55 protein-coding genes and 1 pseudogene (1 of these 56 running past the window's edge) are annotated in these 57,671 nt (G+C 30.6%); 32 read left to right on the forward strand and 24 right to left on the reverse strand.

From position 1 onward, the window contains the following. The first annotated feature begins 1,040 nt into the window (after nt 1–1,040). The 4 genes from ABHQ57_RS11540 (at nt 1,041) to ABHQ57_RS11555 (ending at nt 2,591) form a co-directional block, all read left to right on the forward strand. The gene (locus tag ABHQ57_RS11540) at nt 1,041–1,214 is read left to right on the forward strand and encodes an AraC family transcriptional regulator (protein ID WP_167714112.1); all 174 of its coding nucleotides are present in this window, start codon (nt 1,041–1,043) and stop codon (nt 1,212–1,214) included. Nucleotides 1,215–1,238: 24 nt separating this feature from the next. Then, nucleotides 1,239–1,349 (forward strand): AraC family transcriptional regulator, encoded by a 111-nt coding sequence (locus tag ABHQ57_RS11545; protein WP_167714307.1) that lies wholly within the window; start codon nt 1,239–1,241, stop codon nt 1,347–1,349. A gap of 95 nt (nt 1,350–1,444) precedes the next feature. Further along, nucleotides 1,445–2,284, forward strand: a complete 840-nt coding sequence (locus ABHQ57_RS11550) for a nuclear transport factor 2 family protein (protein WP_167714111.1) — start codon at nt 1,445–1,447, stop codon at nt 2,282–2,284. A 19-nt stretch (nt 2,285–2,303) separates the two neighbouring features. Further along, complete coding sequence (locus tag ABHQ57_RS11555) at nt 2,304–2,591, forward strand: hypothetical protein (RefSeq protein ID WP_167714110.1); 288 nt, start codon at nt 2,304–2,306, stop codon at nt 2,589–2,591. A 169-nt stretch (nt 2,592–2,760) separates the two neighbouring features. Here ABHQ57_RS11555 and ABHQ57_RS11560 read toward each other — a convergent pair whose 3' ends face one another. The 6 genes from ABHQ57_RS11560 to tsaD form a co-directional block, all read right to left on the reverse strand. Next, nucleotides 2,761–4,392, reverse strand: a complete 1,632-nt coding sequence (locus ABHQ57_RS11560; protein ID WP_167714109.1) for a pyruvate dehydrogenase complex dihydrolipoamide acetyltransferase — start codon at nt 4,390–4,392, stop codon at nt 2,761–2,763. 3 nt (nt 4,393–4,395) lie between these two features. Next, a complete protein-coding gene (gene pdhA / locus ABHQ57_RS11565) occupies nt 4,396–5,391 on the reverse strand; it encodes a pyruvate dehydrogenase (acetyl-transferring) E1 component subunit alpha (protein WP_047790615.1) in 996 nt (331 codons plus the stop codon). A 142-nt stretch (nt 5,392–5,533) separates the two neighbouring features. Further along, nucleotides 5,534–6,208 (reverse strand): hypothetical protein, encoded by a 675-nt coding sequence (locus tag ABHQ57_RS11570; protein ID WP_231128425.1) that lies wholly within the window; start codon nt 6,206–6,208, stop codon nt 5,534–5,536. A gap of 67 nt (nt 6,209–6,275) precedes the next feature. Continuing rightward, nucleotides 6,276–6,941 carry a M15 family metallopeptidase gene (locus ABHQ57_RS11575; RefSeq protein ID WP_167714108.1) on the reverse strand — a complete coding sequence of 222 codons (666 nt, stop codon included), beginning with the start codon at nt 6,939–6,941 and terminating at the stop codon, nt 6,276–6,278. A 57-nt stretch (nt 6,942–6,998) separates the two neighbouring features. Then, nucleotides 6,999–8,852, reverse strand: a complete 1,854-nt coding sequence (locus tag ABHQ57_RS11580; RefSeq protein WP_231128424.1) for an LTA synthase family protein — start codon at nt 8,850–8,852, stop codon at nt 6,999–7,001. A gap of 17 nt (nt 8,853–8,869) precedes the next feature. Further along, nucleotides 8,870–9,898 (reverse strand): tRNA (adenosine(37)-N6)-threonylcarbamoyltransferase complex transferase subunit TsaD, encoded by a 1,029-nt coding sequence (tsaD, locus tag ABHQ57_RS11585; protein WP_167714107.1) that lies wholly within the window; start codon nt 9,896–9,898, stop codon nt 8,870–8,872. A 227-nt stretch (nt 9,899–10,125) separates the two neighbouring features. On the opposite strand from tsaD, the gene ABHQ57_RS11590 reads away from it, so the two are divergent. The 5 genes from ABHQ57_RS11590 to ABHQ57_RS11610 all read left to right on the forward strand — a co-directional run bounded on the left by ABHQ57_RS11590 (nt 10,126) and on the right by ABHQ57_RS11610 (nt 19,135). Beyond that, on the forward strand, nt 10,126–14,484 hold the full coding sequence (locus ABHQ57_RS11590) for a translocation/assembly module TamB domain-containing protein (RefSeq protein ID WP_389863751.1): 4,359 nt from the start codon (nt 10,126–10,128) through the stop codon (nt 14,482–14,484). Between the two features lie 13 nt (nt 14,485–14,497). Next, the gene (locus tag ABHQ57_RS11595; protein ID WP_167714105.1) at nt 14,498–15,421 is read left to right on the forward strand and encodes a DUF368 domain-containing protein; all 924 of its coding nucleotides are present in this window, start codon (nt 14,498–14,500) and stop codon (nt 15,419–15,421) included. A gap of 33 nt (nt 15,422–15,454) precedes the next feature. Continuing rightward, nucleotides 15,455–16,462 (forward strand): DUF368 domain-containing protein, encoded by a 1,008-nt coding sequence (locus ABHQ57_RS11600; RefSeq protein WP_073183416.1) that lies wholly within the window; start codon nt 15,455–15,457, stop codon nt 16,460–16,462. Further along, nucleotides 16,443–17,204, forward strand: coding sequence for a shikimate dehydrogenase (locus ABHQ57_RS11605; protein WP_167714103.1), 762 nt, complete (start codon nt 16,443–16,445; stop codon nt 17,202–17,204). Before ABHQ57_RS11600 ends, ABHQ57_RS11605 begins: the two co-directional genes overlap by 20 nt. Nucleotides 17,205–17,290: 86 nt before the next feature. Next, complete coding sequence (locus ABHQ57_RS11610) at nt 17,291–19,135, forward strand: DUF349 domain-containing protein (protein ID WP_167714102.1); 1,845 nt, start codon at nt 17,291–17,293, stop codon at nt 19,133–19,135. Between the two features lie 34 nt (nt 19,136–19,169). Here ABHQ57_RS11610 and ABHQ57_RS11615 read toward each other — a convergent pair whose 3' ends face one another. Both ABHQ57_RS11615 and ABHQ57_RS11620 read right to left on the reverse strand, forming a co-directional pair. Beyond that, nucleotides 19,170–19,598, reverse strand: a complete 429-nt coding sequence (locus tag ABHQ57_RS11615) for a hypothetical protein (RefSeq protein ID WP_047790623.1) — start codon at nt 19,596–19,598, stop codon at nt 19,170–19,172. 23 nt (nt 19,599–19,621) lie between these two features. After that, entirely contained in the window at nt 19,622–21,292 is a 1,671-nt protein-coding gene (locus tag ABHQ57_RS11620) for a M1 family metallopeptidase (RefSeq protein WP_231128422.1), read from the reverse strand. A 91-nt stretch (nt 21,293–21,383) separates the two neighbouring features. Between ABHQ57_RS11620 and ABHQ57_RS11625 the strand changes: the two genes are divergently transcribed. The 4 genes from ABHQ57_RS11625 (at nt 21,384) to ABHQ57_RS11640 (ending at nt 25,120) form a co-directional block, all read left to right on the forward strand. Continuing rightward, a complete protein-coding gene (locus ABHQ57_RS11625; protein ID WP_167714101.1) occupies nt 21,384–22,184 on the forward strand; it encodes an SDR family oxidoreductase in 801 nt (266 codons plus the stop codon). Nucleotides 22,185–22,309: 125 nt separating this feature from the next. Continuing rightward, a complete protein-coding gene (gene fsa / locus ABHQ57_RS11630) occupies nt 22,310–22,963 on the forward strand; it encodes a fructose-6-phosphate aldolase (protein ID WP_167714100.1) in 654 nt (217 codons plus the stop codon). Between the two features lie 65 nt (nt 22,964–23,028). Further along, nucleotides 23,029–24,708, forward strand: coding sequence for a 2-succinyl-5-enolpyruvyl-6-hydroxy-3-cyclohexene-1-carboxylic-acid synthase (gene menD / locus ABHQ57_RS11635; RefSeq protein WP_167714099.1), 1,680 nt, complete (start codon nt 23,029–23,031; stop codon nt 24,706–24,708). 1 nt (nt 24,709) lies between these two features. Next, the gene (locus tag ABHQ57_RS11640) at nt 24,710–25,120 is read left to right on the forward strand and encodes a DNA-binding protein (RefSeq protein ID WP_073183399.1); all 411 of its coding nucleotides are present in this window, start codon (nt 24,710–24,712) and stop codon (nt 25,118–25,120) included. 1 nt (nt 25,121) lies between these two features. Here the strand turns inward: ABHQ57_RS11640 and ABHQ57_RS11645 are convergent, their stop codons facing one another. After that, a complete protein-coding gene (locus tag ABHQ57_RS11645) occupies nt 25,122–26,354 on the reverse strand; it encodes an alpha/beta hydrolase-fold protein (protein ID WP_167714098.1) in 1,233 nt (410 codons plus the stop codon). A 95-nt stretch (nt 26,355–26,449) separates the two neighbouring features. Between ABHQ57_RS11645 and ABHQ57_RS11650 the strand changes: the two genes are divergently transcribed. From ABHQ57_RS11650 to ftsY, 7 genes are all read left to right on the forward strand, one after another. Continuing rightward, nucleotides 26,450–27,289: a 1,4-dihydroxy-2-naphthoyl-CoA synthase gene (locus ABHQ57_RS11650; RefSeq protein ID WP_047790629.1), complete on the forward strand. Its 840-nt coding sequence runs from the start codon at nt 26,450–26,452 to the stop codon at nt 27,287–27,289. Between the two features lie 84 nt (nt 27,290–27,373). After that, nucleotides 27,374–27,982 (forward strand): fumarylacetoacetate hydrolase family protein, encoded by a 609-nt coding sequence (locus ABHQ57_RS11655; protein ID WP_073183394.1) that lies wholly within the window; start codon nt 27,374–27,376, stop codon nt 27,980–27,982. Between the two features lie 41 nt (nt 27,983–28,023). After that, entirely contained in the window at nt 28,024–29,268 is a 1,245-nt protein-coding gene (locus ABHQ57_RS11660; RefSeq protein WP_073183392.1) for a competence/damage-inducible protein A, read from the forward strand. Between the two features lie 165 nt (nt 29,269–29,433). Continuing rightward, nucleotides 29,434–29,673, forward strand: coding sequence for a 50S ribosomal protein L28 (gene rpmB, locus ABHQ57_RS11665; RefSeq protein WP_047790661.1), 240 nt, complete (start codon nt 29,434–29,436; stop codon nt 29,671–29,673). A gap of 27 nt (nt 29,674–29,700) precedes the next feature. Continuing rightward, complete coding sequence (gene rpmG, locus ABHQ57_RS11670; protein WP_013070733.1) at nt 29,701–29,883, forward strand: 50S ribosomal protein L33; 183 nt, start codon at nt 29,701–29,703, stop codon at nt 29,881–29,883. A gap of 28 nt (nt 29,884–29,911) precedes the next feature. Continuing rightward, complete coding sequence (locus ABHQ57_RS11675; protein WP_073183390.1) at nt 29,912–30,064, forward strand: DUF4295 domain-containing protein; 153 nt, start codon at nt 29,912–29,914, stop codon at nt 30,062–30,064. Nucleotides 30,065–30,327: 263 nt separating this feature from the next. Beyond that, on the forward strand, nt 30,328–31,281 hold the full coding sequence (gene ftsY, locus ABHQ57_RS11680) for a signal recognition particle-docking protein FtsY (protein WP_047790632.1): 954 nt from the start codon (nt 30,328–30,330) through the stop codon (nt 31,279–31,281). A 48-nt stretch (nt 31,282–31,329) separates the two neighbouring features. On the opposite strand, the gene ABHQ57_RS11685 is transcribed toward ftsY, so the two are convergent. Then, nucleotides 31,330–31,929, reverse strand: coding sequence for a nitroreductase family protein (locus tag ABHQ57_RS11685; protein WP_047790633.1), 600 nt, complete (start codon nt 31,927–31,929; stop codon nt 31,330–31,332). Between the two features lie 95 nt (nt 31,930–32,024). Between ABHQ57_RS11685 and ABHQ57_RS11690 the strand changes: the two genes are divergently transcribed. Together ABHQ57_RS11690 and ABHQ57_RS11695 are read left to right on the forward strand one after the other, a co-directional pair. Next, nucleotides 32,025–32,381, forward strand: a complete 357-nt coding sequence (locus ABHQ57_RS11690) for a helix-turn-helix domain-containing protein (RefSeq protein WP_047790634.1) — start codon at nt 32,025–32,027, stop codon at nt 32,379–32,381. A 111-nt stretch (nt 32,382–32,492) separates the two neighbouring features. Further along, a complete protein-coding gene (locus ABHQ57_RS11695; RefSeq protein ID WP_389863760.1) occupies nt 32,493–34,139 on the forward strand; it encodes an amidase family protein in 1,647 nt (548 codons plus the stop codon). A gap of 46 nt (nt 34,140–34,185) precedes the next feature. On the opposite strand, the gene ABHQ57_RS11700 is transcribed toward ABHQ57_RS11695, so the two are convergent. From ABHQ57_RS11700 to ABHQ57_RS11715, 4 genes are all read right to left on the reverse strand, one after another. Next, nucleotides 34,186–35,289, reverse strand: a complete 1,104-nt coding sequence (locus ABHQ57_RS11700; RefSeq protein ID WP_167714096.1) for an SMP-30/gluconolactonase/LRE family protein — start codon at nt 35,287–35,289, stop codon at nt 34,186–34,188. Between the two features lie 67 nt (nt 35,290–35,356). Further along, nucleotides 35,357–35,932, reverse strand: a complete 576-nt coding sequence (locus ABHQ57_RS11705) for a Crp/Fnr family transcriptional regulator (protein ID WP_167714095.1) — start codon at nt 35,930–35,932, stop codon at nt 35,357–35,359. Nucleotides 35,933–36,191: 259 nt separating this feature from the next. Continuing rightward, entirely contained in the window at nt 36,192–37,415 is a 1,224-nt protein-coding gene (locus ABHQ57_RS11710) for a DUF5018 domain-containing protein (protein ID WP_167714094.1), read from the reverse strand. A 22-nt stretch (nt 37,416–37,437) separates the two neighbouring features. Beyond that, nucleotides 37,438–38,817 carry a PQQ-binding-like beta-propeller repeat protein gene (locus tag ABHQ57_RS11715; protein ID WP_167714093.1) on the reverse strand — a complete coding sequence of 460 codons (1,380 nt, stop codon included), beginning with the start codon at nt 38,815–38,817 and terminating at the stop codon, nt 37,438–37,440. A gap of 135 nt (nt 38,818–38,952) precedes the next feature. Between ABHQ57_RS11715 and rimO the strand changes: the two genes are divergently transcribed. Together rimO and ABHQ57_RS11725 are read left to right on the forward strand one after the other, a co-directional pair. Then, nucleotides 38,953–40,305, forward strand: coding sequence for a 30S ribosomal protein S12 methylthiotransferase RimO (rimO, locus tag ABHQ57_RS11720; RefSeq protein ID WP_167714092.1), 1,353 nt, complete (start codon nt 38,953–38,955; stop codon nt 40,303–40,305). 44 nt (nt 40,306–40,349) lie between these two features. Next, nucleotides 40,350–41,108, forward strand: coding sequence for a diphthine--ammonia ligase (locus ABHQ57_RS11725; protein WP_073183380.1), 759 nt, complete (start codon nt 40,350–40,352; stop codon nt 41,106–41,108). Here ABHQ57_RS11725 and ABHQ57_RS11730 read toward each other — a convergent pair. From ABHQ57_RS11730 to ABHQ57_RS11755, 6 genes are all read right to left on the reverse strand, one after another. After that, nucleotides 41,097–41,480 carry a DUF6122 family protein gene (locus ABHQ57_RS11730; RefSeq protein ID WP_196781637.1) on the reverse strand — a complete coding sequence of 128 codons (384 nt, stop codon included), beginning with the start codon at nt 41,478–41,480 and terminating at the stop codon, nt 41,097–41,099. The two genes, ABHQ57_RS11725 and ABHQ57_RS11730, sit on opposite strands and share 12 nt — an antisense overlap. Before the next feature lie 4 nt (nt 41,481–41,484). Further along, complete coding sequence (locus ABHQ57_RS11735; RefSeq protein ID WP_053056780.1) at nt 41,485–42,045, reverse strand: PAS domain-containing protein; 561 nt, start codon at nt 42,043–42,045, stop codon at nt 41,485–41,487. A 31-nt stretch (nt 42,046–42,076) separates the two neighbouring features. Continuing rightward, entirely contained in the window at nt 42,077–42,841 is a 765-nt protein-coding gene (locus ABHQ57_RS11740) for a TIGR02757 family protein (RefSeq protein ID WP_167714091.1), read from the reverse strand. A 1-nt stretch (nt 42,842) separates the two neighbouring features. Beyond that, entirely contained in the window at nt 42,843–43,394 is a 552-nt protein-coding gene (locus tag ABHQ57_RS11745; RefSeq protein WP_047790642.1) for a CPBP family intramembrane glutamic endopeptidase, read from the reverse strand. Between the two features lie 45 nt (nt 43,395–43,439). Then, on the reverse strand, nt 43,440–44,102 hold the full coding sequence (locus tag ABHQ57_RS11750) for an ABC transporter ATP-binding protein (protein ID WP_047790643.1): 663 nt from the start codon (nt 44,100–44,102) through the stop codon (nt 43,440–43,442). Between the two features lie 88 nt (nt 44,103–44,190). Then, the gene (locus tag ABHQ57_RS11755; protein ID WP_167714090.1) at nt 44,191–46,725 is read right to left on the reverse strand and encodes a DUF5916 domain-containing protein; all 2,535 of its coding nucleotides are present in this window, start codon (nt 46,723–46,725) and stop codon (nt 44,191–44,193) included. A 243-nt stretch (nt 46,726–46,968) separates the two neighbouring features. Between ABHQ57_RS11755 and sucC the strand changes: the two genes are divergently transcribed. From sucC to ABHQ57_RS11795, 8 genes and pseudogenes are all read left to right on the forward strand, one after another. Continuing rightward, nucleotides 46,969–48,165 carry an ADP-forming succinate--CoA ligase subunit beta gene (gene sucC / locus ABHQ57_RS11760; protein ID WP_047790645.1) on the forward strand — a complete coding sequence of 399 codons (1,197 nt, stop codon included), beginning with the start codon at nt 46,969–46,971 and terminating at the stop codon, nt 48,163–48,165. Between the two features lie 457 nt (nt 48,166–48,622). Next, nucleotides 48,623–50,503, forward strand: a complete 1,881-nt coding sequence (gene tssD, locus ABHQ57_RS11765) for a type VI secretion system tube protein TssD (protein ID WP_167714089.1) — start codon at nt 48,623–48,625, stop codon at nt 50,501–50,503. A gap of 1 nt (nt 50,504) precedes the next feature. After that, entirely contained in the window at nt 50,505–51,083 is a 579-nt protein-coding gene (locus ABHQ57_RS11770; protein ID WP_167714088.1) for a hypothetical protein, read from the forward strand. A gap of 14 nt (nt 51,084–51,097) precedes the next feature. Next, nucleotides 51,098–51,484 (forward strand): hypothetical protein, encoded by a 387-nt coding sequence (locus ABHQ57_RS11775; RefSeq protein WP_167714087.1) that lies wholly within the window; start codon nt 51,098–51,100, stop codon nt 51,482–51,484. 4 nt (nt 51,485–51,488) lie between these two features. Further along, on the forward strand, nt 51,489–52,043 hold the full coding sequence (locus tag ABHQ57_RS11780; RefSeq protein WP_167714086.1) for a hypothetical protein: 555 nt from the start codon (nt 51,489–51,491) through the stop codon (nt 52,041–52,043). A gap of 222 nt (nt 52,044–52,265) precedes the next feature. Beyond that, nucleotides 52,266–52,823, forward strand: a complete 558-nt coding sequence (locus ABHQ57_RS11785; protein WP_167714085.1) for a hypothetical protein — start codon at nt 52,266–52,268, stop codon at nt 52,821–52,823. A 35-nt stretch (nt 52,824–52,858) separates the two neighbouring features. Then, the gene (locus tag ABHQ57_RS11790) at nt 52,859–53,431 is read left to right on the forward strand and encodes a hypothetical protein (RefSeq protein ID WP_167714084.1); all 573 of its coding nucleotides are present in this window, start codon (nt 52,859–52,861) and stop codon (nt 53,429–53,431) included. Nucleotides 53,432–53,524: 93 nt separating this feature from the next. Further along, a pseudogene (locus ABHQ57_RS11795) lies at nt 53,525–53,749 on the forward strand (DNA polymerase III subunit delta); the annotation flags it as partial. A 144-nt stretch (nt 53,750–53,893) separates the two neighbouring features. Here the strand turns inward: ABHQ57_RS11795 and ABHQ57_RS11800 are convergent. The 4 genes from ABHQ57_RS11800 to ABHQ57_RS11815 form a co-directional block, all read right to left on the reverse strand. Continuing rightward, nucleotides 53,894–54,691, reverse strand: coding sequence for an HNH endonuclease (locus ABHQ57_RS11800; protein ID WP_167714083.1), 798 nt, complete (start codon nt 54,689–54,691; stop codon nt 53,894–53,896). A gap of 139 nt (nt 54,692–54,830) precedes the next feature. Then, the gene (locus ABHQ57_RS11805) at nt 54,831–55,397 is read right to left on the reverse strand and encodes a hypothetical protein (protein WP_167714082.1); all 567 of its coding nucleotides are present in this window, start codon (nt 55,395–55,397) and stop codon (nt 54,831–54,833) included. Continuing rightward, complete coding sequence (locus tag ABHQ57_RS11810) at nt 55,384–56,403, reverse strand: SIR2 family protein (RefSeq protein ID WP_167714081.1); 1,020 nt, start codon at nt 56,401–56,403, stop codon at nt 55,384–55,386. Before ABHQ57_RS11810 ends, ABHQ57_RS11805 begins: the two co-directional genes overlap by 14 nt. Nucleotides 56,404–56,764: 361 nt before the next feature. Beyond that, on the reverse strand, nt 56,765–57,671 hold the 3' portion of the coding sequence (locus ABHQ57_RS11815) for an OmpA family protein (protein ID WP_073183337.1). Its footprint extends 119 nt past the window's final position; 907 of the gene's 1,026 nt are visible here — the last part of the coding sequence; the start codon falls outside the window, past its right edge — the gene reads right to left on this strand; its stop codon occupies nt 56,765–56,767.

The raw sequence follows: 57,671 nt of genomic DNA on the forward strand, positions 1-57,671 counted from the left end.
GTACTGCCACAGGTGGGAGAGTAGGTCGTTGCCTTTCTTTATCAAACCTCAATCTTTTAAAGATTGAGGTTTTTTTTTGATCTTATTTTTAGTAAACTTATAGGATAGGTTGATCTATTTTAAAAGAAAATAAAAGTGATATAAACTATTTTAAAGCTCTTTAGAGGAAATCTTATTTATATCTTTTAATTGTTGTTGTAAGAGCCTTAAATAACTAAGTAATTTAGGAAGTTTTAGCGTAAATTAGATTTGTACATTGAAATTTGTTTTTTAATATTTACGTTTTAGAAATACGAAATGAGTTTATATAACGAAGTTTTATTTTTTATTTGTTCTTTAGGGGGGGATAATGGTTTTTTAGTTAGTATTTATTTTTTATTGCTAGATAAAACAAAGAGAGTAACTAACTTTATATTCGGATTGTTAGTTTTCTTTGTTACCATTAGAATAGGCAAATCAGTTTATACAATATTTACCCCCAAAGAAGAAAGAAATTTATTGCTCATACAAATAGGTTTATCAGCTTGTTTTTTTAATAGGTGTTTCGCTATACTTTTACTTAAAAGCATCTGTATTTAAAAAGAAAGTGATTCCATTAAAATGGATACTTCATTTTCTTTTATTATTTCTAGTAGTAATTATTGTTGGTGTTATAAAGCCTTACTCAAGTAATATTCTTTTTAGGAACACATATTTTGTTAAGTTTATTTATTTTGTTTGGGGTCTTTATATAGTATTATCAGTATTTATTTTAAAAGATATTTTTAGAAAGCTGTTTTCTAACGTAAGTTGTAATACTTCTGAAATATGGCTATTAGCTGTTTATACAAGTAGTTTACTAATTTATTTAGCCTATATAGTCGGTTACTTTTACTTTATAGGAACTGTTACTTTTTCAATAGTTTTTTATGGATTAATACTACTTTTCCTTTTCAAAGAAAAATAGAGAGTCTATTTTTAAAGACTTACCAGAAAAATACTCAGCAAAAAAGATTGAAAATGCTGAAGCAGATTCTTTAAAGTTGCAATTAGATGTTTTAATGAAAGAACAAGAACTGTATAAAAAAACCGATGTAAAATTGTCTGATATTTCAGTTAAAACAGGGGGGGCTTCTCATAAATTATCACAATTTCTAAATGATAATCTTGGAAAAAGCTTTACAACATTCTTGAATGAATATAGAATTGAGGAAGCGAAGAAACTATTGAAATAGAATCATAAAATTACTTTATAAAGTATTGGTTTTGAAGTTGTATTCTCCTCAAAATCAAACTTTTATACTACTTTTAAAAAGATTGTTGGGCAAACTCCAGCTCAATATCAGAAGCAGTTTTTATTAGGTTTTTAGTACAGAATTATAATTTAGGACGCCTAAATTATAGGACATCATTAAAAAGGGAGATTGTTTTAAGAGTTTTGAATTCAAATTAAAAATCTTTTAAAATGAAATTTATATGTACAGCAGTAGTGTCTTTCTTTTTTCTATTTGGTTTTTCACAAGAAAAAGAAGATACTAAAGGGAAATTTCTAGCTAGTATTTATGGAAGTAAACAACAGAAAGTAATTAACTACGGCAAGAGTTTTATGTCTGACGACCGTTTGTTTTATAAAAGTTTAAATCGTCCAGATGTTAATCTACCTCATTCTGATAAAGAATTGATTGAACAGACGCTTAATAATTATATTGAAGGAAGTTCTTTTAATAAAATGAATACTCTTAAAAACTCTTTTTACAAATATGTAACATTTTATTTAACAAGAAAAGATGGCTTTAAACAGTTTACTACTGAAGAATATTCAAATTTTTTTTCATCAAACAAAAAGGGAGAGTTTAATGGTAGGATAGGAGAGATCATTTCAGTTGATATAACGAATGATATTGCTACGACAAAAGTTGAAATCTTAATACCTAATCGTAAATGGAGGTTTGTAGATCTTTTTTTACTGAAGAAGTTTGCGAATAATTGGAAAATTATAAGTAAAACCGCAACTAGAGAAGCTTCTTATGAGACAGGAAATAAAATCTTATTTGTGGTTTCTAATACAGATTATTATGTAGGTACTAATATACCAACAGGAAATAGTTTTGATGAAATAGTATTGGCTTATAAAATGTTTACGGAAGCTGGGTTTAATATAGATATTATTAGTCCAAAAGGAGGTGCAATTCCTTTAAAATATGTGGATACATCTGAAAAGAATAAGAAAAAATACTTGTATGATAATGACTTTATGTATGCTTTAAAAACGACTAAAAAAACCAACAGAAGTTCATTCGTCTAGCTATAAAGCAATTTATTATGTGGTAGGTGGAAGTGCTATGCTTAATGTACCTAAGAATAAGGAAATACAAAAAATAGCTATGGATATTTATGAAAAGCAAGAAGGTGTTATCAGTGCAGTGTGTCATGGTACTGCTGGAATTGTTTTTCTAAAGAAAAGTGACGGTGAGTATGTGGTAAAAAACAAGCGAGTAAATGGGTTTCCTGAAGATCATGAAAAGAAAGAAAGAGAATATTTTAAAAGTTTTCCTTTTTTAATAAGAAAAACAGTTGAAGATCATGGAGGAAAGTTCTTTTTTCAGATGTAGCAGATGAACATGTAGAAGTGGATGGAAGGTTAGTAACTGGTCAAAATCCAGCGTCGGTACCTAAATTGGTAAGAGAGGTAATTAATATTATTAACTCCAAATAAAGTAGATTTGATTTCATAAAAAAAACTCACCAAAGGTGAGTTTTTTATTTATAATTTATTGAATATTAAGCTAACATTGTAACTGGATTCTCTAAATAAGTTTTTAAGGTTTGTAAAAACTGAGCTCCAACAGCACCGTCAACCGTTCTGTGGTCACATGCTAAGGTTAACTTCATAGTGTTTCCAACCACTATTTCTCCGTTTTTCACTACTGGTTTTTGTACAATTGCACCTACCGATAAAATAGCAGAATTAGGTTGATTGATAATTGAAGTAAAGCTTTCAATACCAAACATTCCTAAGTTAGATACCGTAAACGTACTTCCTTGCATTTCGTTAGGAGTTAGTTTTTTATTTCTAGCTTTTGACGCTAATTGACGAACTTCAATATCTATTTGATTGATATTCATGTAATCTGTATTACGAAGAACAGGTACAACTAAACCTTCAGGTACAGCAACGGCTACACCTATATTTATATGTTTATTGTATATTGTTACATCATCATTCCAAGTAGTATTAACTTGAGGATGTCTTCTCAATGCCATAGCAGAAGCTTTAACCACCATATCATTAAAGGATACTTTTGTTTCTGGCATCTGATTAATAATCTTTCTAGATTCAATAGCATTGTCCATATCTACCTCTATGTTTAAGTAGAAATGAGGAGCGGAGAATTTAGAATTAGCTAGTGCTTTAGCAATAGCTTTACGCATTTGAGAATTTTTAACTTCCTCTACAGATTCACCTGCTGCAGTAGTAAAATTAGTTACTGCTGATGGAGTTGTAGCTGTACTTGTAGCTACAGGAGCTTCAACTTTAGCAGCTGGACTATAGTTTTCAACATCTTTTTTGATGATGCGACCATTTTCTCCAGAACCTTTAATATCTGCTAAATTAATTCCTTTGTCTTTAGCAATTTTCTTAGCTAAAGGGGAAGCAAAAATACGTCCACCTTTATTATTTGATGCAGTTTCTACTGGAGTAGCTACTGTTTCTGTTTTATTTTCTTCAATTGCTTTAGGAGCTTCTTCTTGTTTTTCAGAAGAGTTGTTATTTAAAGTACCTGCTTTATGAGCTTCTACTAATGATGAAACATCAGTACCAGCTTCACCAATGATAGCTAATAAACTATCTACAGGAGCACTTTCACCTTCTTGAACACCGATATGTAACAAAGTACCTTCATTGAAAGATTCGAACTCCATTGTAGCTTTATCAGTTTCAATTTCAGCTAAAATATCACCTTCTTCAACTTTATCACCTACTTTTTTTAACCAAGAAGCAACGGTACCTTCAGTCATTGTATCACTTAAACGAGGCATGGTTACCACTTTTACTCCTTCAGGAATAGCAGTATTTGTAGATGTTGCTTTGGGTTCTTCAGTTTTAGGTTCTTCTGATTTTGTTTCAGCAGAAGCGGAAGTGTTTCCATTTAATAATGCTGAAAAATCTTCTCCTTCTTCACCAATAATAGCTAATAAACTATCAACAGGAGCTGTTTCGCCTTCTTGAACTCCGATATGTAATAAAGTTCCTTCATGGAAAGACTCGAATTCCATTGTAGCTTTATCAGTTTCGATTTCAGCTAAAATATCACCTTCTTCAACTTTATCACCTACTTTTTTTAACCAAGAAGCTACCACTCCTTCTTCCATTGTATCGCTTAAGCGAGGCATGTTTATAATTGTAGCCATAGTTTACTTAGATTTTATAAATGGATAATCTTCTTGTTCATATACCATATCATATAATTGATTAAGCTCTGGATATGGAGAATCTTCTGCGAATTTTTCACATTCCTTAACCATATCTTTTACTTCTTTATCAATTGCTTTGATCTCATCTTCTGTAGCGTACTCTTTTTCTTTGATGACATCTAAAACTTGAGTGATAGGATCTATTTTTTTATACTCTTCAACTTCGTCTTTTGTACGATAATGTTGAGCATCTGACATAGAGTGACCTCTATATCGGTATGTTTTCATTTCTAAGAAAGTAGGACCATCACCACGACGAGCTCTTTGAATAGCTTCATCTACAGCTTCAGCTACTTTGATAGGGTTCATTCCATCAACAGGTCCACAAGGCATTTCATAACCTAAGCCTAATTTCCATATATCAGTATGGTTTGCAGTTCTTTCGACAGAAGTTCCCATAGCATATCCATTATTTTCTACAATAAATACTACTGGTAATTTCCAGTTCATAGCCATGTTAAAAGTTTCATGTAAAGAACCTTGACGTGCAGCTCCATCACCAAAATAACATAAAGTAACAGCATCGCTACCTTTGTATTTATCTCCAAAAGCGATACCAGCACCTAATGGAATTTGTCCTCCTACAATTCCGTGACCACCATAGAAACGGTATTCTTTAGAGAAGATGTGCATAGAACCTCCCATACCATGAGAAGTACCTGTAGCTTTACCATATAACTCTGCCATAACACGTTTTGGATCTTCACCCATACCAATTGGTTGAACGTGATTACGATAAGCAGTAATCATTTTATCTTTAGTCAAATCCATTGCATGTAATGAACCGGCTAAAACAGCCTCTTGACCGTTGTATAAGTGTAAAAAACCTCTTACTTTTTGTTGAATGTAAACTGCAGCTAGCTTATCTTCGAATTTTCTCCAAAATAGCATGTCTCTATACCAATTGATATAGGTTTCTTTGGTGATTTTCTTCATTATATACTTAGTTGTTTATTTAAATGTTTGTTTGCTTTACTTATTACAAAACGTAGCTACAAAAATAAGTAGTTTTTAGTAATTTAAAAAAAGTTATTACTAAAAGTTGAAGAAAGGTTTTTGGTGAAGTGTAAAGGTGTAATTATTGTTCTTTAGCTACAATTATAGTGGCTTTAGCACCTGTAGCTAAATTCCACTCATTAGATGAAATTAACATACCTGCATCGTTATAAATTTTAAATGCGGCTGTGTTTGGACCAGAGGTACCTTGGTTTAAAGCTACAATTTTTATAGTGTTGATTCCTTTATCTAGAGGAATATTAAAGGACTGATAGCGTTGTCTTAGTATAAGGTTGCTAACAACAGGTACATCATTTATATAGATGGTAACCTTATCTCCGTCAGGATATTGATAATCCCTACAAATAATGTTAACACTTTTTGATTTAGTACTAAAACTCCCTAAGTCCTGATCAATAACAGGATACTGATACATTCCATTTATTTGTTTGAATGATTTTAAGTATTGTTCTTCTGCAATTTTAGCTTTAGTTAAGATTCCTTTATTTTCTAAATCTCTTTGAGCTTGTTTTTTTTGAAGTTCTTTTTGTTGTTCTTTATGTGCAGTTTTAAATCCATTGTTATTGTCAAAATCTAACGCTTTAGGTTTTTTTACTTCTTTAACAGGTGCAGTTATAACACCAAAAGCAGAATTTCCCTTTTTTTTACCATTAACAGAACCATCCATTTGTGCAAGAACATTGGATGTAACGCTACATAAAAAAATGATTACAAGTGTTGGTATTATTTTCATCATTGTAAATAAATCTAAGCAAATATAATGCCGATTTTTAAGTGATTTTAAAATAAAGGACTAAAACTAGTTATTTTACAGGAAAATCAAAAAAGGTTTTAGGGAAAGGTTCTCCTCTTAGGGTAAAATGCCACCATTCTTTACTGTAAGGTCTAAAACCATGTTTACGCATCACAGTTTGTAGTAGTTGTCTGTTCTTTTTTTGTTGTTTAGTAAGGTTCTCATAAGTAATATGAGAAGATACTCCAAAAAAATCATACGGACTTCCCATATCTAACTCTTCGCCTGTTTCTAAGTGTATAATTGTTAAATCCACAGTGCTTCCTCTTGAATGACCAGATTTTGAAGAGATATATCCTAGTTTAAACAAATGCCGTTTATTAACTTCGGGATAATATTGTTGCTTCATTAATGTATCGTCCATTACCCGAGCCCATTTTACAAAATGGTTTACTGCTGTTTGCGGGCGATAAGCATCATAAATTTTCAAACCTAATTTTTTAGTTGCTAATTCATCTTGAACTTTTTTTAAAGCTTTAGCAGTAGGGGTGGTAACTATAAGAATATTTTCTTCATATCCATTAACAGGAACCCCCATAAAATTGTTGTTATGACAGTATCTTAATTCACCTTGTATTGTAGGAGACACTTCTTTTATATATGTAAAACCTTCAGGTAATTTTTGAGACTGAATGCTTAAAGCGGCAAGTAAAAATAACGATAAAATCCATTTCATAGGGTAAAAGTAATGAAATGGATTTTAACAGTTTCTCTCTTAATGAAAGATTAACTTTTATTTATCTAAAAAATCTTGATAAGCGTTTTGACTAATAGCTCTTCCGAGAGAATCTAAAGGGTGGTAATTACCTTCTTGTATTACAGGTTTTTTGCTTACATAATCGTATACAAAGGTTCCGTTTTTAGAAACTGTACCAAATCCTTTATTAAACACATAATGTGCATATTGATTTTCAGAATTATTAAAAATATTTTTTCCAAATTGAAATTTTTCTGGATTACCTCCTAATATGTCAGTTAAAGTATATGCTAAATCACTTTGAGCGCTAAAATTATTAACAGTAATACCTGTTTTGTTGAGAGCACCACCTAACCAAACCATAGGAATTTGAAATCTTTTAGGGGAGTTAAAATAACCTTTGTGTTTAGGTAATGGATGTCCATGGTCAGATAAAATAATAACCAAAGTGTTATTCCACCAAGGTTGTTTTTTAGCTTTGTGAATAAACTTACCTATAGCTTTGTCTGTATATGCTTGTGCACTTCTGTATAAATTTTCTACAGAACTTTTACCAAATTTATATTCACCAGGGAACTCGTAAGGTTCGTGACTGGTTAATGTTAAAGCTACTTCAAAAAAAGGTTCTTTAAGGGTAGGGGAAGATAAATCTTTCATAAATCGGTCTAAAAAGATGTGATCATGCGCTCCCCATTTCGAATTCCAGTTTTCTTTGTCAAATTCAGTTCCATCAACAATTTTATCTATTTGACCATTACGTAAATAGGTAATCATATTTCCAAAATTACTATCCCCACCATAATAAAAACTAGTATTGTACCCTAATTTTTTCATCTCTTTGGTGAGTATAGGTAGCTTTCTTGCTTTGTATGGAATTTTCATTATGCTTTTTGTAGGCTGAGGATAATAGCCACTTAAAATAGCAGGAACCCCTTTATCTGTCCTGTCTCCATTTCCATAGAAATTAGTAAACAAAATACCTTCTTTAGCTAGTTTGTTTAGGTTTATAGTAACATCAGGTTCACCTCCTAATGCACCAACTGCTTTAGCAGAGAGACTTTCCCAAATAAGTAAAATGACATTTGGTTTTTTAGTATTTAAGATAGAATCTGTATTAGCTGTTAAAAGCTGATTTTTAGTTTTGTTGATGATGTTTTTAGTAATATCTTTTTTATAGTGAACATACGGGTTTTTGCCGTCGGTTTTATGAGTAATTGTATTAGCAAAGTTCCAGATAAAATTTACCGCAGCATGATTTGCAAACATATTTTTAGAGAAGTATACGTTACTTTGATTAATAGGAATGTTGGCAAAACCACCTCGTATAGGAATTATTAAGCTAGCAATTAATAATAAAAATATAGGAGCTTCTAAAAAATGCTTCTTATTCAACTTTTTAAGAACTTTGTTCAATATCTTATTAAAACAGTAAATAGTAATTACCGAAAGTAATCCCCAAGCAAAAAGTCCGCCAACTAATTGTAAAGTACTTACAGAAGCCAACATTGCTTTAGGAGTATTAATGTAATTTAAGACAGTAACATCTATACGAACTCCCCAGAATTTATACAAGGAAATATCCGTTAACATAAACAAGTTAATAACTAAAAGAATAGGGAAAGTATACCCTTTAATAATATAACCAATAATTCTTCTAGGAATCCATATTGATAGCAAAATAATTAGAAAAGGAATAGCAACCAAGTATGCAGCAAAAGAAAAATCTAATTGAATACCATACACGAATGTTTTTAGCGTAGTGATAAAACTTAATTCAGAGGTTTTATCAAAATAATATATTAAAAATAAAAGACGGGCAAGTAAAAAGTATACTACCCATAGAAAATAATATGTAAAACTAAATAAGATTCTATTTTTAAAATTAGTCATTCTAGTATGAAAAAGGTTTACTCTGTAACTTTTAAACGAGCTTTAGCTGTTACAGAAATATCTGAATAATCGTTGTTTAAATATTTTAAATACCCTGCAATGGCAATCATAGCAGCATTATCGGTGGTATACTCAAACTTTGGAATATATGTTGTCCATCCCCAATGTTTTTCAGCTAAAATTAAACGTTTTCGTATTTCTGAGTTAGCAGAAACACCACCAGCAATAGCTATGTGCTTAATACCAGTTTGTTTTATAGTATTTTTAAGCTTATCCATCAAAATTTCAATAATAGTGTATTGAATAGAAGCACAGATGTCATTAAGGTTTTCTTTGATGAAATTGGGGTTTTCTTTTACGTTTTTTTGAATAAAGTATAAGATTCCAGTTTTTAATCCGCTAAAACTAAATTCTAAGTCACCAACTTTAGGTTTGGTAAATTTAAAAGCTTTAGAGTTTCCTAATTGTGCATATTTATCAATTAAAGGTCCACCAGGATAAGGCAGACTTAAAATTTTAGCAGATTTATCAAAAGCTTCCCCAACAGCATCGTCAATTGTTTCACCTAAAATTTCCATTTCAAAATGATTGGTAATTTTTACAATTTGCGTGTGTCCACCGCTAATTGTTAAACAAACGAATGGAAAAGGAGGTATTCTACTTCCTTCTTCATCAATAAAATGAGCTAAAATATGTGCCTGCATATGGTTAACATCTATCAAAGGAATGTTTAACCCTAAGGCTAAAGACTTAGCAAAAGAAGTACCAACCAGTAATGAGCCCATTAACCCTGGGCCACGAGTAAAAGCAATTGCATTTAAATCGTTTTTAGTTATACCAGCTTGTTCAATAGCTTGTTGCACAACAGGAACAATGTTTTGTTGATGTGCTCTTGACGCTAATTCAGGAACTACACCACCATATTTAGCATGTACTTCTTGGTTTGCTACGATATTACTTAATACCTTTCCGTTACAAATTATTGAAGCACTTGTATCATCACAAGAGCTCTCAATACCTAAAATATAGATGTTTTTTGCACTCAAATCTTTTCTGATTTAGAGGACAAAAATATTGATATTACGTTAGATTTTAGTTAAAAAAAACATTTCTTTAAAATAAGGCAGCATTTTTGCTGTTTGCTGATTACTTTTGTTAAATAAGATTATAAATAAAGGAAGTTATTAAAAGATTAGGAAACATAATAGGTAAAATACTAAAGTATACAGTACTTTTTTTACTCTTGCTTTTTATTTTACTATCTCTCCCTTTTGTGCAAAGTCAACTTGCTAAACAAGCAACTAATTGGGTGAATAAAGAATTTAATACTAATATAGTTGTAAAAAAAATTGACTTGTCTTGGTTGGGAAGTGTCCAGTTAAAAGAAATTGAGATTAGAGACCATCACAAAGACACTTTAATATTTGTGAATAATCTAACTACTTCTTTACAAAATGCTAAACGTATATTAGAAAATCAAGTAGATTTAGGAGAAGCTTCTTTAAGTGGCGTTCATTTTTATATGAAAACATATAAAGGTGAAAAGAATGATAACATGTCTATTTTTATAGATAGTTTTGAAGACGGAAAACCTAAAGATAGTTTAGCTGCACCGTTTGTTCTTAAAAGTGATAAAATTTCTTTAGATGATTTAACTTTTAAGTTAATGGATGAAAATAAACAAGACCCTCTTGAATTTGCAGCGTATAAAGCAGGAGCCGAATTAGATGATTTTTCTATTATAGGCCCTGATGTTTCTATGAAAATAAGAAACATGTACTTTACTGAAAACAGGGGAGTAAATGTATCAAACTTAGCTACCGATTTTACATATACAAAATCCTTTATGGATTTTAGTAATACAATTTTAGCAACAGACAATGACACAAAATTGCAAGCAGAAGTTAAATTTACCTATAATCGCAAAGATTTTTTAAACTTTAATGATAAAGTTAGGATAAAGGCTAAATTTCAAGAAAGTGTAGTCTCTGTAAGAGATTTAAACAAACTATATAGTGAAATTGGCGGACATGATTTTCTTTATATAAGTGGAGATATTGATGGTGTTTTGAACAATTTTAGTGCTAGTAATGTAAGAGTACACTCAAAAGGAGGTATGAGAATTATTGGAGATATGGGGTTTGTTAACGCAGTTAAAACTAGTAGGGGTTTTGTATTTGATGCGGACTTAGACAATCTTACAGCAAATTATTATCAACTAAGAAATGTACTACCAAATTTATTAGGAAGAACATTGCCAACAGAATTTCAAAGACTAGGAAATTTTACTTTGAATGGAATAGTAAGAGTAACTCCACAACAAATGGACGCTACAGTATCAGTAAAATCAGAAATTGGAACCGCAATTTCTGATCTTCAATTAACCAATATTGATAATATTGATAAATCTGAGTATACAGGAGAGGTAGAGTTTAAAAATTTTGATCTTGGAATCTTTGCTAATGATCCTGTATTAGGAACTGTTTCATTAAAAGCGGATGTTAATGGGAGTGGGTTTAATGTAGATAATGTAAACACCATAATAATAGGAAAAGTAAGTAGTTTGTTCTTTAATGAGTATGAATACAAAAACTTACAAGTAAATGGACAGTTTCAAAATAAAAAGTTTGACGGTTTACTTAATGCGGATGATGATAACTTTAAGTTGAAATTTGAAGGACTAGCAGATTTTTCATCAGAGATTAACAAATTTGATTTTATCGCTGATGTTGATAGAATTGATTTAAAAAAGACAAATTTGTTTACCCGTGATAGTATTTCTGAATTAAAAGGGAATATTAATTTAAATATTTCAGGAAATACATTTGATGATATTATTGGTAAAGCAACGTTTAAAAACTTAATCTACACAAATCAAAAACAAAGTTACCCATTCAAGAGCTTTGAAGTAAATTCATCAGTAAAAGATAGTATAAAAACTATTGAAGTAAATTCATCAGATATTGTAAAAGGATCTCTTAAAGGTAAATTTTCTTTCGAAGAGTTGTTACCTATCACTCAAAATGCTTTAGGTAGTGTGTATACAAACTATCGTCCGCATGAAGTAGCGCCAAACCAGTTTTTAGATTTTGACTTTACAATTTATAATCAAATTATAGATGTTTTTTTACCAAATATTTCTATAGGAAAGAATACACGATTAAAAGGACGTATTAATTCAGATAAAAACTCATTAAAACTAACGTTTGAATCTCCAGAAATAAACGCGTATAAAAATATAATAGAAGGAGTGGTGTTAAGATTAGATAATAAAAACCCGCTTTATAGTACTCACTTAACTGCAAATAAGGTGAATACAAAATATTATAACATTGAGAAATTAAACTTGTTAAACCGTACCAAAAATGATACGCTATTCTTTAAGTCTGTTTTTAAAGGAGGAAAAAATTATGAAGAAAGTTTTAGTTTAGATTTTTTCTATACAATCAATGAACTTCAAAAATCTGTAGTAGGAATTCAAAAATCGAAGCTATATTACAAGGGGTTTGATTGGGAAGTAAATCCAAATGATGATAAAAATAACAAAGTAACATTTGATTTACAAAAAGATGAATTTACAATCAGCCCATTTATTTTGAAATCGGGAGAACAAAGAATCGATTTCAAAGGAGTTTTAAGAGATAGTACTTACAAAGATTTTCAAGCAGATTTTAATAAAGTTAAATTAGCTAGCTTTTTACCCCCTATCGATAGTTTAAAATTAGATGGTAAATTAAATGGACAATTAGCATTTAAACAAGAAAATGAAACGATAGCTCCAGTTGGTAATTTATACATAGAGAATTTTGACATTAATAATTATTCGCAAGGAAATTTGGCGTTAAATGTTACGGGAGATAATTCTTATGAAAAATACAATGTTAATCTATCTCTAGAAAATAAAAATGCAAAAAACATATCTGCTACTGGTGGAATTGATTTTTCAAAGGATAGGCCAATTATAGATTTAGATATTTACTTGAAAGAGTATGATATTGCTGCTTTCAGTCCATTAGGAGAAGATGTATTGTCTAAACTAAGAGGAAAAGTAACAGGAGATTTTACAGCAACAGGTTATTTAAGAAATCCTGATTTTAACGGAGTTTTAAATTTTGAAAATGCAGGATTAGCTTTTCCGTATTTAAATGTAGATTTTAATCTTAAAGGAAATACAAGTGTTGTTTTAGACAAACAAGAATTTATACTAAAAGACATAATCTTAGAGGATACAAAGTATCTTACACAAGGAGATTTATCTGGGAGTATTGTACATCAAAACTTTAAAGATTGGTTTTTAAATTTTGATATCAATACACAAAATTTACTGATTTTAGACACACAAGAAACTGAAGAATCTCAGTATTATGGAACAGGTTTTTTAAATGGAGAAGCTAAAATTAGAGGGCTTACTAGCTTTTTAGATATTGAGGTTAACGGAAAAACAAACAAAGGAACTTTATTTGTAATTCCATTAAGTGATGTTAAAACAATTGATAATTACAAGTTAATTAGATTTAAAACAGGAGAAGAAGAAGAAGGAACTAAAGGAAAAGTTATTGGAGATATTAAAGGTCTTGACTTAAGACTTAATCTAGCCGTAACAAAAGATGCTGTAGCACAAGTTGTAATAGATAAAGTTTCAGGAAGTGAGTTAAAAGGAAGTGGAGAAGGAAACCTTAGAATTGATATTGATACACGAGGTAAGTTTAATATGTTTGGAGACTTTACGGTAGATAATGGTTTTTATAATTTTAAGTATGCAGGAATAACAAAACCCTTTATTGTACAAAAAGGAGGAACTATTTCTTGGAATGGAGATCCTTATGAAGCCGATTTAGATATAACAGCAGTATATAGAACTAAAGCAAACCCAGCACAGTTATTAGATAATATTAATTCAAATCGTAAGATTCCAATTGATTTATACACCAAAATTACAGGAGGTCTATTTAGTTCAAAACAAGAGTTTGATATTAAAATACCAAATGCAAACTCAACAGTAAGTTCTGAGTTAGAATTTATTTTAAATGAGAATGACTTAAACACTAAAATGCAGCACTTTTCATTTTTGTTAGCCTTCGGTACATTTTATAATCCAGATGCTATTGGAAGTAGTGCAAGTTCAGGAATTACAGGAACAGCTTCAGAAATAGCTTCAGGAATTTTGACAAATATGTTAAATAGCGATGGAAATAAATTTCAGTTAGGAGTAGGATATACACAAGGAGATAGAGGAGATGTAGACAACCTTAATTCAGACGATCAAGTAGATGTATCTGTATCAACGCAATTAAGTGATAGGGTATTGGTTAATGGTAAAGTAGGAGTTCCTGTTGGAGCTAATACACAAACCAGTGTAGTGGGAGAAGTAAAAGTAGAGGTCCTTTTAAATGAAGAAGGTAATTTAAGAGGTACAGTATTTAATCGCCAAAATGAAGTGCAATATTCCACAGAAGAAGAAGGATATACACAAGGGGTAGGGATTTCTTATCAAGTTAACTTTAATAATTTACGGGACTTGGGGAAAAAATTAGGGTTAAATAAAAAAGAAAAGAAGAAAGAAGTAAAAAAAGATACCTTAAAACCAAAGAAAAAAGGATTGATAAATTTTAAATCAAAAGAGAAAAAATAACCAAACTATTTTTATGAATAGAACTATTAAAGATTACTTCGTAATCATGTTAAAGGGAATTGCTATGGGAGCAGCTGATGTGGTTCCAGGTGTTTCAGGAGGTACCATTGCGTTTATTTCAGGAATTTATGAAGAACTACTAGGTTCTATTAGTAATATTAATTTAAAGTTACTTAAAACTTTAAAAAAAGAAGGTTTTAAATCAGCTTGGAAACAAGTAAATGGTAACTTTTTAGTAACTCTTTTTGTTGGAATTTTTATTAGTATCGTTTCGTTAGCAAAAATGATTTCTTGGTTATTAATGCACCATCCAGTTTTAGTATGGTCTTTTTTCTTTGGGTTAGTATTAGCAAGTGTTATTTACATAGCAAAACAAGTTACTCAATGGAATCTCGTTTCAGGAATTTTACTAATGTTGGGAGCTATATTAGCTTATTACATCACAACGCTAAATCCGTTGGTTTCAGAAAACTCTTCAATGTCATTTATGTTTTTAGCAGGGGCAATAGCAATTTGCGCTATGATTTTACCAGGTATATCAGGATCTTTTATACTAGTGTTATTAGGAGCCTATAAACCAGTATTAGCAGCCGTAAACAACCGTGATTTAACAACTATAACAGTTGTTGGTTTAGGAGCGATTGTAGGTTTATTACTTTTTTCAAGAGTTTTAAAGTATCTGTTTGAAAACTATAAAAACCATACTCTCGTTGTCTTAACAGGGTTTATAATAGGGTCATTAAACAAAATTTGGCCTTGGAAGAAAGTATTGACATACAGAACCAATTCACACGGAGAACAAATCCCTTTTAATGAGTTATCTATTTCACCATTTTCCTACGATGGAAATCCACAATTAATGTATGCAATAATCTTAGCCTTAATTGGTTTTGCACTTATTTTATTGCTAGAAAAATTAGCAGTAAAAAAGCACTAGAAAATAACTAACTTAGCGTTCTAATCAAACCGCATGTATAAAGAGCGCACGCTATCACAAAAAATAACCCTTTTTTTAAAAGGCTTGATAATGGGAGGAGCCAACAAGGTACCAGGAGTCTCAGGGGGCATGGTAGCTTTTGTAATGGGGTTTTATGAAGAGCTTATTTATACTTTTCAAAGAATCAATGGTAAAGCTTTTAAACTGTTGTTTAATGGACGTTTTAAAAGTTTTGCAACCTATACCAATTTACAATTTTTAGTTTGGGTAATGGCAGGAAGTATGTTCAGCTACTTCAGTGTATCTCTTATTTTAGATTATTTCTTGAAAAATTACGAACTGTATGTATGGTCATGGTTTTTTGGAATGATTATAGGCTCTATTTATTATATATCGAAAGATTTTGGAGAATGGAAACTTAAAACAGTTTTAGGACTATTTATTGGAGCATCAGTTGGAATCTCTATTAGTTTTATGACACCCGCTACAGAAAATGATAATCTTTGGTTTGTCTTCTTATGTGGTATTATAGGAGTTTCAGGAATGACATTACCAGGACTTTCAGGCTCATTTATTCTTATATTATTAGGAAACTATGTTTTGTTGTTAGTAGACAGTGTAAATGTATTAGGCAATGTAATTACAAATCTATTGTCTGGAAACTTTGAAGTACTGAATGATCAAGTAAAAGTTCGTTACTTAAAAATTATAGGAGTTTTTACAGCAGGTTCAGCTTTTGGGCTTGTGTCTATTTCACATGTTTTAGGGTATGTTTTAAAAAGATGGCATGAAATTGTAACAGCAATTATTATAGGTTTTATTACTGGGTCATTAGGTGTTGTTTGGCCATGGAAAGAAACTATTTATAAAAAAGAAGCAGGTGTGTTTTTGCTTGATCAGAGTGGGAACAAAATTATAGAAAATTACCAGAGATTTATACCCAATTTTAACAATCAAGAAACATGGGTTTCTATAGGATTCATTATTATTGGAATTGCATTAATACTAATTATTGATTTTTATGACCAAAAAAGAAAATAAGCATTTATATGCTTTAGTAGGAAAGAACATTTCGTACTCATTTTCTCGCGGATATTTTACCGAAAAATTTGAAAAATTAGATTTAAAAAATCATGAGTATATCAATTTTGATATTCAATCAATACATGAACTACCTGAAAAAATAAAAGAAAATAAAAAACGCTTAAAAGGAATGAATGTTACGATTCCATATAAGTTAGATGTTTTTAATTTTTTAGATAGAATAGACAAGAGAGCTCTAAAAGTAGGAGCAGTTAATACTATTAAAATAACCAAGAAAGGGAGATTAAAAGGATATAATACTGATGTGTATGGGTTTAAAAAATCATTAAAACCATTAGTAAAGAAATATCATAAAAGAGCCTTGATATTGGGAACAGGTGGGGCATCTAAGGCTGTAGCCTATGTATTTGAAAGCTTAGGAGTGAAATATAAATATGTATCTAGAACTCCTGAAGGAAAAAAGCAAATCTCCTATCAAGATATAGGTAAAGAACTTATAGAATCACATTATATAATTGTAAATTGTACACCGTTAGGTACACATCCAAACGTAGAGAACTGTCCAGATATTCCATATAAATTTTTATCAGATAAACATTTATTATACGATTTAATATATAATCCGTCAGAAACTACTTTTTTACGTAAAGGTAAAGAGCAGGGAGCAACTATAAAAAATGGATTAGAGATGTTAGAGCTACAAGCAGAAAAAGCTTGGAAAATATGGAATAATAGCTAAAATTTTAAAAACTAAAATAAAATTTGCTATTCTCTAAGAATCCTTATCTTTATAATCTAAATCAAAGGAACTTAAACATTGTAGATATGTTAGAAAACAACGAAGAGAAAGTAGAAAAGCCAATCACAGAAGAGCAATCAAAGGTTAGTAGGGAAACTGAAAATGCAGTTAATGAAGTTGAAAATGAAGTAGCCAATGAATCTGAAAAAGCAGATGAAAAGCACGAAATACCTATGCTTGATTATGCTTCGATGGAGCTAGAAAAATTGGTAGATGAATTAAAAAAATTACTAAAAAGCCATCCAATTCAACAATTAAAATCAAATGTAGATGCTATTAAAACAGCGTTTAACTCAAAGTTTGGGGCTTTATTAGCAAAGAAAAAAGAGGCATTTTTGGCAGATGGAGGAAATTCTATAGATTTTCAATTCTCTAGTCCAACAAAAACAGAATACAATAAGTTATTAGGTGAATATAAATCCAAGCGTGATGCTTACTATTCTCAATTAGAAAAACAATTAAAAGAAAACTTAGAGAGACGAAATAATTTAATTGAAGAGTTAAAGACTTTAATTAAAGATGCTGACCCAAAAACGATGTATAATGATTTTCAAGAAATTCAAAATCGTTGGAAAAGTGTTGGAGCTGTGCCTAAAACAAAGTATAATGATACCTGGAGAACATATCATCATCATGTAGAACGTTTTTACGATTTACTACATTTAAATAAAGACTTTAGAGAGTTAGATTTTAAACATAACCTTGAAGAAAAACTACGACTAATTGAAAGAGCAGAAGCTTTAAATGATGTAGAAGACGTTAATGTAGCTTTTAAAGAGTTACAAGAATTACATCGTATGTGGAAAGAAGATGTAGGACCTGTGTCAAGAGAACATAGAGAAGATGTTTGGGGAAGGTTTAGTGAAGCAACTAAAAAAATTCATGACAGACGTCATCAGCATTACAGAGAATTAAAGTCAAAGCATCAAGAAATGATTGATGCAAAACTAGCTGTTGCAGCAGAAATAAATGCGTACGATACATCAAGCAATAAAACACACAACGACTGGCAAAAAAGTATTGTAGAAATAGAAAAACTACGAAAAAAATACTTTGACATAGGAAAATTACCTTACAGTAAGAGTGAAGCTGTTTGGCAAGAGTTTAAAGCAGCAACTAAAAAGTTTAACTCAGCTAAAAATGCATTTTACAAGCATGAAAAAAGTGCACAAAACGAGAACTTAAGAAAGAAAATGGAATTGGTAGAGCTTGCAGAAAGCTTAAAAAATAGTGAAGACTGGAGTGAAACTACCAATACTATGAAGCGTATTCAAGCAGATTGGAAAAAAATAGGGCATGTGCCTAGAAAATTTTCTGACGATATCTGGAAAAAATTCAAAAATGCTTGTAATTACTATTTTGATAGATTACACGCTCATAAGAATGAAGAAAATAAAGAACAATTAGTAGTAGTAGAGGCTAAGAAAGAATTTGTAGAGCAAATTAAAGTTGCTGAAATTTCTACCGAAGAAGATGTAGAAAAAGCCTTAGTAGATTGGAGAGCACTAGGAGCATTGCCAAGAAATGCACGTTATTTGGATGAAAAATTCAACAAAGCAATGGATGCACATCTCGATAAATTGGATATGAGCAGAATTGATATTGAAATGATGAAGTTTAAAGGCGTTGTAGATACATATTTAGCACAAGAAGACTATAGAAAATTAGATAGTGAACAGTTCTTTATTAGAAAAAAAATAGATGAAACTGTACGAGAAATGCAACAGTTAGAAAACAATTTAAGCTTTATTTCAAACGCTACAGAAGATAATCCTTTAGTACAAAATGTACGTAAAGGAATCCAAGAATTTAAAGACCAGTTAGATCTTTGGCAAGAAAAACTAGACTACTTAAAAAGATTAGATTATTAAAAACAATATAATAATCATTAAAAACTCGAGCCTTTTAAGGTTCGAGTTTTTTATTTGTTTTTTTAGTAAGTTGTTTGGCTACTTTGAGTTCAAAATTTGATAGAATGGTAATAATAAAGACTTCAACGATAATATAAATCCATCCTAAGTTAGTAATAGTTTTTCTATGAAGAAATGCTACTCCAATAGAAAGACAGCAATATAGTAGGTTTACAACTGCAATTCCTTTTAAAAAACATCTAAGATTATTGTGGTTTTTTCGGTAACAGTAAAAATCATACATAGTAAAGATCAAAGGAAAAACAGTTAGAAAATACAGACTAGAAGGAGGAATTCCTATGGTGCTTTCAAACTTTACTAACACAACACCCAGTAAAAAAGCAGATAAAAAAGCTCCAAAACCATCTATTAAAAACAACTTTTTAGGGTTTAGGATAACGTTTTTTAAAAGCTTTTTAATCATGAAAAAGATAAAATACAGTTGCTTTATAGAGGTTTTGAGTTTACATAAAAGTTTTTGTCAACCTCAATTGAGTCTCCTTTAATAGTTTTTGTTTGCCAATTATCAGAAGGTTTTAGTAATTCATCTTTTCCATCAACAGTTACTTTTATAGGCATATTAAAACCTCCAACAACATTATTCCAACGATATTTTAAGGTGTTGTTTTCAATAGTATACTCCAGCTCTGGAATCTTCACTGTACGTAAATATTGATCGAATACTTTACTTAAATCAATACCAGATTTTTCAATCATGTACTTTTCGATTTCTTGAGTAGTTACTGTTTTATGATAAAAATCAGCATTCAAACCACGTAAAATTTGACGCCATTTTTCATCATTATTAACTAGTTGACGAATTGTATGAAGCATATTAGCCCCTTTATAATACATGTCTCCAGAACCTTCATCATTAACATTATAATTTCCAATTATAGGAATATCATTTTGAATAGAACTTCGTGTTCCTATAACATATTCAGCAGAAGCTTTTTTACCATAGTAATAATCTAAAAATAAGTTTTCAGAGTAAGCTGTAAAGCTTTCGTGAATCCACATATCAGCAATATCTACATTGGTAATATTATTAGCAAACCATTCATGACCAGCTTCGTGAATAATAATAAAGTCGAATTTTAGTCCCCAACCAGTTCCAGATAAATCTCTACCTAAATACCCGTTTTTATATTGATTTCCATAGGTAACAGAACTTTGATGCTCCATTCCTAAATATGGAACTTCTACTAGTTTAAAGCCATCTTCATAAAAAGGATATTTACCAAACCAGTGTTCAAAAGCTTTCATCATCTTGGGAGCGTCTTTAAATTGCTTTTTGGCTTTTTTAAGATTGTCACGTAACACATAATAATTCATATCTAACGCTCCACCTTCACCTTGGTATTTTTCAGAAAAATGTACATAATCTCCAATGTTTACATTAACTCCGTAGTTGTTGATAGGATTATCAACAAACCAATGATAAGTAGTTGTATCGTCATTGTGTTTTTCAATATTACGTAAACGTCCATTAGAAACATCCATTAAATTTTTAGGTACACGAACACTAATTGCCATACTATCTACCTCATCATACATATGATCTTTATTTGGCCACCAAACACTAGCTCCTAACCCTTGACAAGAAGTAGCAACAAAGTGATTTCCATTACTGTCTTTTTTCCAAGAAAAACCACCATCCCAAGGAGCTCTAATCGCTTCTTTAGGTTTACCTTCATAATATACATCAACAGAGTTTACAGTTCCTTTCTTTTGAGGAGATTGTAGTTGAATAAAATGCGCATTTCCTTCAGAAATAACTTTTAGTTCTTTATTGTTTTGAGTTGCTTTGGTAATTTTTAAAGGAGGTTGTAAATCTATTTGTAAAACTTGATAAGGTTTTAAAACTTTATATTGTACAGTATTTTTTCCTTTAATAAACTTTTTGTCAGGATTAACGGTTACGTTAAGGTGATAATATGTTAAGTCCCACCAAGATCTTTCAGGCGTAATAGAACCACGTAAAGAATCTTGACGTGTAAACGTTTTATTTTTTGAAAATAAAGAGGTGCTTTTTTGAGCGGTTGAAGAAGAACATCCAGCAATTAAAATTGCTAAAGATGTCATAAAAACAGATAAAGAAAACGTTTTTTTATACATGGTATTTGTTCTTGTAAGATAAAATGCTAAGATAAGTTTTAAAGTTTTTTTATTGAAGCTAACTTTAAGATATTTGCTTAAAATAAGAACAATGTCAAAAACAGTTTTCATTACAGGAGCTTCTTCAGGAATAGGAAAATCAATAGCTACCTATTTACACGATAAAGGGTTTAAAGTTTACGGAACAAGTAGAAATCCACAAAAAGTAACTACTCCATTTCAAATGGTAGTATTAGATGTAACTGACCAAGAATCAATAAAGAAAGCTGTAGAAGAAGTAATCACTGCTGAAGGAAAGATTGATGTGTTGATAAACAATGCAGGAAAAGGAATTACTGGTCCAATTGAGGATACACCTACACAAGAAATGAAAGATAATTTTAATACAAATTTTTTTGGGGTAATTGATGTTGTTAAAGAAGTGTTGCCTCATATGAGAAAACAGCAACTGGGAACGATTATTAACACAACTTCAATAGCAGGATACATGGGGTTACCTTTTAGAGGAATTTATTCTGCAAGTAAAGGGGCGTTAGAGTTGGTAACAGAAGCGTTAAGTATGGAGGTGAAAAGTTTCGGTATTAAGGTTGTTAATGTAGCTCCAGGAGATTTTGCTACGAATATTGCTGCAGGAAGGTATCATACACCTGTTTTTGAAAACTCTGCTTACAAAGAAAAATATGCTGAAAACTTAGCATTGATGGATGCTCATGTTGATTCTGGTGCAGATCCAATACTAATGGCAGAAGCAATCTATAAAATCATAGAAAACAAGAACCCAAAAATTCACTATAAAGTTGGTGGATTTATGGAGAAATTTTCAATTATATTAAAAAGAATTTTGCCTGATAAAATTTATGAAAAATTACTAATGAATCATTATAAATTGTAAATTCGCAGAAGATTAGTAATTAAAGAAAAATCAAGGTATAAAACATTGTTTTATATGTTGTTTTTATAGAGAGTTGAACTTGCAAAACTCAAGAATTAGAACACAACTACATAATAAATATACAGATGAAATTTTTTATTGATACAGCTAACTTAGATCAAATAAGAGAAGCACAAGCTTTAGGTATTTTAGACGGGGTAACAACAAATCCATCGTTAATGGCTAAAGAAGGAATAACAGGAGAGGGGAATATTATCAATCATTACAAAGCAATTTGTCAAATTGTAGAAGGAGATGTTTCTGCTGAGGTAATTTCTACTGATTTTGATGGTATGGTAAAGGAAGGAGAAGCGTTAGCTGCTTTAAATCCTCAAATAGTAGTGAAACTACCTATGATTAAAGATGGAATAAAAGCGTGTAAATATTTTTCTGATAAAGGAATTAAAACCAATGTAACTTTAGTGTTTTCAGCTGGTCAAGCATTGTTAGCAGCAAAAGCAGGAGCAACATATGTATCGCCATTTATTGGTCGCTTAGATGATATTTCTACAGATGGTTTAAATCTAATAGCTGAAATTCGTCAGATATTTGATAATTATGTGTTTGATACTGAGATTTTAGCAGCATCTGTACGTCATACAATGCATGTGATTGATTGTGCTAAAATTGGGGCTGATGTTATGACAGGGCCTTTAAGTGCAATTGAAGGATTGTTAAAACACCCTTTAACAGATATTGGTTTAGCAAAATTTTTAGCAGATTATAAAAAAGGAAACTAACCAACGAAGTTGGCTTTAGTATTTTGTCATTCCCGCGAAAGCGGGAATCTCATTTTTTAAAAGATATGTACCCAAAAAAAGAACTCGCACAATTAGTAGTTTCAGCATGCAATCAATTTAATATTGATACTGTTGTAATTTCTCCAGGCTCTCGTAATGCCCCACTTACTGTAGGGTTTTCAAACCATCCAGAAATAGAAACATTAAGTGTGGTAGATGAGCGTTGTGCTGCCTTTTTTGCTATGGGAATAGCACAACAAAAGCAAAAACCTGTTGCCATTGTATGTTCGTCAGGTTCTGCTTTGTTGAATTATTATCCTGCGATAGCAGAAGCTTTTTATAGCAATATTCCGCTAGTTGTAATTTCAGCAGACAGACCCAAGCACCTGATTGATATTGGTGATGGACAAACCATTCGTCAAGAGAATGTGTTTGAGAACCATATTTTGTTCTCAGCTAATTTGATTGAAGAAGAAAGTCAGTTAAAAAATAATATCAGTTTATTAATTGAGGCATTACAAACTTCAATCACTCAAAAAGGACCAGTTCATATAAATGTTCCATTTGATGAACCTTTATATGAAACACTTGAAAAATCAGATTCGGTCATTGCGAACAAAGTGAAGCAATCTTTTGAAAAGATGAATGTCATTTCGAGCGCAGTCGAGAAATCTTTTGATTTAGAAAAAATAGCTTCTATTTGGAACTCTTCAGTCAAAAAAATGATTTTAGTAGGAAGTCATTTTCCTGATGTTGAGCTTCAAAAAATATTGAATGTATATGCAGAAGATACTTCTGTTTTAGTGTTAACAGAAACTACCTCAAATATATACAATCCTAAGTTTATCAATAACATAGATAAATTAATATCTAAGTTAACTAAAGAAGAATATAAAGAGTTGCAACCTGAAGTATTACTAACTTTAGGAGGAATGGTAATTTCTAAAAGAATTAAACAGTTTTTACGAAAATTACAGCCAAAACATCACTGGCATGTTGATGAGTTAAAGGCGATGGATACGTATCACTGTTTGTCAGAATTTTTACAAGTAAAACCTGTAACCTTGTTAACAAGTCTTTCTAAGGAAAAGAAAAATGTTGAAAGTAATTATCAACAAACATGGTTACAAGAAAAAGAACAAAGAGCTGTAAAACACGAAGAGTATTTGAAAGATTGCGAATATTCAGATTTAAAATCTTTTGAAGTTATTTTAGAAAGTATCCCAGATAACTCGCAAGTACAAATAAGTAACAGCTCAATTATTCGATACTCACAATTGTTTGATGTAAATTCTACGCTAAAAGTATTTTGTAATCGAGGAACAAGCGGGATTGATGGAAGTACAAGTACAGCTGTAGGAGCAGCATATGCCTCAAAAAATCAAACAATATTTATAACAGGAGATTTAAGTTTCTTTTACGACAGCAATGCATTGTGGAACACAAATATTCCGAAGAATTTTAGAATTATTATTTTAAACAATGCAGGAGGTGGTATTTTTAGATATATCCCGGGGCCATTAACAACAAATGCTACGGAGTACTTTGAAACACCGCATGATTTAACTGCTGAGCATTTATCAAAAATGTATGGTTTTGAATATGTTCAAATAAAAGACTTAAAGAGCTTGCAAAATAGTTTGATTTCGTTTTATGAAGAATCGGATCAGCCAAAAATAATGGAGGTTTTTACTCCAAAAGAAATAAATGACGTAGTTTTAAAAAACTATTTTAAAAACTTATAAGATGGAATTAAAAGAAGGTGATAAGGTAGATTTAGTAATTGGTGTTCAAACCGCTTTAGGTTATTCAGTGTTAATTAACGAAGCATATGAAGGCTTATTGTATAACAATGAAGTTTTTAGTGATGTAGAAGAAGGAATGCGAACAATAGGTTATATTAAAAAGATACGTGAAGATGAAAAAATTGATGTATCACTACGACCGCAAGGATTTAAAAACGTAATTGATTCAGATATTGATATAATCTTAAAAAAGCTAGAAGAAAAAGGCTTTTTATTGTTAACAGATAAAAGCTCTCCTGAATCAATTAAATTTCACTTGCAGATGAGTAAAAAAGCATTCAAGAGAGCTATTGGCAGCTTGTATAAGAGTAAAAAAATAGAATTACAAGAAGACAGAATAGTGTTAAAATAAACTATTCTTGTCCTTCTTCTTCTTCAATAATTTCCTCGTCATTATTTTTAATTTCTTCTTTCTTTTTACTTCCCATTAAATCGTTTACACGTTTAATGTTTTCGTAAAAAGCATTTGCATTAGGATCAGAAGGATCCATTTTTCCATAAGCAGCTTTGTAGTAAAAATCTGCTTTTTCGTAGTCTTTTCCAAGTTCATGGTATTTACCTATATAAAAATCACCCATATGAGAATCAGGGTATTTTATCATTACAAAATCCCCTAAAACTCTCAAGTAATCACCATCTTGTCTGTCAATTACAATATCTTCAATAACAAAAATGTCATCTAAACGAACATTTAAGTTAGAACCGTATAGATACTGAATATCTAGATATTTTTTTTCCACATACTTAATTGCATCTAAAGGAGCCAAATCTTTAACATTAGCTTCGTACTCTTCTTTAGTAATTTTAGAATATAAGCTAAACATTTGTGTAAAAGCTCTAGGAATAGTTTCTCCAATTATAGCTAAATAGCTTGGAGAAGAATCAAATTCATCAAAAACAACATTAAAGTTTTTAGCTTCATAGGATGTTAATAACGTTTTAATATCACTAAATCGATTATATTGATTAGTGTCAATGTACTTTTTGTTATTACTTGTATATAAGAAGTAAGTGTTATCTATAGAACCCAGTCTGTTAAGAGAATAAGACTCCATAATAGCTGGAGCAAACTTAGGAAAATCAGGAGTGATACAGATATAAGAATTAAAAATAGGTTTTTCATCTTTTAAGTAGTGAGTAATAAAATTAGCAGCTTTTCCTTCACCTACAATTGTCATAAAAGGAGAAGTTCTAAAGTTTCCTTCCATAAAAGGAATTAACTCATATTTAATAAAATTAAAAAAATGTACCCCTGAACTGGTTAAGGAATTATTAGAAGGTATTATAGAAATATCTTTTCCATAAGTGTTTTTCATATCAATACCTACTACAATTTGTCTGGGTGCTTTATCTACATTAGCATAAAGTTTAGCATTACCTACATATAAATCAAAAAGATACTCGTCACCTAAAACAATAGCTAGAGGATAATTAGTAGTTTCATCTACATCATAGCCTTTTGGAAGGTAGATTTTTACATTTCTATCTTTTTCTAATTCTTTTGAATTGATTTTTTGAGTAACAACTTTTTGAGAAAAAAGACTAATACTAATTAATAGGGTAAATAATAAATATACTTGTTTCATATTTAGGGGTAAATTATATCGTTCAAATATAGAAAAGAAAAATAAAGTTATTATGTTATTTTTGTACAACTAAATAACGACAATATTTTAAAATTATGATACAACCAGACTGGAAAGTTGCCAAAGAGTACGAAGATATTACCTATAAAAAGTCACACAACGTTGCAAGAATAGCATTTAATAGACCCAATGTACGTAATGCGTTTCGACCAAAAACTACTTCAGAGTTATTGGATGCGTTTCATGATGCACATGAAGATACGAATATAGGAGTGGTATTGTTGTCTGCTGAAGGGCCATCAACTAAAGATGGAGTTTGGAGTTTTTGTTCTGGAGGAGATCAAAATGCACGTGGACACCAAGGTTATGTTGGAGATGATGGTTACCACCGTTTGAATATTTTAGAAGTACAGCGTTTAATACGTTTTATGCCAAAAGCAGTAATATGCGTGGTTCCAGGTTGGGCTGTAGGTGGCGGACATAGTTTGCACGTAACTTGTGATTTAACTTTAGCGAGTAAAGAACATGCTATTTTTAAGCAAACTGATGCCGATGTTACTTCGTTTGACGCAGGTTATGGTTCAGCATATTTAGCTAAAATGGTGGGGCAAAAGAAGGCCCGTGAAATATTTTTCTTAGGAAGAAACTACTCAGCACAAGAAGCGTATGAAATGGGTATGGTAAATGCCGTAATTCCACATGATGAGCTAGAGCAAACAGCTTTTGATTGGGCACAAGAAATTTTAGCAAAATCACCAACTTCAATAAAAATGTTAAAGTTTGCAATGAACTTAACGGACGATGGAATGGTAGGGCAACAAGTATTTGCAGGAGAAGTAACTCGTTTAGCATATATGACGGATGAAGCTAAAGAAGGACGTGATGCGTTTTTAGAAAAACGTAAGCCAAACTTCCCTAAAACGTGGATACCATAACTGATTGATAATTTTAAGAATTATGAATTACGAGTTAGAGGTTTTTAATTCGTAATTCTAAAATCATAATTCGTACTTGAAGAAATGAAAATAATTTGTATAGGACGTAATTACGCAAAACACATAGAAGAGTTAGCAAATGAAACACCAGAAAACCCGGTAGTTTTCTTAAAACCAGATTCGGCTATTCTTCCTAAAAAAATGCCATTTTTTATTCCTCCGTTTTCAAATGATATCCATTATGAGGTTGAAGTATTGGTAAAAATTAATAAGGTTGGAAAACACATTTCTCCAAAATTTGCTCATAAATATTATGACACTGTAGGCTTAGGGATTGATTTTACTGCGCGTGATGTGCAAGCACAATGTAAAGAAAAAGGATTGCCTTGGGAAAAAGCAAAAGCTTTTGATGGTAGTGCTATAGTAGGAGAGTTTTTTCCGAAAGAAGATTTTGACTTAGAAAACTTGTCTTTTCAATTACAAAAGAACGATGAGGTTGTACAAGATGGAAATACCACTAGTATGTTGTGGAAAATTGATGAGTTGATTAGTTACGTGTCGCAATATTTCACGTTGAAAAAAGGAGATATTATCTTTACAGGAACACCAGCAGGAGTTGGAAAAGTGGCAGAAAATGACATTTTAACAGGAACTATTGAAGGAAAACAAGCTTTTCAAATTAAAGTAAAATAAAATATATCCCGCTTCGGCGGGATTCTTTTTTAGATATATACATGAATGCAGAAATCATTACGATAGGAGATGAAATTCTTATCGGACAAATTATAGATACCAATTCACAATGGATTGGTCAAGAACTTAATAAAATTGGAATTTCGGTATATCAAATCTCCTCAGTACAGGATGAAAAACAACATATTTTAAATGCGTTAAAAGAAGCAGAAAGTAGAGCAGATATTGTTATTGCTACAGGAGGATTGGGACCTACCAAAGACGATATCACTAAAAAAACAATTGCTGAATATTTTAAAGATGAAAAGATTGTTGAATACCCCGAAGTAATTGATAACATTAAATACCTATTCAAAAAAAATAATCATCCGTTCAACGAAATCCAGAAGTATCAAGCGCAGCTTCCTTCCAAAGCCACCTTATTAATGAATCGTTTAGGAACTGCACCAGGAATGTGGTTCTATGAAAATAATACTGTTTTTGTATCTCTTCCGGGAGTGCCATATGAAATGAAAGGATTAATGAAGTATCATGTATTGCCTAAGCTACGGTCTACTTTTAAATTGCCATTCATTTTACATAGGACAATTATGACGGTAGGTACAGGGGAAACAATTATTGCAGAAAGAATTTCTGATTGGGAAGAGAGTTTACCTAATTTTATAAAGCTAGCCTACTTACCATCTTATGGACGTGTTCGTTTACGTTTATCAGCTAAAGGAAAAGATAAAGAGGTATTAGTGAAAGAGATGGAAAAGCAAGTTGCAGCATTATATATGCTAATACCAGAAATTATCGTAGGAGATGATAATGAAACATCTTTAGAAAAAGAAGTGGGTAAACTGTTAAAAAAACATGGGAAAACTGTTGCTACAGCAGAAAGCTTAACAGGAGGGAAAATAGCGTCAACCATAGTTTCAGTTCCAGGAGCATCTTCATATTTTATGGGAGGATTCGTTACGTATACAGCAGCTTTAAAAGAACAACTACTCAATGTTTCTAAAGAAGTTATTGATAAATATACGGTAGTAAGTAAAGAAGTAGCTTTAGCAATGGCAAAAGGATGTTTGGAGAAGTTACAAACAGATTACGCGATAGCTGTAACAGGAAATGCAGGTCCAACAACCGATCATAATGATAAAAGTGTAGGATTGGTATATATTGGTATAGCAACTAAAAGTGGAGTAGATGTTTATGAGTTTAATTTTGGGGAGCCAAGAGAAAAGGTAATTAATAGAACGGTAACCAAATCTTTAGAACTTTTACAAGCTGCCATATTAAAATAAATTAGTATTTTTGCAGCCGTTACGCTTCCAAATAGGTTAGATGCTGAGCCTAGTTTTGAAAAGATTAAAATTAATTAAAATTTAATCGAGAATATTTTTGTGCAGTAAATTAAAATGCATAAATTTGCACCTCGTTTAGAAATAACACTAAAAACTGTCAAGAAGATGTCTAGAGTTTGTGAATTAACAGGAAAAAAAGCGATGGTAGGTAACAATGTATCTCACGCTTTAAATAGAACTAAAAGAAGATTTAACGCTAATTTAATGACTAAGCGTTTCTATATTCCAGAAGAAGATAAATGGGTAACTTTAAAAGTATCTGCTTCTGCATTAAAAAATATTAATAAAAAAGGAATCTCTGCGGTTATTAAAGAAGCTAGAGAAAAAGGTTTCTTAACTAAATAATTCCTTACTAGATAAAATTTTAGAGAGATGGCAAAAAAAGGAAACAGAGTTCAAGTAATTTTAGAGTGTACTGAGCACAAAGCTTCTGGTCAACCAGGAACTTCTCGTTATATTACAACAAAGAACAAAAAGAATACTCCTGATAGAATGGAATTAAAGAAATTTAATCCAATCTTAAAGAAGATGACAGTTCATAAAGAAATTAAATAATAAGCTACGGCGTAAACTTTAATATAAAATGGCAAAGAAATCAGTAGCATCGTTACAAACAGGTTCAAAAAGATTAACCAAAGCTATCAAAATGGTAAAGTCTCCAAAATCAGGAGCTTATACATTTGTTGAAGCTATTATGGATCCAGAAAGCGTGAATGACTTTTTAGCAAAAAAGTAATTCTTGTATACAGTTTAAAGAAAAGCTACTTTCATTAGAGAGTAGCTTTTTTTATATTTGACAGTCTCAAGTTTTTTGAATACGTTAAAGATTTGGGAATTATCCTAGCAAGTCGGGCTTTCGGCAGTCGCTTCCCGAAGTATCGGGAGAGCTTTAATAAATGCCTCAATCCTTAACACTAAAGCTGTGGAACAATGACAATTTGACTGTATTAGTAAAATGGTATAGTTTTTAACCTATGTAAGCGATTATAAAATTTAAAAATGAGTTTTTTTAAGAAAATCTTCTCTAAAGAGAAAAAGGAAACCTTAGACAAGGGATTAGAAAAAACCAAAACAAGTTTTTTCTCTAAATTATCAAAAGCAGTTGCTGGTAAAGCTAAGGTTGATGATGATGTATTAGATAATTTAGAAGAAGTATTGGTATCGTCTGATGTAGGAGTAGAAACTACCCTGAAAATAATAGATAGAATAGAAGAACGTGTATCTCGCGACAAATATTTAGGAACAGAAGAGCTAAACCAAATTTTACGTGAAGAAATAGCGGGTTTATTATCAGAAACCAATACTGGTGACGACACCGATTTCACTATTCCAGCAAATACGAAACCTTATGTGTTAATGGTTGTAGGTGTTAATGGAGTAGGAAAAACAACTACGATAGGTAAACTAGCTTCACAATTTAAAAAGAAAGGGTTAAAAGTTGTTTTAGGAGCAGCGGATACCTTTAGAGCCGCAGCAATAGATCAGCTACAAGTTTGGGCAGATAGAACAGACGTACCAATTGTAAGACAAGAAATGGGTTCCGATCCTGCCTCTGTAGCTTTTGATACAGTTCAATCAGGTGTAAATCAAGGAGCAGATGTTATAATTATCGACACTGCAGGACGTTTACATAATAAAGTAAACCTAATGAATGAGCTAACAAAAATAAAACGTGTAATGCAAAAAGTAATACCAAATGCACCACACGATGTATTGTTAGTGTTAGATGGTTCAACAGGACAAAATGCTTTTGAACAAGCAAAACAATTTACGAAAGCAACAGAAGTAACTTCGTTAGCAGTAACTAAATTAGATGGTACCGCAAAAGGAGGCGTTGTTATCGGAATTTCAGATCAATTTAAAATACCTGTGAAATATATTGGAGTAGGAGAAGGTATTGATGACCTACAAGTATTCAACAAACATGAATTTGTAGATTCGTTTTTTAAATAGAAAAACATAAGTAAATAAAAAAACTCCCAATTTGGGAGTTTTTTTATTCTAAACAGTTTCAATAACCTTGTTAAAAGCCAATCTCGATTTAGGTTTTCTGTCTGGTTGATTAAAATCCTCTTCATCTCTATAGCCAATAGCCACAGCAACAACAGTTGCGTAATCTTTGTTGTTTAAAATTTTGTCATAATTTTCTGGTTCAATACCTTCCATTGGAGTGGCATCGATTCCCATTTCAGCACAAGCACTTAAAAAAACTCCTAAAGCCAAATATACTTGTCTGTTAAACCAGGCTTTAATTTCTTCTTCAGGTTTTGGCTTTATAAATTCTTTATAATAACCAACAGCACCCTCAGGGAGCTCTTCTTCAATTTGTTTTTCAAACAAATCAATATCATTAATTCGATTAAAAACAACAATGGTATCACTTTCAATAACCTTGCTAGTATTTAACCAAGATACTTTTGAAAGTTGTTCTTTAGTATCAGTGTCAGAAACAAAAGTGAATTTCCATGGTTGGCTATTTATTGAAGAAGGACTTAATTGTAAAACCTGTTGTAACTCTTTGATTTTTTCTGATTCAATTTTTTTTGAAGCATTATATTTTTTTGTTGTATAACGTTGCTGCATTGATGTTATAAAGCTCATATTCTATTTTTTAATTAAACTATAAAAATTATAGTATCAAAAGTAAGTATAGTTTTTTATCTTTGCAATAACGGTCAAAAAGGATAGTATAAATTATGGAGGTACAAGAATCTAAAACACTTAAGTTTAAAGGAAGAGAGTTCCCCTGCTGTACGAGTCTTACTATGGGAGTTATTGGAGGGAAATGGAAAACAGTAATTCTTTTTCATTTAATAAAAGGAACGCTTCGTTACAGTGAGTTAAGAAAAGAAATTCCAATGGTTACAGAACGAACTTTAAGTTTACAGTTAAAAGCCTTGGAAGAAGATGGTGTAATAAAAAGAAAAGTGTACACCTCAAAACCACCATTAAAAGTAGAGTATTCTTTAACTGATTTAGGAAAAAGTTTAATTCCTATAATTCAGTCTATCGCAGACTGGGGAGATTTTGCCGTAACAAACCATTCTAAATAATAATCTCCGTATATTATCAACTATTAGAGTTTAGATAATAAGGCAGTTTTGTTATCCTAAATAAAGCTTTTCAATTTTTATAATTACATTTGAGTATCAAATATTTGACCAATGAGAAAAGCTACTTTTTTATTATTAACTCTTCTATTTATAAGTGCATGTAAGCAAAAAGCTGTAAAGGTATATTTTAAAAGCTATGATGAATCATCAGAAATAGAAAAACAGCAAGATCACGAGAAAAAGAGAATGCAGTTTAAATTACTTCAGTCTCATTTTTTAGATTTAAATAAAGAACTCAAACCTTTTGAAAAGGAGCTATCAAGATTTTCAGAAGAAGAATATCAACAACTAAAGCCATTAATTTTAGAAAAAGATATTCCAACTATTCAAAAGAGCATAACAAATAAAAAACTCACGTACGAAAAACTAACATTATTCTATTTATATAGAATACGAAAGTTTGAAAGTGATAGTACAAAGTATTTGAATGCAATTATATCTCTAAATCCAAAGGTATTAGAAGAAGCAAGAGCAAAAGATAAAGAATCAAAAGAAGCAAATGAATTTTCCTTGAATGGAATTCCAATTTTGATAAAGGATAATATTGATGCCGCAGGAATGATAACGACTGCTGGAGCTGTAGTTTTACAAAACAACTCAACTGACAAGGATGCTTTTATTGTCAAAAAATTAAGAGAAGCGGGAGCATTAATTTTAGGAAAAGTAAACTTAAGTGAATGGGCATACTTCTTTTGTGAAGATTGTCCGTTAGGGTATAGTGCCACTGGAGGGCAAACCTTAAATCCTTATGGAAGAAAAGTTTTTGAAACAGGAGGTTCTAGCTCAGGAAGTGGAGTTTCTGTAGCAGCAAACTATGCCGTAGCTGCTGTAGGTACAGAAACAGCAGGGTCTATAACTTCACCATCAAGTCAAAACTCAGTGGTTGGATTAAAACCAACAATTGGTGTTTTAAGTCGCTCAGGAATTGTTCCGATTTCAAGTACGTTAGATACTCCAGGTCCGATGACTAAAAGTGTCGTAGACAATGTTATTTTATTTGAAGCGATGTTAGGAAAAGATAATGAGGATGCTGCTTCTTTAGAAATAGAAGATTTTAAACCTAAAGAATTACTTAATGAAAGCTACACAATCCAAGGAAAAAGAATAGGAGTGCTAAAACCTATTTTAACAGATTCTATTTATAAAGCAAGTGTAGAAAAGTTACAAGAAGCTGGTGCAGAAATTATAGAGATAACTCCACCAGAAATTTCGTTTGATGGATTTATTACGCTGCTAAATATAGATATGAAACATGATTTACCGAAATACTTATCTATTTATGGAAACAAAAATCTAACAGTAAAAAATATACAAGATGTGATTGAGTTTAATAAAAAAGACTCTATAAAAAGAGCTCCTTACGGACAACAGCTATTTGAAGGAATATTAAAAGACACAACAACTTTAGCACAGTTAGAAGTCGTAAAAGGTAGTTTGAGTTTTAACGGAAAGAAGTTTTTACAAGATTTAAAGACTCTAAATTTAGACGTTATTTTGTCAATTAATAATTATCATTCTGGTATTGCTGCAGTAGCGAAGTATCCGACATTAACAGTTCCTATGGGATATAAAAACTCTGGAAAACCTGTTAGTTTAACGTTTATAGGGAAGCCTTTTACTGAAAAAGAATTATTGCAGCTAGGGTATGCTTTTGAGAAACTAACGAAAGCAAGAAAGACTCCAGTTGATTATCATTAATAGGACTACATATAAAATAAAAACTCCCAATTCGGGAGTTTTTATTTTAATTTTCTAATTTGTATTTTCCAATATAACCAGACACATCTCCGCCGAGATAAAGATATCCATCATGCTCTTCAACAGAACTAGCTTCTGACACAACTTTACCAGTCGTGTCATAATAAGTTTTTAAAATCTCTCCATCAGCACTCACATGCATAATCATTCCATAGCGAGCTACTTTAGGTTGTAAAAATAGAGGAAGACCATATACTAACTTTTTTACAAGGGGTTTAGAATGTATTCCATCTAAAGAAGGATCTCTTTTAGTTGAAAAACCAAGCCAAAAACTACCATCGGTTCTTCTAGAGACTCCATTAGGAAAACCAGGTAGGTTATCAAGAAAAATATCTGTTGTTCCTTTATTACTGCCTTTTAACCAGTATCTAAGAATTCTATATTTAGCCAAATCTACCATTAACACAAAGTCATCCTTTTGAGAAACCGCAACACCGTTTCCGAAATAAGTACCCTCTATAAGTGTTTTTACTTCTTTGGTTTTCGGATTGTAACTATAAAGACCTCCATCAGGTTTAGCTTCCATTAATAGTTTCCAAATATGTGTTCTACTAAAAGGAATTTTAGAAGAAGTATTGGTAAAGTAAATAATCCCATCAGAAGCAATGTCTACATCATTGGGGATAAGAAACTTGTTCCCGTTTTCATCTTCACTTGCTAAAGTGGTAATTTTTCCTTTTTTATCTACACTAATCAACCCTCTTTCTAAGTCACAAGCAATTAGATTTTGATTGCTGTCAAAATGTAAACCAGCAACCCAAGATTCCGTATTACAAAAGACAGAAACTTTTCCCGATGTGTCAATTTTTAAAATTCTACCATCTGAAAAGTCTGTTTCAGAAATATGAACTCCACAATATAGATTTCCTTGTTTATCTATGGCAATATCCTCAGGCCCATACCAACCGTCTAAATCGATGTGTTGAGTTGAGCTTAGTAGTTCATTTTCATGAAGCGCGCCTACTAATTTAGGAGGTGTAGGAGGAAACCAAGCTTCTGGATTAATTGAACATGATTTAAAAGTAACACTGGTTATAAAAATGAGTAAGATTAATAATGTAGCGTATTTTACTAATGATGCAATTTTCATTGTATTTGTTTTTATAATTTATAAAGACAAAGAAAATGACAGTAATTTATTTCTATCTTGACAAATGTTAGGAAATAGTAACTTCTTTTCGAATCCTACTCAAAGATTCGGCAGCTATACCAAGAAAGCTTGCGATTTGGTATTGAGGAGCTCTTAAAACAATTTTCTTATCATAGTTTTTAATAAAGTCTAAGTACTTTTTCTTAGCCGATTTTGTTTGCATAGTTAGAGCTTTTTGTTGTGCACAAAGGTGATTTCTCTCAGCTAAAATTCTACCAAACTTCTCAAAGTTGGGAGATTCTTTATATAATTGAGTTAAACTTTCAAAAGAAATTTTATAAACTACGCTATCTTCAATAGCTTCTAGAAACTCAAGAGAAGGAGTTTGGTATATAAAACTATCAAAAACTGTTATAAACTGGTTATCGCAAGAAAAATAGGTTGTAAACTCTTTACCTTCTATATTTTTAAATGTTCTAAAAAAACCAGATTCAATAAAGTATAAATCCTTAGCTTTTCTCCCTTCTTTAATAACTAATGTTTTTGCTTTATACTCTTTTTTTTCTAATTGATTATAAAATGTTTTAAACTCACTTTCAGTAAGTCCAATTAAGTCATGTAGCAATTTTTTGAGTTCGTCCATTCTTTAATATAAAGTTCAATTAGTAGCGAAGTTATCTAAAACAAGTTTAAAAATCAAACAAGTTTTAAATGTGTAAATAGAAGAGAAGCTCTTTGTGGTATATTGAAGTAGGAGGTGGTATTAATGATTTACAAGTATTTAACAAACACGAATTTGTTGATTCTTTTTTTGTATAAAAAAATAATATCATATAATTTATAAAAATTAAAAAACTCCACTATTAAAGTGGAGTTTTTGCTTTATTAGATGAATAAACATTCTAATTATTAACATTAATATTAATTTGATCTCCCATTCTTCCTTCTGATCCTATAAATATAACTGTTCTTTCAGTTAAATTATTGTTGAAAAAGGCACTGCGAACAAAACTCCCATCCATTAATAAGTTATATTCTGTCTTTTCAGGATTTAGAGTTGCATCAATACTACCATTAGGATTAAACTGGTAAAAGCTTCCATTTGAAGGAACCCCAATATAATCTGTTAAGTTTTCACCAGTAATAATTAAATTATCTCCATAGCTATAAGAGTTTTGATTTGTAGATATTATTTTAGGTGCATTTTCTGCCAAAATATCAATAAACTGATCAGATTCAATCTCTACTAAATTTGTTTTATAAATTATTTTATAGTTAGTGTTTGTAGGGATGTTTTCAGGAATTTTAGTATTAATATTGAAAGTAGTGACTCTCTCTTGTGAAGAATAACTCTCATAGTTTAAAATAGGTAAATAATATTTATTTGTGCCATCAGTTAAATATATTTCTGCTCCAGGTTTACTTGGATCTATAAATTTTCCTGAAATTACCATGTTAGCTCTAATGTAATAAAGATAATAGCTTCTATAATTATTTATTACAGGCATGTTTGCTATTACTTTGTACTCACGTTGTTCACCATTTTCTGCTGTAACAGTATATGTTACAGGTGTTTCGAAATTTTGGCTATTAGAATTGTTAGGAGAAATTGAAGCGTACTCTGAAATTGAAATTGTAGGGGTAAGAGAGCTTATATCTAATTCTCCAGTGTTAAAACTTATTATGTTAGAATCTTGATTAATTTCTGCATCAATAGTTTGATTATTCAAGATGACAGAAAAAGAAAGAATTTTATTCTCAGAACTTAGAGGTCTATTATTAACTTGAACTCTATAAATACTTGTTTCCCCATTTTCAGCATATACTGTATAAGGGACTTCGTTATTGAAATTTTGACTTTCATTTTCTAAGGGAGATATAGTTGCTCCAGTAGAGTATTCAATAGAAGGAGTTAATGCTGAGATTTCAGCACCTACAACATTAAAAACTATGGTTTTAGCTGTTTGGTCTATATTCCCATTTATAACTTCATCATTTACCTTTAATGTAAATGAAGTGATTTTACTTTCAGAACTTAAAATAATTGGAGATTCTGGTTCATCATCTTTTGAACAAGAGACAAACATTAGTATTGTAAAAGTAATAGATATAATTTTCTTTATCATTTTTATTTATTTAAGTATAGTTTTAATTCTTTAAGCCATATGAACTTGGGTAAATTACAATATCACTATTACCTATAATAATAGTAGGTGATTTAGTTATAATTTCTTCTGTTTGTAAAGTCCATTTTAAGTTACCTGAGCTAGCATCAATAGCATAAAAGGTTTTATTCCAATCTCCAATATAAACGGTATTTTCATATACAATTGGAGAACTTGTAGTCATCTTTTGTAAATTACATTTCCACTTTATATTTCCATTATCAGCGTCAAAGCAAATTAGTTCACCACTACCATCAGTGGAGTTAGAAATTCCGATATAAATATTATCGTTGTACACAAAAGGAGATGATTCTATAACTCCGTTATTTTTGTGATAACTCCATTTTACACTATTATTTTCTTTATCAAGAGCATATAAATCTCTAGCGGTTGCAGTAATAATATAGTTATTATAAATAGTTGGCGAATTTTCAAATCCATTAAAAAGCCCTGCGTTAAAAGTCCAGTTTAAAGTTCCAGTATTTTTATTTAAAGAATAAAATCGACCTATATTATCCCCAATGTAAATATTGCCTTCATGTATTAACGGATTGGTGTTTATTTCAAGAGCAGCGTGTGTATTGTTGTCAGGTTTGAAATTCCATGTTACGTTTCCAGAAACTTTATCTACTACCTCAAAATAATTTTCGTTTGATATATATAATTTTGAATCATCTATAGATAGCGGTGTTGTAAAATTAAATCTACGTTCCCACAATTTTTCTTGTTTTTCAATAGAAAAACATTGTAAATTAGAATAAACATCAAAGGTATATAAATAAGTGTCATCTGTTATTATATCTCTATAAAATTCATCATTGGTGTCTATATTTGGATTTATGCTCCATATAGGTTTTCCTGAAAGAATATTTAACGCATTTCCGTTTATACCCGAAAAAATAAGGTTTTTATGTCCAGTGTGGGCTTCTATGAGAGAATAGGTCTTGGATTTCCACAATATTTCATTGGTTATTAAATCATAAGCAATTAAATCATTTGAAGCTATAGGAATGAAAAGAATTTTACTTTTAAGACTCTCAAATGTAAAATTTAATTCAGAGACTCCACCTTTCTTATCCGTTGCTATTATTTTTCCTTCATATTCATTATTATATTCTAAATGAAAAGTATAGTTAGAATAAGTTGTCTCTGTAACTAAGACAGAGTTAATGTATAGACTATAATATATAATATCATTGTCAATATCTAAAACATCATTCCAATCTATGGTTACTTCATTTCCATAAAAGCTAATGTTTTCTAATATTAATTGTTCTGGTTTTGTGTTTTCAGGAGGTATATTATCATTGTTAGAGCATGATAAAAATAATAGTAAGAAGAGAACAGAAATAGTTTTTTTCATAGTAATTTAAAGTGTAAGCAATTTTTATAGCTACAAATATATGCGAAAACAGATTTTCAATCAAACTAATTTTTAAGGGTTTAAAGTTAAAGAAGTTCAATTAAAACGTATCTTTGCACACCGAATTTTTATAGTATGCGTACCAAAACAACAAAACAAAACAAAATTAATGTAGTTACTTTAGGTTGCTCTAAAAACGTTTACGATAGTGAAGTGTTAATGGGGCAGTTAAAAGCTAATGGTAAAGAAGTGGTTCATGAAGATGAAAATGACGATGGAAATATTGTAGTAATTAATACGTGTGGTTTTATTGGTAAAGCCAAAGAAGAAAGTGTAGAAACTATTTTACACTACGCACAGAAGAAAGAAGAAGGTGAAGTAGATAAAGTGTTTGTTACGGGGTGTTTAAGCGAACGTTACAAGCCAGACTTAGAAGCTGAAATTACCAATGTAGATCAGTATTTTGGGACACACGATTTACCAAATTTGTTAAAAGTTTTAGAAGCAGATTATAAGCATGAGTTAATCGGTGAACGTTTAACCACGACTCCAGAGCATTATGCCTATTTAAAGATTGCAGAAGGATGTGACCGCCCGTGTTCGTTCTGTGCCATTCCGTTAATGCGTGGCAAGCATAAATCGACACCAATTGAAGATTTGGTTACAGAAGCAACGAAATTGGCAGAAAAAGGGATTAAGGAAATTATGCTAATCGCACAAGATTTAACCTATTACGGATTGGATATCTATAAAAAGCGTGCTTTAGCAGATTTATTAAAAGAATTAGTAAAAGTTGAAGGTATAGAGTGGATTCGTTTGCATTATGCATTTCCAACAGGTTTCCCTATGGATGTATTGGAAGTGATGAAAAACGAATCAAAGGTTTGTAATTATCTAGATATTCCGTTACAGCATATCAATACCGAAATTTTAAAGTCGATGAAGCGTGGTACAACGCACGAAAAAACGACTTCGCTGATTCATAAATTTCGAGAGGCAGTGCCAAACATGGCAATTCGTACAACATTAATTGTTGGATATCCGGGAGAAACTGAAGAGCAATTCCAAGAATTAAAAGACTGGGTAGAAGAGATGCGTTTTGAGCGTTTAGGAGCTTTTGAATACTCGCATGAAGAAAATACAGGAGCGTATGTTTTAGAAGACGATGTACCTGCGGATGTAAAGTTTAGAAGGGTGAATGAAATCATGGAAGTGCAGTCGCAAATTTCTTGGGAATTGAATCAAGAGAAAATAGGAAAGACGTTCAAATGTTTATTCGATAGAAAAGATGGAGAGTACTATTACGGACGTACCGAGTTTGACTCACCAGATGTAGATAATGACGTAATTGTTGATGCTCGTGAGTATTATATCAAACTAGGAGAGTTTATCGATATTGAAATTTTTGATGCAGGTGATTTTGACTTGCACGGAAAACCAGTAGTAAAACAAGAAAGACCAGTTCCTTTAAATCAAAAGAGAAAATAAAATCAAACCTGCGCAATGCAGGTTTTTTTATGCATATTTGTCGCATGAAAAAAGCCTATTTTAACTGGAGTTCAGGAAAAGATTCGTCATTAGCATTGTATAAAATTTTACAACAAAAAGAATACGATGTACAAAAATTGATTACAAATGTAAATCAAGATTATCAGCGTGTTTCAATGCATGGTTTACATGAGGATTTACTGAATGCACAGACTGAAAGCATTGGTATTCCTTTAGAAAAAATATATTTTCCAGCTGAGGTTACAATGGATTTATATAATCAAAGAATGAAAGAGAAGACTGCGGAGTTAAAAGAAGCAGGACTTGTAAATGGTATTTTTGGTGATATTTTCTTGGAAGACTTGAGAGCATATCGCGATTCGAAGCTACAAGAGGTTGGAATTACTGGTGTTTACCCACTTTGGAAACAAGATACAAAAGAATTACTTAGAGAGTTTTTAGATTTAGGCTTTAAAACAATTACTGTTTGTGTGAATGCAAAATTGCTAGGAGAAGAATTTGTAGGGAGAGTTATTGATGAAGGTTTTATTAATGAACTTCCTGATGGAGTTGATGTTTGTGGGGAGAATGGAGAGTTCCATACGTTTTGTTATGACGGTCCTATTTTTAAGAAACCTGTGGAGTTTGAAATAGGAGAGAAGGTATTGAAATCGTATACGTTACATAAAAACGATGATGACAATTGTTATCAAGATTCAAAGAAAACTAAGAAATCAGAAGAAACGACTACTAAAAACTATGATAGAAGTTTTTGGTACTGTGATTTACAGCTAAAAAAGTAATTTATTTATAGCTTCTAATAGTCTTTGAGCAGGAGCATTTTCTAGGCAAGAACTACAAGTGTTGTACATAAACAAACAATCGATAAAGTCGGTTAGCATATGTAATAATAGCCCTAAGCCAATAATGTTGTATGGTCTTTTAAAAAAAAGTAAAATAACATACACTCCAATAGCATAGTAGGAATGAAATAGGTGAAACCCAAAACTACATCGGTTTGGGTCAAATATAGGGATTGCTAATAAGTGATCTATATCTACTAGCATAGTTGCTAGTAGTGTTATAGCAACTTTTATCCAATTTTTTTTAAAAAAGAAGAAAGCGATAAAAACAGGAAATCCGAAATGTAAAAAATAATGGATGAATTGTTGCACTATGCTAAGCTATTTCTTTTTCTAAAGCTAAAAAATGAGTAACTTCTGTAGGGCTGTTTTTATATAAAGGAATGATATATAACTCACACTTGTAGTAGGACTTATCTTTTCTATAATTAACAATAATATCTTTAAAAGGTTTCCCTTTTAATAATTTATTTCTAATTCGTTTTCGAGTACTTTCTTTTGTCTTTTCTCCTTGAAAAAAACGTCCAGTTTTGTTAATAACAAAATCAATGTCATATCCAGTCATTTTAGAGAAGCCATCGTTAGCCCAAATAATTTTTTTTGTAACATCTGTTAATACAAGCGCTTCATAATAGTTCTCGTTTAAAATAGAAGTTATGTTATTTTTCCAGTTGTAGTTTTTACGTAAGTTTTTTAAAACATTAATATCATTAGAAACTGTTGAACTCATAAATAACTGTTGAATTCCCCAACTTAAAATATTTATACTTTTTTTGGAAGCGAGTGTAAGATTATTGGCTATTTTAGAATACTCATCATTAGTTAAGTTAGATGTATAAATATCAAGAGACATCATTTTGTCAAAACAGTTTTTCATACTAATATAATTTTTTGTAAATGTAAAAAAATTAAAACTTTTCAAATACACCTAAACCAAAAAGGGCAAAATCATATTTCACAGGATCCTTTTTATCAAACGTTCTTAAAGTAAGATCAAGTTCTTGAATAGCTTTCCAATCATTTTGCTTCCTAGTAAGTATTTTTAGTTTTCTAGCAATATTTCCTGTGTGAACATCTAACGGACAATGTAAGTGTGCTGACGAGTGTGTTTTCCATATGCCTAAATCGACTCCAGTGGTATTATCGCGAACCATCCAACGTAAAAACATATTAATTCTTTTAGATGCAGAGCCTTTTAAAGGGTCAGAAACATGTTTTAGAATTCTTGGTTGATGAGGGATTTCAAAAAAAACTTGTTTGAAACGATGTATAGCATGTTGGTAATTATCTACTTTATCTTTTGGTTTTAAAACAGCTTCTAATCCCCCATGATTCTGATAGATGTTTTTTAATGCTTGAACAAAGAACTTAAAATCATCGGCATTAAATGTTCTGTGTACAAATCCGTCAAAATTAGCTAAATCTTCTTCAGAATGATTGAGAACAAAATCATAAGGAGAACTTCCCATTAAATCCATCATTTTATGGGAGTTGTTAATAATCATTTTACGATTTCCCCAAGCAATAGTTGCTGCTAAAAAACCAGCAATTTCAATATCTTCTTTTACTGAAAATTGGTGTGGAATTTGAATAGGATCACTATCAATAAAATCAGGATTGTTGTACTGTATTACTTTTTCGTCTAAAAACTCTTTAAGCTCCTTTTTGTTCATTTTATGCTAAATCTCCTGCAAAACTAAGCAAAACAAAGAAAGCATTATAGCAAGCGTGTAATAATATACTCCACCCTAAGCCAAAACGAACTCTAATAAATCCTAAATAACCGCCTAAAATAGTTTGCGGAGCTACTAGTATTGGAGCTAATAAAAGTACGTTTGTGGTAATACCAAAATTGGTTAAGTGTACCAAACCAAAAAGTATAGCAAAGACATAGAAACTTATTTTAAATGTTTTCTTACGATGAAATAAAGTAATGGGAGCTCTAAAAAATAATTCTTCAAACAAAGGAGCCAAAATAATTGCTAAAAAAGCAATAAACCATTTAGGGTGTTCTTTCAATAATTCTTCCATGGCATGTTCATTCATATTTACCCAACCCAATTCTTGAATAAGGATAAAAAGAGGAGATAATACAGCACCTGTTATAATACTTATAATAAGTAAATGAAAGAATTTTTGAAATCGATATGAAATATCTTGGTTAGTATCTTTTTCTAAAACAGGATTTTTTAAATAGGTAATGAGCTCTTGAAAAGTTTCTTTCATTGAATTGATTTATTAGTTAGTAGCAAGAAACTTTAAATAGTTACACTATTCAACAATAATTCCGTCTTTCATTGTAAGTGTTCTATCAGCCATTTTTGCTAATTCTTTGTTGTGTGTAACTAATACAAACGTTTGGCCAAACTCATCACGTAACTTAAAAAACAGTTCATGTAAGTTTTTTGCTGAGGTTGAATCCAAGTTTCCAGAAGGTTCATCTGCAAAAATAACAGAAGGTTCGTTAATTAAAGCTCTAGCAACAGCAACACGTTGTTGCTCTCCTCCAGAAAGCTCGTTAGGTTTGTGGTTTTCTCTATGTGATAATCCTAAAAAGGCTAGTAATTCTTTGGCTCTTTTTTCGGTTTCTACTTTTCCTTTTCCTCCGATAAAGGCAGGAATACAAACGTTTTCTAAGGCAGTAAACTCTGGTAACAACTGATGAAATTGAAAAATGAATCCGATATGTTTATTTCGGAAAGCAGAAACTTTTATATCGTTTAAATCTTTTATAGAAACACCATCGACCAATAATTCGTAGCTCTGATTTTTTAAGGGCTTATCTAAAGTTCCTAAAATTTGTAATAAGGTTGTTTTTCCTGCTCCTGATGGACCAACAATAGCGACGATTTCTCCTTTTTTTATATGAAGATCAACGCCTTTTAATATTTCTACCTCTCCGTAATGTTTGTGGATGTTTTTAGCAACAATCATAGTGTTATTTTCTTAGTACGAATGTATAAAAAAGAAATCAGATAAACTTTAGAGCTCACCTGATTTCAAATAATAAATGAACGAGTATTTAAATTATATTTTTGATGTTGTTGTAATCGATAAAATAAACCAATCGAACAGAGAATCTATGCTGCATACTTTGGTCAAAAAGTTTTGAGATGTTATCTTTAAAATCAATATTAGCCGGAGCAAAATCATGATCAGGCCTTATTGAGTTTCTGTAGAAAAAAATCAATTGACTACCAGGAGCAAATTGCCATTGATAGTTCAAATCTAAGTTCCAACTATTAAAGTTTTTATCGTGTTCTCCTTGATAATTATTTGAAACAAGTTCTCCGTTCTCTTCATTTAAACTATAAAATAGACCTAAATATGGAACTTTACTCCAATTATGTCTAAACGATAACGACGCTGCTGATTTTGTACTAAATGTGTATTTTCCAGTTAATGAATTGTCATAAGTATCCCAATCTCGTTGCCCGAAAATAATGTGATCTTTTAAAGAAGCTAATAAAGGTTTTTCTTCTACATCATCTTTATCAATCTTTGTAACATACCCCTGACCGTTATTGGTTTTGCCATATCTAAAACCATAAATCAAAGAAAACTTATTAGTGAAACGATATCTAGGAGAAACTCTAAACCCATAATCTTCTTTAGGGTTGTTTTTGTAAAAAGTATAATACCAATCGTAGTCTATTGCAAACTTTTTTCTATAATCAGTAGACCCCCAATGATTTACATTTAGCCTTTCAGGTCTGTTAAAATAAACTCCACTAGTAGTTCCTTGTCTAGGTTCAAAAAAATCTTTTCGTTCTGTGCTATAATTCAAGTTTCCTCCAAAACTGAATCGCTTTTTTGTATCAGCGCCAAAAGATAAACTAACATTTGTACCTACATACGTTCCTGGATTGTGTAAGAAGTTAATATCATAAAAAACATTAATTCTATAATTATTGAATATTCCTTTAGGTTTTAATAATCGATAGCCAACAAAACCATAAATAGCTTGTTCGTTGTTGCTAAAAAGAATCCCCATATCGTTAGGGTTGTAGTCTTTATTTTCAAAATTATATCCAATTTCTCCTCGCCAATTTCCTGATTGTTTACCAATACTGGTATCAAAAGCATATCCTGTATTTGGATCATCTTCGTCGTCAGAAATATTACTCATTTTAAAACTACCGTCGATATTATACCTACTTTTTTTATCTTCAACATGCCAGAGTAATCCAGTAACATTAGCATCTCTAAATCTTCCGTCACGAGTTACATTGGTGTTAATTAAGGTAATAGATGAGTTTTGATTAAACTGCTGATCTAATACCATAATATTATAGTTAGAAAATGGATTAACTGTAGTTTTGTATGTACTCACATTGCTAATAGTATCTAATCCATTAATTGTTTGCTCAGTTCTTTCAACAGTAGCTTCTGTTTTTTCGGTAATGGCATTAAAGAATCCTACTCCTAAACCTCCTTTGGTTCTTCCAGATATTTTTATGGCGTTTAGCATTTGAACTTTATCAGGAACATCTATAACTTCATCATTTATTTTTTTTCCATCAATAAACTCATCATCATCTTTTCGTTCACCAGAAAATTGATCTATTGGTCTGCCTCCAATTCTTCTTGAATAAAATAAACGTCCTTTACTAAATAATTCAGTTCCTTCAGTAAAAAACTGACGTTGTTCTGTAAATTGCTGTTCAAAAGGGCCCAAGTTTAAGGTAACATTGTCAAAACCTACTTGACTGAAATCAGGAATTAAAGTAGCGTCTAAGGTAAAGTTTTCGGTAATTCCATATTTTACATCCATACCTACACTCCAATCAAAGTCAGTATTACCATCTTTAGTGGTCGTAGTTGCTGATGCATATGGATAAAAGTTTAATCGGGTAGGAGGTTTTATGTTGGTGAAGTTTTCATATAAACCATCATATTGAGTCCAATTTCCTTGTTGATTATCAATATGATTCCAAGTGAATTGAGCATTTAAATTGAGCACTTTTCTGTGGTAATTGATTCCCCATGATTGAACAGGAGTATTAGCAAAACGCAAAGCTCTATATGGAATTTTCATTTCTACAACCCAAGAGTCTTCATTAATGCTAAAATCACTGTCCCATACAGCACTCCAATTAAAATCTTCATTTCCGTTTGATACTTTAGAGTCTGCTTGCGCACCTGAACTGGTTACAATAAACTCAAAAGGATTTTGTCCGTCGTCGTTAGGGTTGATAGTTATTAAAAAGAAATCGCTGTTACCAATATTGTCTCTGTTAGTAAACTCAGCAGGTATTTTTGAAGGTTCAGGATCATACATTTTAGCACTGATGTAAATAGCATTATCATCGTATACTAATTTTACTACTGTTTTATGGGCGTCAGGTTCTGCTTTTCCGTTATCAGGACGCATCATCACAAAATCTTTTGCGGCAGGAACATTTTTCCAAGCAGCATCATCTAATTTTCCGTCAATTTTTGGAGGGGTATCTACACGTACTACATTTAGTTTTTTTCTATTTTTATTAATGGTTTGGGCGGTTGTAACTTCAATAAAGAAGAAACAAGTTATAATAAATGCTAAAATCTTAAGCATAATTTATTGATGTATAGTGTTAGTTGTCGCGCTAAATTATTATGATTTGGATTAATAAATCATAAAATCATGTTAATTACAGTAAAAACGTGTTAAAAAAAAGAATGTTAAAAGTTTAAATGTTAAAAAAATAGTAGAATGAAAATTAAATAAAACTTGATTTAATTATAAATTAAAGTACAAATTATAAGGTATTATAAATTGAATTTGTATTTTTGTTCGACTTTTAAAAATTCATATCTAATGAACTTACACGAATATCAAGGTAAAGAAATATTAAGCAGTTTTGGCGTTCGTATTCAACGCGGAATTGTTGCAAATACTCCAGAAGAAGCTGTTGAAGCAGCAAAAAAATTAACAGAAGAAACAGGTACTGGTTGGCACGTAATCAAAGCTCAAGTACACGCAGGTGGTCGTGGAAAAGGTGGAGGTGTTAAGTTAGCTAAAAACTTAGACGAAGTAAAGAGCATTTCTGATGATATTTTAGGAATGATGTTAGTAACTCCTCAAACTTCAGCAGAAGGAAAGTTAGTTAACCAAGTGTTAATTGCTGAGGATGTATATTATCCTGGTGATAGTGAGCCAGATGAATTTTATATGTCAGTTTTATTAAACCGTGCTACGGGTAGAAACATGATTATGTACTCTACTGAAGGAGGTATGGATATTGAAACTGTGGCAGAAGAAACTCCACACTTAATTTTTACAGAAGAAATTGATCCAGGAACAGGATTATTACCTTTTCAAGCTCGTAAAATTGCTTTTAATTTAGGTTTAAGCGGTGGGGCTTTAAAAGAAATGGTAAAATTTGTTACTGCTTTATATACTGCATACATCAAGTCTGATTCTTCGATGTTTGAAATTAACCCAGTATTAAAAACATCTGATGATAAAATTATGGCAGTAGATGCTAAAGTATCGTTAGATGAGAATGCATTATATCGTCATAAAGATTATGCAGCAATGCGTGATTTACGTGAAGAAAATCCAATTGAGGTAGAAGCTAAAGCTGCAGGATTAAACTATGTAGATTTAGATGGTAATGTTGGATGTATGGTAAACGGAGCTGGTTTAGCAATGGGAACTATGGATTTAATTAAGCAAGCAGGTGGTGATCCAGCTAACTTCTTAGATGTTGGTGGTACTGCAGATGCACAGCGTGTTGAAACTGCTTTCGGAATCATTTTAAAAGACCCTAATGTAAAAGCTATCTTAGTAAATATTTTTGGAGGAATCGTTCGTTGTGATCGTGTTGCTCAAGGTGTAGTAGATGCTTATAAAAATATGGGAGACAAAATTAATGTGCCTATTATTTGTCGTTTACAAGGAACAAATGCTAAAGAAGCAAAAGAATTAATAGACAATAGCGGAATGGAGATAATCTCAGCTACTGAGTTCCAAGAGGCTGCTGACAAAGTAGGGGAAGTTTTAAACGCTTAAACTACCATTTAATTCTTAGTTATAACTGGTCCTAAATAGTGTTATATATTTTAAGGTCAGAAAACCAAACCTCATTAGAAATCTAAATTCTAATGAGGTTTAGTTTTTAATATCATGAATTAAAAGTCAATATGAAAGACTCAGAAGCTAATAACTTAAAAGTAAACTCTAATAAATAAGTAAGTGATAGAGTTAAGTTACCTGTCTAGTTTCATAATTAAATGTATTGAAATAGATGACTGCTAGAATAAAAGAGAAAAAAAACACGTACTACTTAGTGACTTTTTAAGTACATAAAATAGTGTGCACAGGTACAAGCTGCGTACAAATAAAATTGGTTTTTGTTAAAAGACAGTGTTTTACAGTAAAAAACTTAAAAATCAATATATTAAATGTGTGATTTTGAAGATGTTTTATATCTTTAACTCAAAAATTGTACCACCCTAAAAATACGTCTATGAACATAAAAGCAAAGCTTTTTATATGTGGTGAGGAACGAGAATTGCTTACTACTAACTTAAATTATAACAGACTTACTGATTGGAATGGTAAACCTACTTCAGCCTTATTAGGAGGAACTATTTCAGTAACTTTTGAATCTGAAATGTACGATGATACTTTTGTTGATTGGATTAAATCAGATAGAAGAGGTAATAAAAAAATACGTCATCCTTTTAATCTTTATCAGTTAAGAGACGGTAAAATAGTTTTTTACAAAGACGAGTTTGATGGAGTAGAGCTATTTCAATACAACTTTCAAGATGGTGTACTTGTAAATTATTACGAAACTTTTGATAACCAAAAAGGTATGCAGGTTACGTTAACCATATCGCCTGCGATGCAAGACTATCGTTTTTTTAATAATAGTACCGACTGGCGTAGAAAAAGCACTACTCGTTATATAAAGCCTTGGCAAGAAAGTTTTATACCGCCTATAGAAGATACGCCTTATAAAGCGAAAGAAACTAATAAATCAGAAAAAAAACCTCAAATAATTAGTGGATGGTGGACTAAAAATAAAAATGACAGATTAAACCTAAAAAAAGCTAATCTTGGTAATACAGTTTATTTTCACATAGAAACTAAGAATATTAATGACGGTGAAGAAATAGATTGTAAGCTGTATGATTTAGATAAATTTTTATGGGACTATTTATATCCTGATGACGATAAATTCAACAAAAAAGAAGTTCATAAAAAAGCTATCGTAAGAAATAATAAGGCGACTATTGAACTTTTTCTTAACCAAAAATGGGAACAAAATCTTGTAGAAGATAGAGCTTACGATATTGAACTTTATTGGAAGGTTAGCTATAAAGAAACAATCAAAAACTTACCTAACAGGGAGAAGCTTTATCTTAATGTAACTTTTAGCGATCGAACACTGTTTTTTAAACCTTCTATTGCAGGAGGTAAATTACCACAACTTATCGCTAACGATGGAAGCCCTTTGTTTTTAGCTGAACTTAAAGAAGCTACAATTGATGAAGTTGAGGACATTGCTAAGTCAAGGATTAAAGATAAAGTTAAAAAGAAAGCTGAAAAGCTTGTAAGTAGTGCTGTAGCAGGTTATAATAATGCTATTGAAAGTAGAGTAACTACCATTGCATTGGCGAAATTAGCCAAAGGTACTATGGTAGATACAAATGGTAAAATACATACTAAGCCTAGAAAAATTTACCAATACACTGAAGAAGTATTTAACAAAGAGGTAATTGTAAAAAGAGGTAGACGTTTTGATAACGGTGTTGTAAAATCAGCAGCTAATCAAGCACATTATTTTGCAACTAATGGTACTAATGTAGAAATACTAAATACATTACGTATAAGGCCATTAATGAGTGCTGAAGATGCGTCTGAAACATTTAGTAAAATATTTAGCTTGGTTGATTTCTCTACGATGAGTTTAGAAGAAATAACGGATACACCTTTAAACGTACCTGATTTTTTGTTAAAACGTTTTTTACCCAAAACTCCCATAGTAGGTATTAGTTTATGGCTTGAGTTTTTAGGATATGTAGCTTTAGTTGAACATGAAAAGCAAGAAGCTATGGTTGACCAAATAATGCAAGAAAAACTTGAAAGAGCAAAAATAAAAGGACTAGATGCTTTAAGAACATTTTTACATGTTTATGAAACAGATTATGAATTAAGAAAAGTAACAAGCAAGACTTTAGGTAAATTATTAACAAATAATTTTAAAACATTAAATGATTTACTTGACTTTGATGCGAAAACAAGAGGGGAAAGGAATATTGAACTTTTAATAAAAAAGGATAATAAAACCAATCCTGTGCAAACTAAAACAATTATTGAATCAATTTTTTTCTCTAAATAAAATGAAGTATTTAAATATTATACTCACACTTCTATTAGTTTCATGTACAACAACTAAAGAAATTGCTGTTACAAGTAAAGTGTCTAATAAATATAAAGTTATTGCTTGGTATGATAAAGAGCAGAAAGATATTTGGGCTTTTAGTGTTCCTATATATTTAGAAGTTGAAAATAAAAGTTTTCTAACACCACGTGAGTTCATATCTCATAAATATATTTATGCAGATAAAAACAGTGGTACACATACATTTTTGTATGAGTTAGAAGCAAATGGAAAATTAAAAAAGAAAAAGAATTTCAGTAGAAAAAAAATAACACCTAGTACAAAGAAAAAATACATTATTTATTCTAAACATTTAATAACAAACAAGAAATATTCCGGCCAAATATTGCACTCTTATAAAAATAGAGAGTTTAAAAGTGATTCTATAGTACTCGACTTTTTTAATGATTTTAAAAACAAATTACCAGATTTAGCTGAAAATATATTGGTAAAAGATAGTTTGTTCTTAAGCTTTAACAACGAGGATGAAAAAAGTAAACTATCTACAAAAAGAATTAAAGTCCCTATTAAACTTTAAACGTACCTGATTTTTTGTTAAAACGTTTTTTACCCAAAACACCTATAGTAGGTATTAGTTTATGGCTTGAGTTTTTAGGATATGTAGCTTTAGTTGAACATGGAAAGCAAGAAGCTATAGTTGACCAAATAATGCAAGAAAAACTTGAAAGAGCAAAAATAAAAGGATTAGATGCTTTAAGAACATTTTTACATGTTTATGAAACAGATTATATTTTAGTGCCAATCGCAAGTAAAACCCTTACTGAATTATTGACAAGTAATTTTAAAACAATGAGAGAGGTTTTAGATTATGATAGTAGTATAGCAGGAAAAAAGAGAATTAGGCTTCTTGTTAGAGAAGATGATAAAACCAATCCTGTGCAGGTAAAAACAATTGTTGAATCTATTTTCCTTAAATAAACTTATGAAATATTTATACATCATATTAATTTTTTTTATTTCCTGTGGTGCCAATAAAGATATTAAAATAACAAGTAAACCAAGTGAAGATTCTGAAGTGATTGCATGGTATGATAATGAGAGTAAAAAAATATGGGCAATTAGTTTACCTTTTGATTTAAATATTAAAAGTAGTGGAAATAAATTTTTATATCATTTTCAATATAAATATAAAAAATCTGATGAAGGTGCTGTGATTAAAATGTATTTCATCAGTGACGAAAAATTGGTGAGATTAGAAAATTATAAAAAAAGAAAATTTAGTAATCAAAAAAATAAATCATTTTTGTTTTACACAAAACATCTGATAATTGATAAAGATGAGTCAAAAAGGATATTATCAAAAATAGATACAACATCAATTAAAGCTGATTCTCTTTTCATAGGTAATTTTTATAGTTTTAGTAAAAAATTCCCCAGAATAACAAAAAACCTTATTGATGGGGATACACTTTATTTAAGATTTAAAGAAATTGAGGGGGTAAATAAAGAAAGAATTAAAGTACCTATACACCTTTAAATGTACCTGATTTTTTGTTAAAACGTTTTTTTACCCAAAAGACCCATAGTAGGTATTAGTTTATGGCTTGAGTTTTTAGGATATGTAGCTTTAGTTAAACATGAAAAGCAAGAAGCTATGGTTGACCAAATAATGCAATAAAAATTTGAAAAAGCAAAAACTAAGGGAGTAGATGCTTTAAGAACATTTCTACACATTTATGAAATAGAATAATTACTATACATGAAATTTCAAAAAATAATTATATTATTCTTAGTTGTTTTAACAGGTTGTGTAACAGGAAAAGAGATTATTTCTGTAAAAAAAGTCCCTTCAGCTAAGAGAATAGTATTATCGTATGATAAAGTCGATAATAAATTTTTAAGAATTCAAATACCTATAAAGTTTGAATTAAAAAGCAAGTATAAAAACGATATATACATATATTCTGTAAGCTATAAATATGCTTCTAATAAAAAGGGGTTAGTATCTCCATATTATGAAACAGTAAATAATATAGATGTTAAGCAGTCATTTTCTTTAAAAAAGGAAATAAAATATGAGACAACATACTTTTTTTCAATTTATTCACAACACTTAATTAATAATGATTCATTAAGTCAATTAAAATTATCAAGGTATAAAAATATGATGCGAAGTAAATTTGATAGTGTAATGGACGCTAAAAAATTTAAAGAAAAAAATGAAGATTATTATAAGTATATTCTCAAAAACGATTCGATAAGAATTAAGTATAAAGTAGAAGGGAAAATGAAAGTTTTAAAAATCCCTGTTTTGTAATTATGCTTCATAATTAAAGTAAGGTTAACCAAAAAATGAAGTATTTAAATATTATACTTACACTTTTATTAGTTTCTTGTACAACAACTAAAGAAATTACTGTTACAAGTAAGGTATCTAATAAACATAAAGTTATTGCTTGGTATGATGTAGAGAAAAAAACTATTTGGGCATTAAGTTTTCCTATATCTCTGAACATTATTAATGATGATGTAAAAAAAGAGTTATTATACTATCAGTATAATTACAAAAATTCAAAAAGAGGTAAAGTGATATCTCTATATGAAATCGAAAAAGATAATAGTCTCATACTCATCAAAAACTTTAAGAAAAAAGAATTAAAGCTTGATGAAACTAATAATTTTCTAATACTTACTAAGCATATTATTACTGGTAGTGAATTAGCAAATAAAATAGTTGTAGGGTTAGATAATAAACAATTAAAAAATGATTCCATTTCTTTAGGTAAATTCAAAGACTTTAAAAAAAGGTATTCATCTTCTATTAAAAACCTTCTTAATAAAGACACTCTCTACATAAGGTTTAAAATTTTTGAACATAATAATAGAAAGAAGAAAAGAATTAAAGTACCTATTAAGGTTAACTAATCAATGAAGTTAATTATCTACTTGTTAATTCATAGTATGCTTAAAAAGTTTATTAACAGAGTAAGTAATCGTTTTTCTACGTATGAATTTTAATACCACGGATTAAAAGACAAATCGAAAGCTTCGGTTGCTAAAAACTTAGGAGTAAACCCTTATTTTGTAAACGACTACGTAAACGCAGCCCGTAACTACCCGATGCGAAAAGTATCACAAATTATTGCCTTGTTACGTGATGCCGATGTAAAAAGCAAAGGGATAGGAGCCAACCAAACCCATGCCGATATTTTAAAAGAATTACTGTTTAAGATGTTGCATTAACGTGTTTATGTATGATTTTTTGCAGGAAAAGTATACTAGTCGTTTTTCGTTATTTTGGAAAGAATTAATAAGATTGAGTTTCGTTTAGGAAATTCTACCGTAATTAATTATACACCTTGTTGTGTGCAGTAATTTTCTCATTGATTATTCTATAGATAATGATAATAAATGATGATTCCCGTTTAATTCAAACTCAATTTCATCCTTTGTATGTTTTATTACATTCCGATTTCCGAAGTCAAATTCCTTATGATGATTTGGACAGAGTAAAATTATATTTTCTGGATTTTCTTTTCCTTGTTTATGTTTAGGGATTATATGAGCAGCCTCAATATATCTTGAGCCATCTCTTTTTAAAATGAATTGTCCGCAGATCTGACATTCGAAATTCCGCAATATTTTTATTAATGCAATAACCTTATTGTTTCGCTTATAGCTTTTATGATTTATTGTAACTTTTTCAGAATTATCGTTTTCAGAGTTTTCGAGTTCATTAATTAAATTATTTTTCGTTTTATCTTTTAGATGGTTAGTGATTTCCGTCTGTTCAATTTCATCAGGCATTGAAGGGTCATCAAATATTGACAAGTTGTCTAAATATTGCTGATAGATTTTTCTCAATTTTATTTTCGCATCTCCTTTTTCTTTAATATAAGCAATATGCATCTTTAAAGCTGATAAAGATTTTTTCAATCGTTCTGTTCCGTAATCCTCAAGTATAAATTTTAGAAAGCTATTAAATAAATCAACACTTAGAGTTCTCGTAAACTGGACTCCATCTAAAAGCTTGGGAAAAATCTGAACAATAATCATTTGCGCTGAACCTCTATTCATATTAAGCTCTCTAACAAGTGTATCTATTCCGTCATTTTTTGTTTGATTTCCTTCATAAACTTTTTTAGCAGTATTGAAAATTATTCGGTTGGGATTTTGTTCAGACATTAGTTAATTTCGAAAATATTTAGTTATTGCATACCGGTCTTGTATAAGAAAAGTAGCGGATTTAATAGTACTAGCATTTTCTGTTAAACACAGACCTCTTTTATATTTACTTATTTTTATTTTAGCAGTTAAACCGCTATTATTTTATACATTGTAAGCCACCATTTTTATATGCTAAATAATCATAAAGGCAGATTAGTTTTCTGAAATATGTATTCCCTAAAGTTTTATTGTTAATATTCTCTTTCAAAAAATTATGTAGCTGCTCAAGATTTATTTTTTCGGTTTCCAAAAGTGGTGTATAATATAAAATATGAGCAAAGTCTTCTCTTTTTGTTAGCTCTTCGAAGCTTTTATATTTATCATTAATTTCTTCAGCTTTTCTTGAATAATTTTGTGCGGGATGAAAATTCTGTTGCTGAATTGAATTTACTTTTTCAATAAAGGCAGGACTAAATTCCAATGTTTTGTCATCTTCTGGAATTTCACCATCTTCATTTAAGAAACCACCACCACTTAAATATTTAAAATATGGTATATATGTTCCTTTAATATTGGTAATTACATTCTTCGAAACTTTTTCAGCATTCCAATCATTAGTTAAAACGATATCTTTTAATAAATCTCTCAAATGGATGCCAGTGTAGCCTACTTCTGAAAGTTTATCTCTTACTCCGACACCATAGAAAAACTCAACTTTTTTCAATATTTTCTATTTCATCTAAATCATCACTTACAAAGACTTTAGATTTGGATTGATTTGACTTTACAAAATCAAAAACCATATCTTTCATATTCCTCAGAATTTTTATTGGAAGTCTCTTTTTGTTATTTGCAAGCACAGTATATAACGGACTAAAGTTATTTAATCTTATCAATTTTATTGGCAACACCGTGTCCGAAATCAAAAGAGTACTATCAATCATTGTTGGTTCAACATCATCTGGAATCCATTCGCAAAAGATTAATCTATCTTTAAGTTTATCAATGTTATGTCTACTCAAGCAAGCTATTATTGATTTTAATATTTCTTGAATATTATGGTCGTTCAAACTATAACCTAAAAATATTATAGGTTGCTCAATAAAAATAGTTAACAACTTTGCTGCTAAATATGGGTTTTTATTATTGAAATTTTCATAATCACTTGAAGTCAGAACTAACGAATTTGGATTAGAACTACATCCGTGAATTTTGTACACGTCTCCTACGGAAATATAATCTTGGAACAGTATACTTTCTTGTCCTATAAATACACTGAAATCTGGAAATATTGATTCTAAAAACAAGTCCCAGTTTGTGGTTATAATGCCATCGATATTTACTTTTCGAAATAGATTAATTTCATGTTCAAGCTCTTTTATATTAGTCAATCCTTTATTTCTTATATATTTCGTGATTTCAAATTTAAAAGGGCATTGAGAAGTTCTTACTTTATCTTGAAATTCTTTACGACTCTCTTTAAAACGTTCCTCCTTCCACCACAAATCGTAAAATTCTTCCGCTATAATTGAAGCAACTTCTGGTAAATCTCCATTTGCTTTAGATAAATAATATCTAAAACTATTTGCCATTCCGATTTCATCTGTAATTTTTCCAAGAAGGTCTGCCCAAGTTTCTAAGCCTAAATATCTTCTCGAAATTCCTGACCCTACAAATAGGAAAGGTGATGTGGCAAATTTATTTAGATGTATTTTTAATTCTTCTTCCAAAGTTTATTTTTTAAATGGTGGCTAACTTATTTATATAATTACTTTTAGTACGCTTATGCAACCTATTTGGAGGTATAAAGATACTTTACCTAAAATAAAGTTATCAAGGAGTTATTGTTATTTAATTATACAACTCCTACGAACCTAAAAAAAGACAAGCACATATTCTTACGGAATCCCATAAGCTTAATTCTTTAGGTAACGAAAGTAGTTTTAGCTACCATAAAAGCTTGCACGGGTCGCTGATATCACGGCATGCTCCGCAGACACCACGGCACGGGTCGCTGATATTATTAAGGCTATAGAATTATCTTGTGTTTTGTGTAAGCAGCAGTTTTTATACTGCTTACACGATATTTCTTTAAATTTTTCTTAGTTCAACTCTTCTATTTTGTGCTTTTCCTTCTTCTGTAGCGTTATTACCTATAGGTTTCGTGTGCCCAAAGCCTTTACTTTCTAGTCTTGATTCTTCAATACCTTCATCTACGAGTGACATAAGAACAGATTTGGCTCTGTTTTTAGATAGTTTCATATTAAAACCTTCATTACCCACATTATCAGTATGTCCTTCAATACTTATTTTTAAATTGGGATTTGTTTTTAACATTTTAGATATTTCACTCACTATTTCGTAAGAGTCAGCTTTAATTCTTGATTTGCCAGTATCGAAATTAATATGTAATGTAGCAAAGCCTTTAGTGTTTATTTCATTTATGATTTTATCTGCAGTTATTTTCTCTATTGTTTGTTCAAATTCTTTTGATTCCACAACTCCAATTTGTGCATTAGCCACATCAGAATAGATTTGAATTCCTATTTTTTTAGTTGGTGTTTTTAATACATACATACGAATAGGATGGTTTACAACATCTCCAACATAAAAATTATTAAAGTAAGTATAACGATCGTTTACGCTTTCTCCTTTTTGATTTACAAGTTCATTAGGTATTTTTCCTTCAAAAATAAGTTGAGCGCCAATAGCTGTTAAGTAGTCTTTAATACTTTTATCAAAATAGTATTGATTCCATTTTTGATTTCCATCCATCATAATTCCCATTTTATCTACTCGTCCTTCTATATCAAAAAATGAATTACCGTCAAACATTTCAAGTTTGTGAAAATCATAAGACTCTGTGCTGCTAGTATTTTTATTTACTAACATACCTTTTGGTGGTGTTATATAAGGGTATGCACCAATATCAACTTTAGATTCAACTATGTTTTTCCAAGAAAATTTTTTAGTGTTATTCTTTAATTCTTTTTTTTCT

It is taken from the genome of Tenacibaculum sp. ZH5_bin.1, from assembly GCF_042865525.1.
Lineage (GTDB): Bacteria > Bacteroidota > Bacteroidia > Flavobacteriales > Flavobacteriaceae > Polaribacter > Polaribacter mesophilus.

Coding starts and splice junctions, on each gene's coding strand:
- ABHQ57_RS11780 (WP_167714086.1), top strand. CDS start 51,489: ATGAAATATTTATACATCATATTAATTTTTTTTATTTCCTGTGGTGCC.
- ABHQ57_RS11550 (WP_167714111.1), top strand. CDS start 1,445: ATGAAATTTATATGTACAGCAGTAGTGTCTTTCTTTTTTCTATTTGGT.
- ABHQ57_RS11640 (WP_073183399.1), top strand. CDS start 24,710: ATGGAATTAAAAGAAGGTGATAAGGTAGATTTAGTAATTGGTGTTCAA.
- ABHQ57_RS11770 (WP_167714088.1), top strand. CDS start 50,505: ATGAAGTATTTAAATATTATACTCACACTTCTATTAGTTTCATGTACA.
- ABHQ57_RS11595 (WP_167714105.1), top strand. CDS start 14,498: ATGAATAGAACTATTAAAGATTACTTCGTAATCATGTTAAAGGGAATT.
- ABHQ57_RS11790 (WP_167714084.1), top strand. CDS start 52,859: ATGAAGTATTTAAATATTATACTTACACTTTTATTAGTTTCTTGTACA.
- ABHQ57_RS11645 (WP_167714098.1), bottom strand. CDS start 26,354: ATGAAACAAGTATATTTATTATTTACCCTATTAATTAGTATTAGTCTT.
- ABHQ57_RS11660 (WP_073183392.1), top strand. CDS start 28,024: ATGAATGCAGAAATCATTACGATAGGAGATGAAATTCTTATCGGACAA.
- ABHQ57_RS11745 (WP_047790642.1), bottom strand. CDS start 43,394: ATGAAAGAAACTTTTCAAGAGCTCATTACCTATTTAAAAAATCCTGTT.
- ftsY (WP_047790632.1), top strand. CDS start 30,328: ATGAGTTTTTTTAAGAAAATCTTCTCTAAAGAGAAAAAGGAAACCTTA.
- ABHQ57_RS11715 (WP_167714093.1), bottom strand. CDS start 38,817: ATGAAAAAAACTATTTCTGTTCTCTTCTTACTATTATTTTTATCATGC.
- ABHQ57_RS11650 (WP_047790629.1), top strand. CDS start 26,450: ATGATACAACCAGACTGGAAAGTTGCCAAAGAGTACGAAGATATTACC.
- ABHQ57_RS11800 (WP_167714083.1), bottom strand. CDS start 54,691: ATGTCTGAACAAAATCCCAACCGAATAATTTTCAATACTGCTAAAAAA.
- ABHQ57_RS11615 (WP_047790623.1), bottom strand. CDS start 19,598: ATGATTAAAAAGCTTTTAAAAAACGTTATCCTAAACCCTAAAAAGTTG.
- ABHQ57_RS11675 (WP_073183390.1), top strand. CDS start 29,912: ATGGCAAAGAAATCAGTAGCATCGTTACAAACAGGTTCAAAAAGATTA.
- rimO (WP_167714092.1), top strand. CDS start 38,953: ATGCGTACCAAAACAACAAAACAAAACAAAATTAATGTAGTTACTTTA.
- pdhA (WP_047790615.1), bottom strand. CDS start 5,391: ATGAAGAAAATCACCAAAGAAACCTATATCAATTGGTATAGAGACATG.
- rpmB (WP_047790661.1), top strand. CDS start 29,434: ATGTCTAGAGTTTGTGAATTAACAGGAAAAAAAGCGATGGTAGGTAAC.
- ABHQ57_RS11710 (WP_167714094.1), bottom strand. CDS start 37,415: ATGATAAAGAAAATTATATCTATTACTTTTACAATACTAATGTTTGTC.
- ABHQ57_RS11725 (WP_073183380.1), top strand. CDS start 40,350: ATGAAAAAAGCCTATTTTAACTGGAGTTCAGGAAAAGATTCGTCATTA.
- ABHQ57_RS11605 (WP_167714103.1), top strand. CDS start 16,443: ATGACCAAAAAAGAAAATAAGCATTTATATGCTTTAGTAGGAAAGAAC.
- ABHQ57_RS11580 (WP_231128424.1), bottom strand. CDS start 8,852: ATGACTAATTTTAAAAATAGAATCTTATTTAGTTTTACATATTATTTT.
- ABHQ57_RS11625 (WP_167714101.1), top strand. CDS start 21,384: ATGTCAAAAACAGTTTTCATTACAGGAGCTTCTTCAGGAATAGGAAAA.
- ABHQ57_RS11700 (WP_167714096.1), bottom strand. CDS start 35,289: ATGAAAATTGCATCATTAGTAAAATACGCTACATTATTAATCTTACTC.
- fsa (WP_167714100.1), top strand. CDS start 22,310: ATGAAATTTTTTATTGATACAGCTAACTTAGATCAAATAAGAGAAGCA.
- ABHQ57_RS11690 (WP_047790634.1), top strand. CDS start 32,025: ATGGAGGTACAAGAATCTAAAACACTTAAGTTTAAAGGAAGAGAGTTC.
- ABHQ57_RS11685 (WP_047790633.1), bottom strand. CDS start 31,929: ATGAGCTTTATAACATCAATGCAGCAACGTTATACAACAAAAAAATAT.
- ABHQ57_RS11540 (WP_167714112.1), top strand. CDS start 1,041: ATGAAAGAACAAGAACTGTATAAAAAAACCGATGTAAAATTGTCTGAT.
- ABHQ57_RS11620 (WP_231128422.1), bottom strand. CDS start 21,292: ATGTATAAAAAAACGTTTTCTTTATCTGTTTTTATGACATCTTTAGCA.
- ABHQ57_RS11755 (WP_167714090.1), bottom strand. CDS start 46,725: ATGCTTAAGATTTTAGCATTTATTATAACTTGTTTCTTCTTTATTGAA.
- ABHQ57_RS11610 (WP_167714102.1), top strand. CDS start 17,291: ATGTTAGAAAACAACGAAGAGAAAGTAGAAAAGCCAATCACAGAAGAG.
- menD (WP_167714099.1), top strand. CDS start 23,029: ATGTACCCAAAAAAAGAACTCGCACAATTAGTAGTTTCAGCATGCAAT.
- ABHQ57_RS11695 (WP_389863760.1), top strand. CDS start 32,493: ATGAGAAAAGCTACTTTTTTATTATTAACTCTTCTATTTATAAGTGCA.
- ABHQ57_RS11705 (WP_167714095.1), bottom strand. CDS start 35,932: ATGGACGAACTCAAAAAATTGCTACATGACTTAATTGGACTTACTGAA.
- ABHQ57_RS11655 (WP_073183394.1), top strand. CDS start 27,374: ATGAAAATAATTTGTATAGGACGTAATTACGCAAAACACATAGAAGAG.
- ABHQ57_RS11750 (WP_047790643.1), bottom strand. CDS start 44,102: ATGATTGTTGCTAAAAACATCCACAAACATTACGGAGAGGTAGAAATA.
- ABHQ57_RS11560 (WP_167714109.1), bottom strand. CDS start 4,392: ATGGCTACAATTATAAACATGCCTCGCTTAAGCGATACAATGGAAGAA.
- ABHQ57_RS11735 (WP_053056780.1), bottom strand. CDS start 42,045: ATGAAAAACTGTTTTGACAAAATGATGTCTCTTGATATTTATACATCT.
- ABHQ57_RS11570 (WP_231128425.1), bottom strand. CDS start 6,208: ATGATGAAAATAATACCAACACTTGTAATCATTTTTTTATGTAGCGTT.
- tssD (WP_167714089.1), top strand. CDS start 48,623: ATGAACATAAAAGCAAAGCTTTTTATATGTGGTGAGGAACGAGAATTG.
- rpmG (WP_013070733.1), top strand. CDS start 29,701: ATGGCAAAAAAAGGAAACAGAGTTCAAGTAATTTTAGAGTGTACTGAG.
- ABHQ57_RS11740 (WP_167714091.1), bottom strand. CDS start 42,841: ATGAACAAAAAGGAGCTTAAAGAGTTTTTAGACGAAAAAGTAATACAG.
- ABHQ57_RS11600 (WP_073183416.1), top strand. CDS start 15,455: ATGTATAAAGAGCGCACGCTATCACAAAAAATAACCCTTTTTTTAAAA.
- ABHQ57_RS11575 (WP_167714108.1), bottom strand. CDS start 6,941: ATGAAATGGATTTTATCGTTATTTTTACTTGCCGCTTTAAGCATTCAG.
- ABHQ57_RS11785 (WP_167714085.1), top strand. CDS start 52,266: ATGAAATTTCAAAAAATAATTATATTATTCTTAGTTGTTTTAACAGGT.
- sucC (WP_047790645.1), top strand. CDS start 46,969: ATGAACTTACACGAATATCAAGGTAAAGAAATATTAAGCAGTTTTGGC.